The sequence below is a fragment of the Streptomyces sp. NPDC034111 genome (assembly GCF_055575375.1).
Window position 1 is genome coordinate 1 of the sequence record NZ_JBVIST010000006.1, and the last position, 56,806, is coordinate 56,806.

48 protein-coding genes and 1 riboswitch are annotated in these 56,806 nt (G+C 71.7%); of the genes, 25 read left to right on the forward strand and 23 right to left on the reverse strand.

Annotated elements, in window-relative coordinates; genetic code table 11:
• Positions 1–266: 266 nt before the first annotated feature.
• Positions 267–536, reverse strand: coding sequence for a DUF1876 domain-containing protein (locus ACZ55A_RS16455; RefSeq protein ID WP_468840149.1), 270 nt, complete (start codon positions 534–536; stop codon positions 267–269).
• Positions 537–754: 218 nt separating this feature from the next.
• On the opposite strand from ACZ55A_RS16455, the gene ACZ55A_RS16460 reads away from it, so the two are divergent.
• On the forward strand, positions 755–1,504 hold the full coding sequence (locus ACZ55A_RS16460) for a DUF4097 family beta strand repeat-containing protein (RefSeq protein ID WP_468840152.1): 750 nt from the start codon (positions 755–757) through the stop codon (positions 1,502–1,504).
• Between the two features lie 135 nt (positions 1,505–1,639).
• Positions 1,640–3,001, forward strand: coding sequence for an MFS transporter (locus tag ACZ55A_RS16465; RefSeq protein ID WP_468840155.1), 1,362 nt, complete (start codon positions 1,640–1,642; stop codon positions 2,999–3,001).
• Between the two features lie 155 nt (positions 3,002–3,156).
• On the opposite strand, the gene cobN is transcribed toward ACZ55A_RS16465, so the two are convergent.
• Positions 3,157–6,774: a cobaltochelatase subunit CobN gene (gene cobN / locus ACZ55A_RS16470; RefSeq protein WP_468840158.1), complete on the reverse strand. Its 3,618-nt coding sequence runs from the start codon at positions 6,772–6,774 to the stop codon at positions 3,157–3,159.
• 48 nt (positions 6,775–6,822) lie between these two features.
• A riboswitch (cobalamin riboswitch) is annotated at positions 6,823–6,931 on the reverse strand.
• Between the two features lie 176 nt (positions 6,932–7,107).
• Between cobN and cobG the strand changes: the two genes are divergently transcribed.
• Genes cobG through ACZ55A_RS16485 form a run of 3 tightly spaced genes read left to right on the forward strand, consistent with a single transcriptional unit; the run spans position 7,108 to position 10,612 of the window.
• Positions 7,108–8,475 carry a precorrin-3B synthase gene (cobG, locus tag ACZ55A_RS16475; RefSeq protein ID WP_468840161.1) on the forward strand — a complete coding sequence of 456 codons (1,368 nt, stop codon included), beginning with the start codon at positions 7,108–7,110 and terminating at the stop codon, positions 8,473–8,475.
• The gene (locus ACZ55A_RS16480; RefSeq protein ID WP_468840167.1) at positions 8,472–9,104 is read left to right on the forward strand and encodes a precorrin-8X methylmutase; all 633 of its coding nucleotides are present in this window, start codon (positions 8,472–8,474) and stop codon (positions 9,102–9,104) included. Before cobG ends, ACZ55A_RS16480 begins: the two co-directional genes overlap by 4 nt.
• Before the next feature lie 2 nt (positions 9,105–9,106).
• A complete protein-coding gene (locus ACZ55A_RS16485) occupies positions 9,107–10,612 on the forward strand; it encodes a precorrin-2 C(20)-methyltransferase (protein WP_468840171.1) in 1,506 nt (501 codons plus the stop codon).
• Between the two features lie 4 nt (positions 10,613–10,616).
• On the opposite strand, the gene ACZ55A_RS16490 is transcribed toward ACZ55A_RS16485, so the two are convergent.
• From ACZ55A_RS16490 to ACZ55A_RS16505, 4 genes are read right to left on the reverse strand one after another with little or no spacing between them, the layout of a single operon-like run.
• Entirely contained in the window at positions 10,617–10,793 is a 177-nt protein-coding gene (locus tag ACZ55A_RS16490; protein WP_468840174.1) for a hypothetical protein, read from the reverse strand.
• 3 nt (positions 10,794–10,796) lie between these two features.
• Positions 10,797–11,027, reverse strand: coding sequence for a DUF397 domain-containing protein (locus tag ACZ55A_RS16495; protein WP_468840177.1), 231 nt, complete (start codon positions 11,025–11,027; stop codon positions 10,797–10,799).
• Complete coding sequence (locus ACZ55A_RS16500) at positions 11,024–11,230, reverse strand: DUF397 domain-containing protein (protein ID WP_468840180.1); 207 nt, start codon at positions 11,228–11,230, stop codon at positions 11,024–11,026. Before ACZ55A_RS16500 ends, ACZ55A_RS16495 begins: the two co-directional genes overlap by 4 nt.
• Positions 11,227–12,048, reverse strand: a complete 822-nt coding sequence (locus ACZ55A_RS16505) for a helix-turn-helix domain-containing protein (protein ID WP_468840182.1) — start codon at positions 12,046–12,048, stop codon at positions 11,227–11,229. The genes ACZ55A_RS16500 and ACZ55A_RS16505 overlap by 4 nt, the downstream gene beginning before the upstream one ends.
• A 133-nt stretch (positions 12,049–12,181) precedes the next feature.
• Here ACZ55A_RS16505 and ACZ55A_RS16510 point away from each other — a divergent pair, with 133 nt between their 5' ends.
• Positions 12,182–12,409 (forward strand): hypothetical protein, encoded by a 228-nt coding sequence (locus tag ACZ55A_RS16510; RefSeq protein WP_468840185.1) that lies wholly within the window; start codon positions 12,182–12,184, stop codon positions 12,407–12,409.
• On the forward strand, positions 12,406–12,546 hold the full coding sequence (locus ACZ55A_RS16515) for a hypothetical protein (protein ID WP_468840188.1): 141 nt from the start codon (positions 12,406–12,408) through the stop codon (positions 12,544–12,546). The genes ACZ55A_RS16510 and ACZ55A_RS16515 overlap by 4 nt, the downstream gene beginning before the upstream one ends.
• Here the strand turns inward: ACZ55A_RS16515 and ACZ55A_RS16520 are convergent.
• The gene (locus ACZ55A_RS16520; protein ID WP_468840190.1) at positions 12,524–13,303 is read right to left on the reverse strand and encodes a cobalt-precorrin-6A reductase; all 780 of its coding nucleotides are present in this window, start codon (positions 13,301–13,303) and stop codon (positions 12,524–12,526) included. The two genes, ACZ55A_RS16515 and ACZ55A_RS16520, sit on opposite strands and share 23 nt — an antisense overlap.
• 17 nt (positions 13,304–13,320) lie before the next feature.
• Between ACZ55A_RS16520 and ACZ55A_RS16525 the strand changes: the two genes are divergently transcribed.
• Positions 13,321–14,562, forward strand: a complete 1,242-nt coding sequence (locus ACZ55A_RS16525) for a cobalt-precorrin-5B (C(1))-methyltransferase (RefSeq protein WP_468840193.1) — start codon at positions 13,321–13,323, stop codon at positions 14,560–14,562.
• Between the two features lie 16 nt (positions 14,563–14,578).
• On the opposite strand, the gene ACZ55A_RS16530 is transcribed toward ACZ55A_RS16525, so the two are convergent.
• From ACZ55A_RS16530 to cbiE, 3 genes are all read right to left on the reverse strand, one after another.
• Positions 14,579–15,022, reverse strand: coding sequence for a hypothetical protein (locus ACZ55A_RS16530; RefSeq protein WP_468840196.1), 444 nt, complete (start codon positions 15,020–15,022; stop codon positions 14,579–14,581).
• A 121-nt stretch (positions 15,023–15,143) separates the two neighbouring features.
• Positions 15,144–15,905 (reverse strand): precorrin-4 C(11)-methyltransferase, encoded by a 762-nt coding sequence (cobM, locus tag ACZ55A_RS16535; protein ID WP_468840198.1) that lies wholly within the window; start codon positions 15,903–15,905, stop codon positions 15,144–15,146.
• A 53-nt stretch (positions 15,906–15,958) separates the two neighbouring features.
• Positions 15,959–17,230 (reverse strand): precorrin-6y C5,15-methyltransferase (decarboxylating) subunit CbiE, encoded by a 1,272-nt coding sequence (gene cbiE / locus ACZ55A_RS16540; RefSeq protein ID WP_468840201.1) that lies wholly within the window; start codon positions 17,228–17,230, stop codon positions 15,959–15,961.
• Between the two features lie 282 nt (positions 17,231–17,512).
• On the opposite strand from cbiE, the gene ACZ55A_RS16545 reads away from it, so the two are divergent.
• From ACZ55A_RS16545 to ACZ55A_RS16555, 3 genes are all read left to right on the forward strand, one after another.
• Positions 17,513–18,547, forward strand: a complete 1,035-nt coding sequence (locus ACZ55A_RS16545) for a cation diffusion facilitator family transporter (RefSeq protein ID WP_468840203.1) — start codon at positions 17,513–17,515, stop codon at positions 18,545–18,547.
• Between the two features lie 142 nt (positions 18,548–18,689).
• Positions 18,690–19,301: a hypothetical protein gene (locus ACZ55A_RS16550; protein ID WP_468840206.1), complete on the forward strand. Its 612-nt coding sequence runs from the start codon at positions 18,690–18,692 to the stop codon at positions 19,299–19,301.
• A 103-nt stretch (positions 19,302–19,404) separates the two neighbouring features.
• Positions 19,405–20,388, forward strand: coding sequence for a hypothetical protein (locus ACZ55A_RS16555; protein WP_468840208.1), 984 nt, complete (start codon positions 19,405–19,407; stop codon positions 20,386–20,388).
• A gap of 28 nt (positions 20,389–20,416) precedes the next feature.
• Here ACZ55A_RS16555 and ACZ55A_RS16560 read toward each other — a convergent pair whose 3' ends face one another.
• Entirely contained in the window at positions 20,417–21,358 is a 942-nt protein-coding gene (locus tag ACZ55A_RS16560; RefSeq protein ID WP_468840211.1) for an NADP-dependent oxidoreductase, read from the reverse strand.
• A 212-nt stretch (positions 21,359–21,570) separates the two neighbouring features.
• Here ACZ55A_RS16560 and ACZ55A_RS16565 point away from each other — a divergent pair, with 212 nt between their 5' ends.
• Both ACZ55A_RS16565 and ACZ55A_RS16570 read left to right on the forward strand, forming a co-directional pair.
• The gene (locus ACZ55A_RS16565) at positions 21,571–22,296 is read left to right on the forward strand and encodes a response regulator transcription factor (protein ID WP_468840214.1); all 726 of its coding nucleotides are present in this window, start codon (positions 21,571–21,573) and stop codon (positions 22,294–22,296) included.
• Between the two features lie 36 nt (positions 22,297–22,332).
• Positions 22,333–23,490, forward strand: coding sequence for an ABC transporter ATP-binding protein (locus tag ACZ55A_RS16570; RefSeq protein WP_468840216.1), 1,158 nt, complete (start codon positions 22,333–22,335; stop codon positions 23,488–23,490).
• Between the two features lie 113 nt (positions 23,491–23,603).
• Here the strand turns inward: ACZ55A_RS16570 and ACZ55A_RS16575 are convergent, their stop codons facing one another.
• From ACZ55A_RS16575 to ACZ55A_RS16585, 3 genes are read right to left on the reverse strand one after another with little or no spacing between them, the layout of a single operon-like run.
• Positions 23,604–24,569 (reverse strand): ABC transporter substrate-binding protein, encoded by a 966-nt coding sequence (locus ACZ55A_RS16575; protein ID WP_468840219.1) that lies wholly within the window; start codon positions 24,567–24,569, stop codon positions 23,604–23,606.
• Entirely contained in the window at positions 24,566–25,240 is a 675-nt protein-coding gene (locus tag ACZ55A_RS16580; RefSeq protein WP_468840222.1) for an ABC transporter permease, read from the reverse strand. Before ACZ55A_RS16580 ends, ACZ55A_RS16575 begins: the two co-directional genes overlap by 4 nt.
• Positions 25,237–25,986 (reverse strand): ABC transporter permease, encoded by a 750-nt coding sequence (locus ACZ55A_RS16585; protein WP_468840241.1) that lies wholly within the window; start codon positions 25,984–25,986, stop codon positions 25,237–25,239. The genes ACZ55A_RS16580 and ACZ55A_RS16585 overlap by 4 nt, the downstream gene beginning before the upstream one ends.
• A 327-nt stretch (positions 25,987–26,313) precedes the next feature.
• Between ACZ55A_RS16585 and ACZ55A_RS16590 the strand changes: the two genes are divergently transcribed.
• Positions 26,314–27,141 (forward strand): polysaccharide deacetylase family protein, encoded by an 828-nt coding sequence (locus ACZ55A_RS16590; protein WP_468840244.1) that lies wholly within the window; start codon positions 26,314–26,316, stop codon positions 27,139–27,141.
• A 91-nt stretch (positions 27,142–27,232) separates the two neighbouring features.
• On the opposite strand, the gene ACZ55A_RS16595 is transcribed toward ACZ55A_RS16590, so the two are convergent.
• On the reverse strand, positions 27,233–28,531 hold the full coding sequence (locus ACZ55A_RS16595; protein WP_468840246.1) for an alpha/beta hydrolase: 1,299 nt from the start codon (positions 28,529–28,531) through the stop codon (positions 27,233–27,235).
• A 455-nt stretch (positions 28,532–28,986) separates the two neighbouring features.
• Between ACZ55A_RS16595 and ACZ55A_RS16600 the strand changes: the two genes are divergently transcribed.
• The 3 genes from ACZ55A_RS16600 to metG all read left to right on the forward strand — a co-directional run bounded on the left by ACZ55A_RS16600 (position 28,987) and on the right by metG (position 34,332).
• A complete protein-coding gene (locus tag ACZ55A_RS16600) occupies positions 28,987–30,540 on the forward strand; it encodes a vWA domain-containing protein (protein ID WP_468840249.1) in 1,554 nt (517 codons plus the stop codon).
• A 224-nt stretch (positions 30,541–30,764) separates the two neighbouring features.
• Positions 30,765–32,363, forward strand: coding sequence for an MFS transporter (locus tag ACZ55A_RS16605; protein ID WP_468840251.1), 1,599 nt, complete (start codon positions 30,765–30,767; stop codon positions 32,361–32,363).
• Between the two features lie 253 nt (positions 32,364–32,616).
• Positions 32,617–34,332: a methionine--tRNA ligase gene (gene metG / locus ACZ55A_RS16610; RefSeq protein ID WP_468840253.1), complete on the forward strand. Its 1,716-nt coding sequence runs from the start codon at positions 32,617–32,619 to the stop codon at positions 34,330–34,332.
• A gap of 112 nt (positions 34,333–34,444) precedes the next feature.
• On the opposite strand, the gene ACZ55A_RS16615 is transcribed toward metG, so the two are convergent.
• Complete coding sequence (locus ACZ55A_RS16615; protein ID WP_468840256.1) at positions 34,445–36,196, reverse strand: hypothetical protein; 1,752 nt, start codon at positions 36,194–36,196, stop codon at positions 34,445–34,447.
• A gap of 132 nt (positions 36,197–36,328) precedes the next feature.
• A complete protein-coding gene (gene aspS, locus ACZ55A_RS16620; RefSeq protein WP_468840258.1) occupies positions 36,329–38,092 on the reverse strand; it encodes an aspartate--tRNA ligase in 1,764 nt (587 codons plus the stop codon).
• 280 nt (positions 38,093–38,372) lie between these two features.
• Between aspS and ACZ55A_RS16625 the strand changes: the two genes are divergently transcribed.
• Complete coding sequence (locus tag ACZ55A_RS16625; RefSeq protein WP_468840261.1) at positions 38,373–40,550, forward strand: ATP-binding SpoIIE family protein phosphatase; 2,178 nt, start codon at positions 38,373–38,375, stop codon at positions 40,548–40,550.
• On the opposite strand, the gene ACZ55A_RS16630 is transcribed toward ACZ55A_RS16625, so the two are convergent.
• The 3 genes from ACZ55A_RS16630 to ACZ55A_RS16640 form a co-directional block, all read right to left on the reverse strand.
• A complete protein-coding gene (locus ACZ55A_RS16630) occupies positions 40,466–41,626 on the reverse strand; it encodes an AI-2E family transporter (RefSeq protein WP_468840263.1) in 1,161 nt (386 codons plus the stop codon). The genes ACZ55A_RS16625 and ACZ55A_RS16630 overlap by 85 nt on opposite strands.
• A gap of 133 nt (positions 41,627–41,759) precedes the next feature.
• Positions 41,760–42,713 (reverse strand): pirin family protein, encoded by a 954-nt coding sequence (locus ACZ55A_RS16635; protein WP_468840265.1) that lies wholly within the window; start codon positions 42,711–42,713, stop codon positions 41,760–41,762.
• A 145-nt stretch (positions 42,714–42,858) separates the two neighbouring features.
• Positions 42,859–43,335, reverse strand: a complete 477-nt coding sequence (locus ACZ55A_RS16640) for an SseB family protein (protein ID WP_451442421.1) — start codon at positions 43,333–43,335, stop codon at positions 42,859–42,861.
• A gap of 168 nt (positions 43,336–43,503) precedes the next feature.
• Between ACZ55A_RS16640 and ACZ55A_RS16645 the strand changes: the two genes are divergently transcribed.
• The 5 genes from ACZ55A_RS16645 to ACZ55A_RS16665 all read left to right on the forward strand — a co-directional run bounded on the left by ACZ55A_RS16645 (position 43,504) and on the right by ACZ55A_RS16665 (position 51,133).
• Entirely contained in the window at positions 43,504–45,330 is a 1,827-nt protein-coding gene (locus ACZ55A_RS16645) for an acyl-CoA dehydrogenase (protein WP_468840269.1), read from the forward strand.
• 279 nt (positions 45,331–45,609) lie between these two features.
• Positions 45,610–46,905: a M18 family aminopeptidase gene (locus tag ACZ55A_RS16650; RefSeq protein WP_468840272.1), complete on the forward strand. Its 1,296-nt coding sequence runs from the start codon at positions 45,610–45,612 to the stop codon at positions 46,903–46,905.
• Position 46,906: 1 nt separating this feature from the next.
• Complete coding sequence (locus tag ACZ55A_RS16655; protein ID WP_468840275.1) at positions 46,907–48,955, forward strand: AfsR/SARP family transcriptional regulator; 2,049 nt, start codon at positions 46,907–46,909, stop codon at positions 48,953–48,955.
• 143 nt (positions 48,956–49,098) lie between these two features.
• Positions 49,099–49,887, forward strand: a complete 789-nt coding sequence (locus ACZ55A_RS16660) for a DUF4232 domain-containing protein (RefSeq protein WP_468840277.1) — start codon at positions 49,099–49,101, stop codon at positions 49,885–49,887.
• A 592-nt stretch (positions 49,888–50,479) separates the two neighbouring features.
• Positions 50,480–51,133, forward strand: coding sequence for a DUF4232 domain-containing protein (locus tag ACZ55A_RS16665; RefSeq protein WP_468840280.1), 654 nt, complete (start codon positions 50,480–50,482; stop codon positions 51,131–51,133).
• A 60-nt stretch (positions 51,134–51,193) separates the two neighbouring features.
• Here ACZ55A_RS16665 and ACZ55A_RS16670 read toward each other — a convergent pair whose 3' ends face one another.
• Positions 51,194–53,002: an NHL domain-containing thioredoxin family protein gene (locus tag ACZ55A_RS16670; RefSeq protein WP_468840282.1), complete on the reverse strand. Its 1,809-nt coding sequence runs from the start codon at positions 53,000–53,002 to the stop codon at positions 51,194–51,196.
• A 64-nt stretch (positions 53,003–53,066) separates the two neighbouring features.
• Between ACZ55A_RS16670 and ACZ55A_RS16675 the strand changes: the two genes are divergently transcribed.
• Positions 53,067–53,597 (forward strand): LURP-one-related/scramblase family protein, encoded by a 531-nt coding sequence (locus tag ACZ55A_RS16675; RefSeq protein WP_468840285.1) that lies wholly within the window; start codon positions 53,067–53,069, stop codon positions 53,595–53,597.
• A gap of 149 nt (positions 53,598–53,746) precedes the next feature.
• The gene (locus ACZ55A_RS16680; protein ID WP_468840288.1) at positions 53,747–54,571 is read left to right on the forward strand and encodes a maleylpyruvate isomerase family mycothiol-dependent enzyme; all 825 of its coding nucleotides are present in this window, start codon (positions 53,747–53,749) and stop codon (positions 54,569–54,571) included.
• Between the two features lie 72 nt (positions 54,572–54,643).
• On the opposite strand, the gene ACZ55A_RS16685 is transcribed toward ACZ55A_RS16680, so the two are convergent.
• Together ACZ55A_RS16685 and ACZ55A_RS16690 are read right to left on the reverse strand one after the other, a co-directional pair.
• Entirely contained in the window at positions 54,644–55,897 is a 1,254-nt protein-coding gene (locus ACZ55A_RS16685; RefSeq protein WP_468840864.1) for an MFS transporter, read from the reverse strand.
• A 98-nt stretch (positions 55,898–55,995) separates the two neighbouring features.
• On the reverse strand, positions 55,996–56,679 hold the full coding sequence (locus tag ACZ55A_RS16690; protein ID WP_468840291.1) for a GntR family transcriptional regulator: 684 nt from the start codon (positions 56,677–56,679) through the stop codon (positions 55,996–55,998).
• Positions 56,680–56,806 lie beyond the last annotated feature (127 nt).

Below are 56,806 nucleotides of genomic sequence, written 5' to 3' on the forward strand. Positions count from 1 at the left end.
TCGTAGTGGGTCTACGTGGACGATCCCGACAACGCAGCGAGGCGCCGTGCCAGGCGTCGCGGGCCAGACGGGACTTTGCGGACACCCCCTAGGGGCTGGGGTCGGACCGGCGGAGGCCGGGGACTGGGCCCGACGGCGGAGGCCGGGGGCAGGGCGGACACGCCTGGCGTGCTGACCGGCGGGGCGCATGCCGAACCGCCCCTTGCCCGCCGCCACCGGCACCTCAGGCCGGACGGGCGCGGGCGCAGGGCCCCCTGTCGTGGCCGTCAGGCCTGCAACCGCTCCACCGGCCGCGACGTATGCACCTCGATGTCGTGCGCGGCCCGCTGGAGCAGTTGATGGCTGAGGTCCGACATCGACCGGGCCACCGCCAACTCGTCCCCGATGGCCGGGACATTCTCATCAGCAGGGTTGCAGCGGGCCGTGCCCTGGCCGACCATCTGGCCGCCTTCCTTGCCGCGGAGCCTGGCCTCGGCCCTGACCTCGCTGCCGGTCTCGGTAATCGTGATCTCGGCGTTCCATGTCTTCGTGGTCACCGGAAGCCTCCTCGTACGTCCCTACGCAGCACAGGACCTGCCCCCACAAAAATCGTCGCACCGCGGCCCACCGGCCGCACCTGGGGATCGCCCCACCCCCACTAGGGGGTTTCCCCGATGTCACGGCCATGGCCGGCACCGTAGCCTTGCGGTACGTGATCACCGGGCGGGGGAAGTCCCGGTCACCTCAGCAACGTCCAAGCACATCGGGGGAATTCATGCGTCTGCGCGTCCGCATCATCGGGGCCGCCGCGATGGCCTGCGCCGGGGCGCTGGCGATCAGCGCCTGCGGTCTGCTGCCCGGCACGACCTTCAAGGACGATGCCACGGTGTCGAAGAAGATCACGGCCATACGGCTGGACGGCGACTCGGGCAGCGTCACGGTGCGCGGCGGCAAGGGTGACAGCAAGGGCGACGGCAAGGTGTCGGTCCACCGCGCGGTCACCTACCACGGCGACCGTCCGGAAGGGGCGACCCACCGCGTCGAGGGCGGTGTGCTGGTGCTCGGTGACTGCGGCGATGACTGCTCGGTGAACTACACGGTCGAGGTGCCGGCGGGCCTCCCGGTGAGCGGGGAGACGTCGAACGGGGCGGTCCATCTGAGCAACGTGGGCGCGGTGGATGTGAGCACCAGCTCAGGGGAGGTCGAGCTGGACAGCGTCACCGGCCCGGTCGCCGTACGGACTTCCAACGGCCAGATCACCGGCCGCGGCCTCTCGGGCAAGCGCATCGACGCCGAGACCTCCAACGGGGAGATCGACCTCACGCCGGACACCCCGCAGAGCGTCCGGGCGAAGACGTCCAACGGCTCGATCACGGTGCGGGTGCCCAAGGACCACTACCGGATATCCGCCAAGACCAGCAGCGGCAAGAAGAACATCGGTGTGGCCGACGAGCCGTCGGGACGCTTCCGGCTGGAGCTGACCACCAGCAACGGCGACATCACGGCCACCCCCAAGGCCGCCTGACACGCGGCGCCTTCGCGGGGGCGGGCAGCGGGGGCGGCCAGGCAGGGCAACCACGGCGTCGGATAGCCGCCAGACCTCGGCATCCGGCTGCGCTGGACTGGTGGGCACCATCCACTGCCCACCAGGACGGAACCCATGTCGCCCGTCAGCAAACCACCCGTCGCCACAGCTCCGCTCGGCGGTTCCGGCGCCGGCGCCCCCGGCCCTATGTCCGCCACCAGCCCTTCGTCCGCCCCAGGCTCTACGTCCGCCCCCGGCCTTCTCTCCGCCCTCGGCGGATCCGGCGGTACCGAGCCGGCGGCGGCCCGACCGGTCGCGGTGGCGCGAGGGCCGCTCGGGGGCTGGCTCGGCGTGCTGGCCGTGATGTTGGGGATCTTCACCATCGTGACGACCGAGATCCTGCCGATCGGTCTGTTAACCGTCATGGGGGGCGACTTCGGTGTGTCGGACGGTACGGCGGGGCTGATGATGACCACCCCCGGCATACTGGCCGCCCTCGCCGCTCCGGCCGTCACGGTGGCCACGGCCCGCATCGACCGGCGGCTGATGCTGTGCGCCTTCGTCCTGCTGCTGGCGCTGGCGAACGTCCTCGCCGCGGCCGCACCCGCCTATGGGCTCGTACTGCTCTCCCGGATCCTGGTCGGCATCACCATCGGCGGCTTCTGGTCGATCGCGGCCGGGCTGGCCGGACGGCTGGTGCGGCCGGAGTCGGCCGGCCGGGCCACCGCGGTGATCTTCTCCGCGGTGCCGATGGGCTCGGTGCTCGGTGTCCCCCTCGGCACCTTGATCGGCGACCTCGCCGGCTGGCGGACCGCCTTCCTCGCGATGGGAGCGATGGCACTGGCGGTGTCCGCACTGACCGCCCTGGTCACCCCGCCGCTTCCGGCCGTCGGGCGGCCCACCCGCCCCGCCGTCCTGGGTGGCCTGGTGCGCGGCACCCACACCCGCTTCGCACTGCTGATGACGTTCCTCGTCGTGCTCGGCCACTTCGGCGCGTACACCTATGTGACACCGTTCCTGGAGCGGGTGGCCCAGGTGACGTCGCCCGGTGTCATCACCGTGTTCCTGCTGACGTACGGGGCCGCCGGGATCGCCGGGAATTTCCTGGGCGGAGCGATGGTGGGGCGCCGCCCGCGCGCCACCCTCGGGGCCGCGGCGGCCCTGCTTGCCGCCGCGACGCTGCTCCTGCCGGTGCTCGGCCGCAGCGCAACGGGGGCGCTGGCGCTGCTGATCGTCTGGGGCACCGCCTACGGAGCCGTGCCGGTCTCCTTGCAGACCTGGTTCGCCAGGTCCGCACCCGGCGCTCCGGAGGCGGCCTCGGTGCTCTTCACCGCATCGTTCCAGGCGACGATTTCCCTCGCCGCGCTCGTCGGCGGTGTCGTACTGGACCGCACGTCCCCGCCGACGGTCATGACGCTCGGCGGGGCGGCCGCGGTGCTGGTGGCCCTGACCGTATGGCTGCACCACGCCAGGGCACGGGAGTGGCCGGGGAGTTGAGCGGAGCGCAGGCAGCAAGGACCCCCTCACTGCCTGCGCGGGACGCTTCCCTGCCTGCGCGGGACGCCTCCCAACCCGCGAGAGACAGCTCCCTGTCTGCGAGGGACCCCTCCCTGCCTGCGCGGGACGTGTCTCTCCCGGCCTGCGCGGGACGGTTACCCGTCCTCGCCCTCCAGCTCGCCCTCCGTCTCCAGGAAGGCCTCGCGCAGCGCCGCCAGCGTCTCGGCGTCCGGCTTCTCCCACATGCCGCGGGATTCGGCCTCCAGGAGGCGTTCGGCGATGCCGTGCAGGGCCCAGGGGTTGGCCTCCTCCAGGAAGGCGCGGTTCTCGGGGTCGAGGACATAGGTCTGGGCGAGCTTGTCGTACATCCAGTCGGCGACCACGCCCGTGGTGGCGTCGTAGCCGAACAAGTAGTCCACGGTCGCGGCGAGTTCGAAGGCGCCCTTGTAGCCGTGGCGGCGCATGGCCTCGATCCAGCGGGGGTTGACGACCCGGGCGCGGAAGACCCGGGAGGTCTCCTCCACCAGCGACCTGGTGCGGACGGTCTCGGGGCGGGTGGAGTCGCCGATGTAGGCCTCGGGCGCCTTGCCGCCGCGCAGCGCCTTCACCGTCGCGACCATGCCTCCGTGGTACTGGAAGTAGTCGTCGGAGTCGGCGATGTCGTGCTCGCGGGTGTCGGTGTTCTTGGCCGCGACCGCGATCCGCTTGTACGCCGTCTCCATCTCCTCGCGGGCCGGGCAGCCTTCGAGCCCGCGGCCGTATGCGTAGCCGCCCCACACCGTGTAGACCTCGGCGAGGTCGGCGTCGGTGCGCCAGTCGCGGGAGTCGATCAGCTGGAGCAGGCCCGCGCCGTACGTGCCGGGGCGGGAGCCGAAGATCCGGGTGGTGGCGCGTCGTTCGTCACCGTGGGCGGCCAGGTCGGCCTGGGTGTGGGCCCGGACGAAGTTCTGCTCCGCGGGCTCGTCGAGCGAGGCGGCCAGCCGTACCGCGTCGTCCAGGAGGCCGATGACGTGCGGGAAGGCGTCCCGGAAGAAGCCCGAGATGCGCAGGGTGACGTCGATGCGGGGGCGGCCCAGTTCGGAGAGTTCGATCGGCTCCAGGCCCTTGACGCGCCGCGAGGCGTCGTCCCATACGGGGCGGATGCCCAGCAGGGCGAGGGCCTCGGCCACGTCGTCGCCGCTGGTGCGCATCGCGCTGGTGCCCCACAGGGAGAGGCCGACGGACTGCGGCCAGTCGCCGTTGTCGGTGCGGTAGCGCTCCAGCAGCGAGTCGGCCAGGGCCTGGCCGGTCTCCCAGGCGAGGCGGGAGGGCACGGCCTTGGGGTCGACGGAGTAGAAGTTGCGGCCCGTCGGGAGGACGTTGACCAGGCCACGGAGCGGCGAGCCGGAGGGTCCTGCCGGGACGAAGCCGCCGTTCAGCGCGTGCACGGCGTGGTCGATCTCGTCGGTGGTGGCGGCCAGCCGCGGGACGACCTGGCGGGCGGCGAAGTCGAGGATGTCGGCGACCGCGGCCGGGTGGCCGTCGGCGACACGGGTCACCGTCGCCGGGTCCCAGTCCGCGTCCTCCATCGCCTGGACCAGGGCCCGGGCCTTGTCCTCCGCTTCGTCGGCGGTGGTACGGGTGGCCGCGGCCTCGTCCAGCCCCAGCGCCTCGCGCAGTCCGGGCAGCGAGGAGGTGCCGCCCCAGATCTGGCGGGCGCGGAGGATGGCGAGGACGAGGTTGACCCGCGCCTCGCCGGCCGGCGCGCCGCCCAGCACATGCAGTCCGTCGCGGATCTGGGCGTCCTTGACCTCGCACAGCCAGCCGTCGACGTGCAGCAGGAAGTCGTCGAAGCCGTCGTCGTCGGGGCGTTCGTCCAGGCCCAGGTCGTGGTCGAGCCTGGCGGCCTGGATCAGCGTCCAGATCTGGGCGCGGATCGCGGGCAGCTTGGCCGGGTCCATGGCGGAGATGGACGCGTACTCGTCCAGCAGCTGTTCCAGGCGCGCGATGTCGCCGTAGGACTCGGCGCGGGCCATCGGGGGGACGAGGTGGTCGACGAGGGTGGCGTGCACCCGGCGCTTGGCCTGGGTGCCCTCGCCCGGGTCGTTGACCAGGAAGGGGTAGATGAGCGGGAGGTCACCGAGCGCGGCGTCCGGGCCGCAGGCGGCGGACAGTCCGGCGTTCTTGCCCGGCAGCCACTCCAGGTTGCCGTGCTTGCCGAGGTGGACCATGGCGTCCGCGCCGAAGCCGCCGTCGTCGGCGGAGGCGCCGATCCAGCGGTAGGCCGCCAAGTAGTGGTGCGAGGGCGGCAGATCGGGGTCGTGGTAGATCGCGATCGGGTTCTCGCCGAAGCCGCGCGGCGGCTGGATGAGGATGAGGAGGTTGCCGCGGCGCAGGGCGGCCAGCACGATGTCGCCGTCGGGGTTGCTGCTGCGGTCGACGAACATCTCGCCGGGCGGCGGCCCCCAGTGCTGCTCGACGGCGTCGCGGAGTTCCTGGGGGAGGGTCGCGTACCAGCGCTTGTAGTCGGCGGCGGGGATGCGGACCGGGTTGCGGGCCAGCTGCTCCTCGGTGAGCCATTCCTGGTCGTGCCCGCCGGCCTCGATCAGGGCGTAGATGAGCTCGTCGCCGTCGCCGGACTCCAGGCCGGGGACGGGCTCAGCGGTCTCGTCGCCGAAGTCGTAGCCGTCCGCCCGCAGGCGGCGGAGCAGGGCGACGGCGCTGGCGGGGGTGTCCAGGCCGACCGCGTTGCCGATCCGGGAGTGCTTGGTCGGGTAGGCGGACAGCACGAGCGCCAGCCGCTTGTCGGCGTTGGGGATGTGGCGGAGCCGGGCGTGCCGGACGGCGATTCCGGCGACCCGGGCGGCCCGTTCGGGGTCGGCGACGTAGACCGGGAGGCCGTCCTCGTCGACCTCCTTGAAGGAGAACGGGACGGTGATCAGGCGGCCGTCGAACTCGGGGACCGCGATCTGCGAGGCGGCGTCCAGCGGCGAAAGACCCTCGTCGTTCTCCTCCCAGGCGCTGCGCGGCCCGGTCAGGCACAGCGCCTGGAGGATCGGTACGTCGAGGGCCGCCAGCGCGCCGGCGTCCCAGGACTCGTCATCGCCGCCGGCCGAGGCCTCGGCGGGCTTGGTGCCGCCCGCGGCGAGGACGGTGGTGACGATGGCGTCGGCGGCCCGCAGCGCGTCGATCAGCTCAGGCTCGGGTGCGCGGAGCGAGGCGACGAAGAGCGGCAGGGCGCGGCCGCCCGCGGTCTCGATCTGCTCGCACAGGGCCCGTACGAAGGCGGTGTTGCCGCTCATGTGGTGGGCGCGGTAGTAGAGCACGGCGACGGCCGGGCCGCTCTCGTTGCGGCTCTCCCGGTCCAGGGGTCCCCAGGTGGGGGCGGGCGCCGGCGGCTCGAAGCCGTGGCCGGTGAGCAGCACGGTGTCGGAGAGGAAGCGGGCGAGCTGGTCCAGGTTGGCGGGCCCGCCGTGCGCGAGGTAGGCGTGCGCCTCGGCCGCGATCCCGACCGGGACCGTGGACTGCTCCATGAGCTGGGCGTCGGGGGCCTGTTCACCGGTGAGGACGACGACCGGCCGGTGCTGGTCCTCGGCGAGCAGCAGGTCCAGCCCTTCCTGCCAGGCGCGGATGCCGCCGAGGAGGCGTACGACGACGAGGTCGGTGCCTTCCAGCAGCGCGGGGAGCTCGGCGACGTCGAGGCGGGCGGGGTTGGCGAGCCGGTACGGCACCGGGCCCGTGGCCGCGCGGGCGCTGAGCAGATCGGTGTCGGAGGTCGACAGCAGCAGAAGCATGCGAGCGCAGGCCTTCCTCGGGGTGTCCGCGCCCCGGGTGGTCGTATGGACGGCGGGAGTTCCTGACTCACCCGGTTTTGGCCGGGTTCACAGTGGCGGGACCGCGCCGGATTCTCACCGGGCTTCCTCCCTCGGGCCGCAGGGGCCCGGCGCCGTCGCTGGCGTCCGGCGGGTCAGCCGACCCACCGACCTGCATAGTAAGGGCTGCGGCCGGGGAGGGTAAGCGGGCCTCGGGACCGGGCGGCGGTGCGGTGTGCTCCCGGCCGCTCACCCGGATCGATGGCCGGATCCGGCCCGGATCGGCGGCCCCCCGTCGTGGGTATGCTCGCCGCCATGCCGCCCTCCCCCTCGATACGGCCCCCGGGGTCCGAACCGCCCATACGGGACCGCGGTGACGCCTGCCCCGGTGCGCTGCGGCTGCATGCGGCGGCCGACGGCCCCCTCGCGCGGGTGCGGGTGCCCGCCGGGGATTTGACGGTGCGTCAGGCAACTGCGCTGGCCGACGCCGCGGAGCGGATCGGCGACGGGCAGCTGTCCCTGACCTCCCGAGGGAACGTGGAACTGCGCGGGCTGCCCGACGGCTGCGGCGGCCGGCTCGGCGCCCTGCTGGCCGACGCCGGTCTGCTGCCCTCCGAACGGCATGAACGCATCCGCAACATCCTGGCCTCCCCACTGGCCGGACTGGACCGGCACACCCCCGCTGACGTGCGGTTGTGGGCCCGGCGGCTGGACGCCCTGCTCTGTGCGAGCACCTCGGCGACCGCGCTGTCCGGCCGTTTTCTCTTCGTCCTGGACGACGGACGGGGCGATGTGGCGGCGCTCGGCGGCGATGTGACCTTGGTCGCAGAACCCGAAGCGCCCGCAAGCGCCGAGAGCACGGCACTGCTGCGGGTCGGTGACGAGGCGGCAGCGCTGCGGATCGCCGGCCCGGACGCACCGCGCGCCGCGCTCACCGCCGCCGAGGCGTTCCTGGCCGCCGCCGCGGCGAGCGGCAGCGGCGCGTGGCGGATACGCGAACTGCCGGACGGACAGCGGCTGACGGCCCGCGATGTGGCGGAGGCCCTGCGCACGGCCGGCATCGGGGCCGCATACGTGGCGGACGGGACATCTCACCCCCGCGGCTCACTGCCGTACGCGGACTCCTCCGCACCGGGAGTGGTCGAAGGCACCGACGGCCGCTCGGCCCTCTCCGTCCTGGCCCCGCTCGGCCGGCTGAGCGTCGCCCAGTGGCGCCTGCTGGCCGAGACCGCCGCCCACCACGGAGCCGGCGAACTGCGCCTCACACCCTGGCGCGGCATCGTCCTCCCCGGTCTGCCCGCCACCGCGGCCCCCGCCAGGCTGGCCGAATTGTCCGCCGCGGGCCTGGTCACCGACCCGTCCTCCCCCTGGTCCCGCCTCGGCGCCTGCACCGGCCGCCCCGGCTGCGCCAAGTCCCGTACGGACGTCCGCGCCGACGTCCGCACCGCGCTCGCCGACGGCGGGCCCGTGCCGGGCGGCGGACCCGTGCCGGGCGGCGGACTCGTGCCGGGCACGCGGGCCGCCTCCGCCGACGGGGCACCCGTCCACTGGTCCGGCTGCGAACGGCGCTGCGGCCACCCCCACGGCACCTGGATCGACGTGCTGGCAACGGCGGACGGCTACCAGGTATCGGTCGTACGGCCGGATGCACCACCAGCAACACAAGAAACGAGGCCACAGTGACCGCGTTCGACTACGAGAAGGACGGTGCGGAGATCTACCGCCAGTCCTTCGCCACGATCCGCGCCGAGGCGGACCTCACCGGGCTGCCGGCCGACGTCAGCCGGGTCGCGGTCCGGATGATCCACGCCTGCGGCATGGTCGACCTCGTACGCGATCTGGCCTTCACGCCCCAGGTGGTGACCAATGCCCGCAAGGCGCTGCACGCCGGTGCGCCGATCCTCTGCGACGCCAACATGGTCGCCAGCGGCGTCACCCGTAAGCGGCTGCCGGCCGACAACGAGGTGGTGTGCACGCTCGCCGACCCGTCGGTGCCGGAGCTGGCCGCCCGGATGGGGACCACCCGCAGCGCCGCCGCGCTGGAGCTGTGGCGGGACCGGATGGAGGGCGCGGTGGTCGCGTTCGGCAACGCCCCCACCGCCCTCTTCCGGTTCCTCGAAATGATCGAGGAGGGCGCCCCCCGCCCGGCCGCCGTCCTCGGCATACCCGTCGGCTTCATCGGCGCGGCCGAGTCCAAGGACGCGCTGATCGCCCATCCGTCGAACCTGGACCACATTGTGGTGCGCGGGCGCCGGGGCGGCAGCGCCATGGCCGCGGCCGCGATCAACGCCCTGGCAAGCGAGGAAGAGTAAGCGTGAGCGAGCAGCAGCTGACCGGCCGTCTCTACGGTGTGGGCCTCGGCCCCGGTGACCCGTCCCTGATGACGGTACGGGCCGTGCAGGTCATCGCCGAGGCCGACGTCATCGCGTACCACAGCGCCCGGCACGGACGCTCCATCGCGCGTTCCATCGCCGCCGAGCACCTGCGCCCCGACCACATCGAGGAGGCGCTGGTCTACCCGGTCACCACCGAGTCGACCGACCACCCCGGCGGCTACCGCGGCGCGCTCGACGAGTTCTACGAGGAGGCCGCGGCCCGCCTCGCCGCGCACCTGGACGCCGGCCGCACGGTGGCCGTCATCTCCGAGGGCGACCCGCTCTTCTACGGCTCCTACCAGCACATGCACAAGCGGCTGGCCCACCGCTACCCGACCGAGGTGATCCCCGGCGTCACCTCCGTCAGCGCCGCCGCGGCCCGCCTGGGCAAGCCCCTCGCCGAGGCCGACGAGGTCCTGACGATCCTCCCCGGCACGCTGCCCGAGGAAGAACTGACCGCCCGTCTGGCCGCCACCGACGCCGCCGTCGTCATGAAGCTCGGCCGTACCTTCCCCACCGTCCGCCGCGCCATGGAACGCTCCGGCCGCCTCCCCGAGGCCCACTACGTCGAGCGCGCCACGATGTCCGGCGAACGCACCGACGCCCTCACCTCCATCGACGCCGACACCGTCCCCTACTTCTCCGTCGCGGTCGTCCCCAGCCGCATCGCGACCCCCCCGCCGCCAACTGCGGGTCATGGCGAGGTCGTCGTCGTCGGCACCGGCCCGGCCGGCCCCCTCTGGCTCACCCCCGAGTCCCGCGGCGCGCTCGCCGCCGCCGAGGACCTGGTCGGCTACACCACCTACCTCGACCGCGTCCCGGTACGCCCCGGCCAGCGCCGCCACGCCTCCGACAACAAGGTCGAGTCCGAACGCGCCGAACTCGCCCTCGACCTGGCCCGGCGCGGCCGGCGGGTGGCCGTGGTCTCCGGCGGCGACCCGGGCGTCTTCGCCATGGCCACCGCCGTCCTGGAAGTCGCCTCCCAGGCCCCCTACCGCTCCGTCCCCGTACGCGTCCTGCCCGGCGTCACCGCCGCCAACGCCGCCGCCGCCCGCGCCGGCGCCCCCCTCGGCCACGACTACGCGGTGATCTCCCTCTCCGACCGCCTCAAGCCCTGGGAAGTCATCGCCGAACGCCTGCACGCCGCCGCGCGCGCAGACCTGGCCCTGGCCCTCTACAACCCCGGTTCCCGCAGCCGCACTTGGCAGGTCGGCAAGGCCCGCGAACTCCTCCTGGAACACCGCGCCCCCGACACCCCCGTCATCCTCGCCCGCGACATCGGCGGCCCCGAGGAATCCGTCCGCACCGTCCGCCTCGCCGACCTCGACCCCACCCAGGTCGACATGCGCACCCTCCTGATCGTCGGCTCCTCACAGACCCAGGCGGTACGGCGCGACGACGGCACGGAGGTCGTGTGGACGCCGCGGAGGTATCCGGAGCAGTGACCGGCTAGACGCAGACCGGGCACCGTTCCTTGGCGTCCCAGCCCTCCCACCCGAAGGTCGCGGGCGCAAAGGACCGGCCGCCCTCCAGCTCTTCACGTACCGCCACGCGGTAGGCCCAGACCGCTTTGCCGATGACGTAACTGGTCGGCGAGGACGGTGCCGGAGATCGTGATAAGACCACCGCTCACCGTCGCGACGAGGGTTCCCCAGTCCACGCCGCCCCCTTCACGGTGGCTATGAACGCCGACCAGGCGCCGACCGGGAAGAGCAACGCCGGGCCGTCCGGATTCTTGCTGTCGCGGACAGGGACGGTGGCGGGGAGGCCGTCGGCGACCTCGACGCAGTTGTCATCTCCACCCTGGCTGTAACTGCTCTTGCGCCATGTGACGCCGTCCAGGCCGGATAACGGCTTCACAGCTGGTCCCCCTTCACGGCGGCTATGAAGGCTGACCAGGCGGCGGCGGGGATGAGCAACGCGGGGCCGTTTGGGTTCTTGCTGTCGCGGACGGGGACGGTGGCGGGGAGGCCGTCGGCGACCTCGACGCAGTTGTCGTCTCCGCCGTCGCTGTAGCTGCTCTTGTGCCATGCCACGCCTGCCAGGCTTGGGGTCGTCTTCATGGCTTGCTGTCCTCCACCAACTGTCGGATGAATGCCAGTGAGTCACGGGGCGACAGCGCCGCGTCTCGCAGGCGATCGTAGGACAGCCGGTAGCGCTGGACTTCGTCTGGCTCTTCGATCAGTTCGCCCGACCTGTTGCCTTCCAAGTAGGCAACGGCACTGTCGTCCGCCATCCACAAGAGCGCGAGCGGACCGCCCGACAGACCTTGTACCCCAGCGGCGAACGGAAGTACCTGAATGGTGATGTTCGGGGCTTGGGCCACCTGCTCGATCCGGATCAACTGCTCGTGCCAGACCTTGGGTTCAAGCACCGGACGCCGCAGAGCTGCCTCGTCGAGGATGAACCGCACGCTGGGCGCGGGGGTGCGGTGCAACAGTTCCTGCCTGCCCAGACGAGCGGCGACGCTTTCTTCGAGCTCGTCGGGGCTTATGGGGATCGGATCTGACGACAACACAAGCCGGGCGAAGTCCTCGGTCTGCAACAGGCCGGGGACGAGAATCGAGTACTTGTGAATGATCGTGGCCTTCGCCTCGTACTGCATGAACTCCCGGTACTTGTCCTTGAACGCATCCAGCCGCGCCAGCTTCCACAGCCCCACCAACAACTCACCCGTGGCGTACACCCGGTCCAGCGCCTGCATGACCGGCAGCTTCGAGAGTCGCGCACCGGTCTCCAGGCGGTGCAGATAGGTGCGGTCGTAGTTGGTCTCGTCGGACAGCTGGGCCAGCGAGCGCCCGGACGACTCACGTAACCGGCGGAGTTCACAGGCGAGGAGCCAACGGGCTGAACCGTCGCCGTCGGAATTCTTTTCGAGCATCTTCGATACCTCTGTTGCCCTTTCCTGCGACAACGCCAACTCCCTTTCACGGGCGCCGTTTTCAGGGCAACTCTAGGGCTGCACAAGGAAATTGGCAGCCCAGTCAGGACTCGAACTCGAACGGAGAAGAGAAATGGAAAAGGCGGAGCGCAGCCCCGCGGCCGGGCGGGTCAGGGACGCCCAGCAGGCACGGGACGAGCTGCGGACAGCTTTGAAGGCGGCGGGGATCACCCTGCCGTCGCTGTCGCTCGACGGGGTCTCGCTGGTCGGGGACTTTCCGCGGCCGCTGGTGGACCTGGGGCGTTGTACGCCGCACCTCGCGCGGCGCCTCGCGGAGACGGTACAGCGGGCGGTCTCGTGAGTGAGAAGGACGAGAAGAACGACGAGAGCGACGAGAGCGACGAGGCCAATAAGCCGGCGGCGCCCGCGCGGCGGCTCGAAGAGTTGGTGAAACGCGTGCGCGAAGCGAATCGGCTCAGCGCGAATCGGCCCCGTTGAAAAGGCGCTGTAGCCATGCCGTCGCCTCCGCCGGGTCCGCGGCGACCGGTACGCCGTCCGGTACGGGCGGGCGACGGACGACGACCACCGGCAGGCCCGCCTCCCGCGCCGCCGTCAGCTTGGCGGCGGTGGCGGCGGCGCCGCTGTCCTTGGTGACGACGACGTCGATGTGATGTTCCCGCAGCAGGGCCCTCTCGCCCTCCAGCGTGAACGGGCCGCGGTCCAGGACGGTCGTCATCCGGGGCGGGTGCGGGGGCTCGGGGGCGTCCACGGAGCGGACCAGGAACCAGAGGTCGGTGAGGTGGGCGAAGTGGGAGAGGCCCATGCGGCCGGTGGTGAGGAAGATACGGGTGCCGAGGGCGGGGAGGGCGGCGGCGGCCTCGGCCAGGGAGGTGACCTGGTGCCAGGTGTCGTCGGGTCCCGGTACCCAGCCGGGACGGCGGAGGGCCAGCAGGGGAACATGGGCGGTGGCGGCCGCCAGGGCCGCGCTGAAACTGATCGTGCCGGCGAAAGGATGGGTGGCGTCGATGAGCGCGTCCACCGCGTGCTCGCGCAGCCAGCGGGCGAGGCCGTCGGGGCCGCCGAAGCCGCCGATGCGGACCTCCCCGGCGGGCAGCCGTGGGGCGGCGACCCGGCCGGCGAGCGAGGACGTCACCCGCAGCGCCGGGTCCGGTGCCAGGGTGGCGGCCAGGCGGCGGGCCTCGGTCGTACCGCCGAGGATCAGTACGTGGCGTGGCGGGCGGGCTGCGTCGGGCATGGGATGTGGGTTCCTCCGTGGGTGAAGCGCAACCGCAGGGTACGGGGCCGGGCAACGGGGCGGCCGCGGGAGGGCGCAGCGCACAGCTTGCGCACACCGGGCTGCGGCACGGGTGGACGACCGGTGCGTGTGCGACGGCGGCCAGCACCGCGGCGTACACGGCGCTGCTGACCGGCGCGTTCCCGGACCCGGTGACGATCACCTTGCCCAAGGGGCAGACACCGTCCTTCGCGCTGGCGGTGGAGGAGCTGGACGCGGCGGCCGGCCGTGCGATGGCCGGGGTGGTCAAGGACGCCGGGGACGATCCGGATGTGACGCACGGGGCGCTGATCCGGGCGCGGGTGCGCAGGCTGGCGCCGGGATCCGGGGTGGTCTTCAAGGCCGGGCCGGGGGTGGGGACGGTCACCCGGCCGGGGCTGCCGCTGGATGTCGGGGAACCGGCGATCAACCCCGTACCGCGGCAGATGATGCGGGAGCATCTGGCGGAGGTGGCCCGGCGGTACGGCGGTGGTGGCGCGGCCAGGACGACCGTCGAGTCGGCGGCCGGGCCGGCCGGTGAGCCCGATGTCGAGGTGGAGATCTCGGTCGATCACGGTGAGGAGATCGCGCGCAGTACCTGGAACCCGCGGCTCGGCATTCTGGGCGGGCTGTCGATCCTGGGCACCACCGGGATCGTGGTCCCCTACTCCTGCTCGGCGTGGATCGATTCCATCCGGCGCGGGGTGGATGTGGCGCGTGCGGCGGGGCGTACGCATGTGGCCGGATGTACGGGTTCGACGTCGGAGAAGACCGTCGTCGCGCTGCACCATCTCCCCGAGGACGCGCTGCTGGACATGGGCGACTTCGCGGGGGCGGTGCTGAAGTACCTCCGGCGGCACCCCGTGGACCGGCTCACCATCTGCGGCGGGTTCGCCAAGCTGTCCAAACTGGCGGCCGGGCATCTGGATCTGCACTCGGCGCGGTCCCAGGTGGACAAGGGGTTCCTCGCGGAACTGGCCCGGCGGGGCGGGGCGGACGAGGCGCTGGCGGGTGCGGTGGCGGAGGCCAACACCGGTCTTGCCGCGCTCCAGTTGTGTGCCGCGGCCGGGGTTCCGCTCGGCGATCTGGTGGCGGCGACGGCGCGGGACGAGGCGCTGGCCGTGCTGCGGGGCGCCCCCGTCGCGGTCGATGTCATCTGTATCGACCGGGCGGGGATGGTGGTGGGGCAGGCGGAGCCGCGGGGGCCCGGCGGCGCGCGCCGGGAGGCCCCCCGCGGCTGACCGCCCGCGCCCTGTCCTACTTCTTTGCGTGGGCGGCCCTGAGGTGGCGGTAGCCCATGCGCTCCAGACAGGAGTTGTCGTTTCCGGTGAGCCTCCCCAGCGCCGTCCCGAGGGCGCAGGTGGTCAGCCGTACCGGGCTCTCGTGCGTCCAGTCGCGGCGCTCCGAGCGGTCGTGGGTCCGGCGGTTGTGTTCGCGCGTCCGGCCGTTGTAGCCGTATTCGTGCGTACGGCCCGTGTCGCCGTATTCGTGCGTACGGCCCGCGGTGTCGCCGGGCGTACGGCCCGCGGCGTCGCCGTCGTGCATCCAGCGCGAGTGGTCGTAAGTGGTCGGTACGGGGTCGGACTTCACCGCTGGGTTGTTGTCCGTGTCGTCGGCGACGGCGGCGGTGCTGCCGAAGAGGGTCAGCAGGGCTGCGGCGGCGACCGGTGCGGCGGCCAGTCTGGTGCGCATCGTGGGCATCGGCGTGCTCCCTTCCATCCGGGGGTTCGCACCTTCCATACCGACCCAGGATGGTCAGGTAACGGACATTCACCCCGATGCGGTCATATGATCAGTCAGACGCCGCACGGATGACGATCGGTCAGACGCCGCAGGGACCGTGCGGCCGTTCCCGGTCCGTCGAGTACAGATGGCTGTCGCGGAACTGCTCGGCGCCCAGGGTGCGGCCGACGATGATGACCGCCGTACGGACCACGCCCGCCGCCTTCACCTGGCCGGCGATATCGGCGAGGGTGCCGCGCAGTACGAGCTCGTCGGGGCGGGAGGCCATGGCGACGACGGCCGCCGGGCAGTCGGCGCCGTAGTGCGGCAGGAGTTCGGCGACGACCCGGTCGACATACATCGCGGCCAGGTGCAGAACGAGCAGCGCACCGCTGCGGCCGAGGGTGGCCAGGTCCTCGCCCTCGGGCATCGGCGTGGCGCGCTGGGCGACGCGGGTGAGGATGACGGTCTGGCCGACGGTCGGCACGGTCAGCTCGCGCTTGAGGGCGGCCGCCGCCGCGGCGAACGCGGGGACGCCCGGCACCACGTCGTACGGCACCCCGGCCGCGTCCAGGCGGCGCATCTGCTCGGCGACCGCGCTGAAGACGGACGGGTCGCCGGAGTGAAGCCGGGCGACGTCATGGCCCTCCTCGTGGGCCCGGACCATCTCGGCGGTGATGGTGTCCAGGTCCAGCTGCGCGGTGTCGATCAGCCGGGCGCCCGGCGGGCACTCGGCCAGCAGCTCGCGCGGCACCAGGCTGCCGGCGTACAGACACACCCCGCAGGCGGCGAGCGTACGGGCGCCCCGCACGGTGATCAGGTCGGCGGCGCCCGGGCCTGCGCCGATGAAGTGGACGGTCATGGCTGTTCGGTCTCCTGAGGGAAGGGAGGCGGGCGGGAGGGTTCGGGCCGGGGTCAGTTCACCGGGGTCTGTACCGCGGGAGCCGCCGGGGGCTTGACCGCCGACCACTGGGTGACCGGCATCGCCTGCCGCCAGCCCGTGAAGCCGCCGACCGGTACCGCATGGGCGACCGCGAGGCGGACCAGTTCGCCGCCGTGCCGCCGGTAGCGCTCGGCGAGCAGCGCCTCGGACTCCAGCGTCACGGTGTTGGCGACGAGGCGGCCGCCCGGGGGCAGCGCCTCCCAGCAGGCGTCCAGCAGCCCGGGGGCGGTCAGGCCGCCCCCGATGAACACCGCGTCCGGCGGCGGCAGTTCGGCCAGCGCCGCGGGCGCCGCACCGTGGACGACCCGGAGCGCCGGTACGCCCAGCGCACGCGCGTTCCGGCCGATCCGCTCGGCCCGTACGGCGTCGCGCTCGACGCTGACGGCGCGACAGCTGCGGTGCGCGCGCAGCCACTCGACGGCGATGGAGCCGGAGCCGCCGCCGACGTCCCACAGGAGTTCGCCGGGGGCCGGTGCCAGCGCGGCGAGCGTGGCGGCCCGGACATGGCGCTTGGTGAGCTGGCCGTCGTGCTCGTAGGCGGTGTCGGGCAGGCCGGGGACGGTGGACAGCGGCGGGGTGCCGGACTCGCGGGCACAGTCGAGGGCGATGACGTTGAGGGGGTCGGCGGGCGGCGCGTCCCAGTCGGCGGCCACCCCCTCGGCCGTCCGCTCGCGCGCACCGCCGAGCTGTTCCAGTACGCGCATACGGGTCGGCCCGAAGCCATGCGCCCGCAGCAGGGCGGCGACCTCTGCGGGGGTGCCGGCACCCGCGGACAGCACGAGGACCCGGTGGCCGTCGTAGAGCGCACGGACCAGATTCTCGGTGGGCCGTCCGACGAGCGTGACGACCTCGGTCTCCTCGACCGGCCAGCCGAGGCGGGCGCAGGCGTAGGAGACCGAGGAGGGGTGCGGGAGGATGCGCAGCTCCGGGGCGTCCGGCAGCTCGGTCAGCGTCCGCCCGATCCCGTAGAACATCGGGTCACCGCTGGCCAGCACACACACCCTCCGCCCCGCGTACGTGGCGAGCAGCCGGGGGACGGCGGGGCGCAGCGGTGAGGGCCACGGGACGCGCTCGCCCGCGCAGCTCTCGGGCAGCAGCGCGAGCTGGCGGGCGCCGCCGATCAGTACCTCGGCCTCGCACAGGGCCTGTTGGGAGGCGGCGGGCAGTCCGGCCCAGCCGTCGGCTCCGATGCCGACGACGGCAAGGGGCGCGCGACCGGCGGGGGCGGGTGCTGCGGGACTCACTGCCGGATACCTCGGAACTGGCTCGGTGACGGGAGCCGAACTCTACTGACCGGTCAGTGGCCGCCCGCCGCCGGGACCGCGCCGACCGGACGGTCGGGCTCCGTCTCCGGCCCTCGGCACTTCCCCCTTCACACCGCTCTGACCAGGCACGATAGCCCGTTCGACGGTAATGACAACGGTCACCGGTGCAGCCTTTGGATCTTTGGCCGAAGTGCGGTTTGCTTCGCAGCAAGGGCCAAAGGATTTCGCTTCGCAGCAGGGGCCTCAGGAAGGAGCGCGCCCATGACCGAGCACGCGCACAGCCACGGGCACCACCACGGCCACTCCCACGGAGTGTCGCCGGACGCCGACCGGCGCTGGCTGCGCGCCGCGCTCCTCCTGCTCACCGCGTACATGGCGGTCGAGGTCGTCATCGGTGTGCTGGCGCAGTCGCTGGCCCTGATCTCGGACGCCGCCCATATGCTCACCGACGCGGTCTCGATCGTGCTGGCGCTGATCGCGATGCGGCTGGCCGCCCGCCCCGCCCGCGGCGGCTACACCTACGGGCTCAAACGGGCCGAGATCCTCTCCGCGCAGGCCAACGGCATCACCTTGCTGCTGCTGTCGGTCTGGCTGGCGTACGAGGCGGTGCAGCGGCTGATCTCGCCGCCCGAGGTGACCGGCGGGCTGGTGCTGGTCACCGCGCTGTCCGGGATCGTCGTCAACCTCATCTGCACCTGGCTGCTGTCCAGGGCCAACCGCTCCAGCCTGAACATCGAGGGCGCCTATCAGCACATCCTCACCGATCTGTTCGGGTTCGTCGCCACCGCCCTCGCCGGTCTGGTGGTGCTGACCACGGGGTACCAGCGGGCCGATGCGATCGCCTCGCTGGTGGTCGTCGCGCTGATGCTGCGGGCAGGTACGGGGCTGGTGCGCGAGTCCGGGCGGATCTTCATGGAGGCCGCGCCGGCCGGTCTGGACCCGGACGCACTGGGCGATCATCTGGTCGCCGAGGAGGAGGTCGTCGAGGTGCACGATCTGCACATCTGGCAGATCACCTCCGGGCAGCCGGCGCTCTCCGCGCACATCCTGGTGGCCCCGGGCGGCGACTGCCACAAGGTCCGCAGGAACCTCCAACAGCTGCTGAGCGGGCAGTACGGGATCACCCACGCCACCCTCCAGGTCGATCACCTCGGAGAACAGGGCGCCGCGGACGAGGTACTGACACTGAGCCCGGGGCCGGGCCGTGGTACGGCTCCCGACCCGGAGCGGCCCCCCGCCGAGCACTGCGAGGACGCGCACGGGCCGGTGCACCGGCAGGGGCCCCACCGGCACTGACGTCCCGGCCTCGGCCGCGATGCCCTCCCGGTACGGTCCGCCGCCCGGTGCGGGCCCGCCGTCGCCCCTCACTCGGGTGAACCCGGCGCGGGAGCGGGCCGCCTGCCGCCGGTGGCGGGGGCCGCGATGCTCCGATGGCGGCATGAGAACCGCCGTTGTCTGCGCCCTGCTGTGCGCCGCCACGCTCCCCGCGCCGTCCACCGCCTCCGCCGTCGCCCCGCAGGCACCGCCCGCCGTATCGGTGACGGTGGAGGTGACCGACGGCAGCGACGACGCCGCATCGGGCAAACGGCTCGACTACCGCATCACCGTGCACAACCTGGGCGCCCAGGAGGTCCACGGCGCCCGTGTCGAACAGCGGATGCCGGCCACCACGACCTCGGCGACCGCACCCGGCGGCCTCGTCGAGGGCAGGGGCATGGGGCAGCAGAAGGTCACCTGGCGCACCGATCTGCCGGCCCACGACATCCAGGTCTTCACCGCCAGCGCCGTCCTCGGCGACCGCCCCGGCCAGACCGCCACCGCCGCGCCCGGCACACTGCGCGCCGCCGCCACCGCCTGTGTCTACGTGGACGAGTCCTACGCCCCCGCCTCCTGCTCGGGCGATGTCGACGACCTCCCGGAGACCCGAGGTGAGCCGGCGGGCAGCGACGGGTGGGCGTGGTGGGCCGCGGCGGCCGCGGCGGCGGTGGCGCTGCTGGGGCCCGGGGTGGTGCGGGCGGTACGCAGGGCGCGGGCGGCGCGCACCGGCTGACGGACGGGCCCCGGTCACCCGTTGGCACCGGCCCCGCTCGCGGGCGGCGCACGCCGGCACTTGCCTGGAAGGAGGCCGTGGAGCGTGCAGGAAGGACGACGCGATGGCAGCGAGCGCACCCGTACGCCCCGGCGGGCGGGTGCCGGAGGGGGAGCCGCCGTCGAGAGCGCGACGGCGCGTACGGGCCCTGGCCGGCGGGGTGTTGCTGATGGTGGGGGCCTTGCTGCTGCCGCTCGGCCTGGCGGCCACCTGGGCCCGCACCCAGCTGACCGAGACCGACAGCTATGTGGCGGCGGTGGCGCCGCTGGCCGGGAACGCCGCGGTCCAGACGGCCGTCGTCGACGATGTGACCGACGGGGTGATGGCGCATGTCCGGCTCGACCGGCTGGTGAAGGCGGTACCGCCGGCCGAGCGGCCGGCCGTGCGCAAGCGCTTCGTCCGTGGCATCCGCGAGTTCGTGGCCAAGCAGGTGCGCCAGGTCGTCACCGGCCGCAGCTTTCCCGCCATGTGGAACGGTGTGCACCGCACCGCCCACCGCACCCTGGACGGCACCCTGGCCGCCTCCGGCAACTCCCCGGTCACCCTCGATCTCACACCGGTCGTCGAGCGGGTCAAGAACCAGCTGTCGCACAACGGGATGGGGCTGGATCTCGTCCGCCGGGTACCGCGCTCGGGGGTGCGGATCGTGCTGCTGACGGCCCCTGACGTGCCGCGGATCCGGGCCGTCTACGACGTCGTACGCCGTGGAGCCCTGCTGTTGCCACCGGCCGCGGCCCTGTGTCTGGGAGCCGGACTGCTGCTGGTGCCGCGCCGCCGGCGGGCGCTGATCTGGACCGGCGCGGGCACCGCGGTGGCCGGCACGCTGCTGGTCGTGGCGCTCGCACTGCTCCGCGTCCGCACCCTGGACGCCCTCCCGCCCATGGTCTCCCGCCCCGCCGCGGACGCCTATGCCGACGCCCTCACCGGCCCGCTGCGCACCGCGGCCCGGCTGGTGATCGCCGTGGGCGCCGTCACCTCGCTGCTGGCCGCGGCGGGCCCGCCGGCGGTGCGGGAGTGGCGGGAAAGGGCGGCCGGGCCGCCTTCTTGACCGGGGGCCAGGTACCCCGGCCGGTGGATCAGATGTCCAGAACGGTCTTTCCCTGCGCCCGTCCGGTGCGGCTGGCCGCCAGTGCTTCCGCGGCCTCCTCCAGCGAGACCTCGCGGCCCACCAGGACGGTCAGCCGGCCCGCGTCGACCTGGCCGGCCAGGATCTCCAGGAGCTGCGGGGAGGGGCGATTGACGAAGTTGAAGCCGCGCAGGTTCTGCTCGGTCAGCTCGTCGGCGTCCGCCGAGCCGATGAGCGAGACGGCGGTGCCGCCGTCGCGTACGGTCCGGGTCAGCTCGGCGAACTCCGCGGGGCCGCTGGTCATGTCGATCAGCACATCGACCCCGTCCGGATGGGCCGCCAGGACCTGGTCGGCGAGCGGGCCCGCGGTGTGGTCGACGGTCTCGGCCGCGCCCAGATTCCGCATCAGCTCCGCCATGGCCGGGCGGGAGGTGGCGATCACCTCGGCGCCGCGGCCGGCCGCCAGCTGGGCGGTGAAGGTGCCGACGCCGCCGGTCGCACCGACGATCAGCACCCGCTTGCCCTCGCTGATCCGGGTCTCCTCGACCAGGTTGTACGCCGTCATCCCGGCCGTCGGCAGCGCGGCGGAGGTCGCGTAGGTGACGCTGCGGGCCGCGTGCGCGATGCGGTCCTCGTCGGCGAGGGCGAGTTCGCAGTACGACCCGCCGCCGTGCTCCGGACGCTGGAACTGGCCGAACACCGCGTCGCCGACGGTGAACCGCCGGACGCCGGGACCGATCGCCAGCACCTCGCCCGCACCGTCCGTCCCCAGGACGAGGGGGAAGGAGACCTTGACGGCGTCCCCGAACATGCCGTCGGCGAGCTTCCAGTCGACGGGGTTGAGGCCGGCGGCGGAGAGCCGCACCAGCACCTCCCCCGGCCCGGGATCGGGCTGTGGCAGATCCATGAGCTGCGGCTGTTCACCGAATGCGCTGACTGCTACGGCTCTCATCGTGGCGTTCCCTTCCACCCTTCCGACCGGTGGCCGAAGTGGATCGTAAGCACGGCGGTGCGGCCGGATGCGGCAGGAGGAGAGGCGGTGCGGCGGAAGCAACTCTTACGGCCCCGCGCGGCGCGCCCGGCCGGCCCTGCCGGCCCGCGAAGGCAGGAGTCACCGCCCGGGCCTACCGAGCGGAATCGCGCCCCTCGGGTACATATGACCCCATGCGCGTTCTGGTGGTGGAGGGCGAGAAGTTCCTCGCGGACATGATCGGCGCGGGTCTGCGCCGCGAGGCGATCGCGGCGGATATCGCCCATGACGGCCGCGAGGCGCTGGCCAAGCTGCGGCGCGGCGGGTACGACGTGCTCGTCCTGGACCGCGACCTGCCCGGCCTCCCCGGCGACGAGGTCTGCCGGCAGGTGGCCGAACAGCGGCTGCTGACCCGGGTGCTGATGCTCACCGCCGCCCGCACGGTCCCCGGCCCGGACGAGGTCCCGGGGCTCGGCGCCGACGACTGGCTGGCCAAGCCGTTCACGCACGAGGAGCTGCTGGCCCGCGTCCGGGCGCTGGGCCGGCGGGCCCGGCCCGCCCTGCCGCCGGTCATCGAAAGCGCCGGTGTCACGGTGGACACCGTGCACCGGCTGGCGGTCCGCGACGGCCGGCCGCTGGCCCTGTCGCACAAGGAATTCGGGGTACTTGAGGTGCTGCTGCGCGCCCAGGGCGCGGTGGTCAGCGGTGACGACCTGATCGAGGAGGTGTGGGAGGACCACACCAGCTACCGCGCCAACGCCGTCCTCGTCACGGTCGGGGCGCTGCGTGCCAAGCTCGGCGATCCGCCGGTGATCGAGACCGTGCCCGGCGCCGGCTACCGGATGGCCGCCCGGCCGGGCGACGGGCCGGACCCGGACGACGGCCCGGGTGTGGGCGAGCCCACCCGATTGCCCGCATGACGGGACCGGCCGCGGGCAGCGGGATTCAATGGCGCAATGATCCGGTTCGAGTCCGTCACCAAGCGCTACCCCGACGGAACGACCGCTGTCGACGACCTCTCCTTCGACGTGAACGAGGGTGAGCTGGTGACCCTCGTCGGGCCGTCCGGCTGCGGCAAGACCACCACCATGATGATGGTCAACCGGCTCATCGACCCGACACACGGTCAGATCTATGTCGACGGTGCGGACATCGCCGGTGTCGACCCCGTCCAGCTGCGTCGCCGGATGGGCTATGTCATCCAGCAGACCGGCCTCTTCCCGCACCGCACCGTCCTCGACAACACCGCCACCGTGCCCTTTCTGACCGGCTGGAAGAAGTCCAGGGCGCGTGAGCGGGCCGCCGAACTCCTCGATCTGGTCGGTCTGGACCCGGCGGTCCACGGCTCGCGCTACCCCGACCAGCTCTCCGGCGGCCAGCGTCAGCGGGTCGGGGTGGCCCGAGCGCTCGCCGCCGATCCGCCCGTCCTGCTGATGGACGAGCCGTTCGGCGCGGTCGACCCGGTCGTCCGCGAGCGGCTCCAGAAGGAGTTTCTGCGGCTCCAGGCCACCCTGCACAAAACGGTGCTGCTGGTCACCCACGACATCGAGGAGGCCATCCGGCTCGGCGACCGGATCGCGGTCTACGGCGCGGGCCGGATCGAGCAGTACGACACCCCGGCAACCGTCCTCGGCGCCCCCGCCACTCCCTACGTCGCCGAATTCGTCGGCAGCGACCGGGCGTTGAAGCAGCTCTCGGTCACCGGTATCGACCGCGACGACCTCGAACGCCCGCCGTTCGCCCGCCTCGGTGAGCCGGCCGCCGCGGCGGCGTCGCGCCTCCGGGCCGAGGGCGCCCGCTGGGCGGTGGTGCTCGACGAGGACGGCGAACTGCACGGCTGGGTGGGCGCGGAAGAGCTGGCCGGCGCCGACGGCACCGTCGCCGGCCATGCCCGCCGTATGGAGGCCTGGGTACCGGTCACCGGCACCCTCAAGGCCGCCTTCAGCGAGATGCTCAAGCATGACGCCGGCTGGATCGCGGTGCTGGAGGGCCACCGCTTCCTGGGCGTCCTCACGCCCACCACGCTCCATGAGGCACTGCGCCGCACGATCGGCGCGGACGAGCGGGGGGTGCCGCGCGAGCGGGCGGCGGTGGATTCGGTGCCTACGGAGTGAGGGGCGGAGGGGGGTGGGGTGGGGTGGGGGCCGGTGGTTTCACGTGAAACGGCCGGCCTGCCGCCCTGCACCGTGTTTCACTCGGTTTCACGTGAAACAGCCCTCCGTGCACCTCAGCCCTTCGGCAAGAGCCCCTTCTCCTTGAGGTAGTTGCGCGCCACCTGCGCCGGCAGCCGCCGCCAGCTGTCCACCTGCTCGTTGAGGTGCGCCAGATCGGCCGTGGTCAGGACCTTGTTGAGGCGGTTGAGCGCTGCGGCCGTGCGGGGGCCGCCCGCGCGGGCACGGTTGACGACGGGGAGGACGTAATCGGCGTTCTGGAGCTTCTTGTCGTCGGCGAGCAGCACCAGACCGAACTGGTCGAGGGTGGCATCCGTGCTGGTCGTCAGCACCATCTGGTCCCGCCCGTTCTGTACGGCCTGCTTGGCGGGCGTGGTGCCGACCCCCTTCGGGTCGATGGCGATGATGTCGATCCCGTACTTCTTCTTCAATCCCGGTGCGCAGAACGGTCGTTGGACACACTCATCGCCCGCCGCGAGACGCACCGGCAGCTTGGCACGGCCCAGGTCGCTGAGGGTCTTGAGGTGGTGCTTGCGGGCGTATGCGGCGCTCACCGCGAAGGCGTTCTGGTCGACGGCCCGGCCGGCCGGTAGTGCGGTCAGGCCCCGGGGAGCGGCGAGCCGGCGCAGCGCGGCCATGGTGGCGTCGAGGTCGGGGGAGGCGACCGGGGCCGCTCCGGATCCCTTGTTCTTGGCGTTGAGCCAGTCCGCGAAGGTGGCGGCGTACTCCGGCACCACATCGATCTGCCCGGCCTCCAGCGCGGGTTCGTACAGTTCACGGTTGCCGACGGTCAGCACATGGGTCCGGTAGCCGGCGTGGTTGAGCAGCGCCGCGTACATCTGGGCCAGCAACTCGCTCTCGGTGAAGCCGGCCGAGCCGATGGCCAGCTCGCGGTGGTCCCCCGGCGGGACGGTGATCGCGGAGCGGGTTTCCAGGGAGGGACCGGTGGTGCAGCCGGTGAGCCCGGCGGCCGTGCCGCCCAGGGCCACGAGGGCCGTGACGGCCAGGGCAGCGGCCCTCATCGGGCCCGCCCCCTGACCCACCCCGGCGCCCGCCGCTCCACGAGTTCGAAGACTCCCTCCATCACCAGCGCGAACACCGCCACCAGCACCGCACCGGCGACCACCTGCGGGGTGCTGGCCAGATTGAACCCCGCGGTGATGATCCGGCCGAGCCCGCCGCCGCCCACCAGCGCGGCGAGCGTGGCGGTGGCCACGAGCTGCACGGCGGCAATCCGGATGCCGGTCAGCACCAGTGGAAACGCGAGCGGCACCTCGACCCGCCACACCAGCTGCGCCCCGGTCATCCCCATGCCCCGCGCGGCCCGCACCACGCTCTGGTCCACCTCGCGCATCCCCACATAGGCATTGGTCAGCAGCGGTGGGACGGCGAACAGCACCAGCGCGATGATCGTCGGCCACTGCCCGTACCGCCCGAGCGGGGTGAGCAGCAGCAGAACGAGGACGGCGAACGTCGGGACCGCGCGCCCGACATTGGCGAGGTTGACCGCCAGCGCGCCGCCGCGCCCGAGGTGGCCGAGGGTCAGCGCCACCGGCAGGGCGATCAGGGCGCTGATGACCAGACACGCGAAGGTGAGCACGAGGTGCTGCTCCAGGCGGTGCCAGACGCCGTTCTCGCCGGACCAGTGGGCGCCCGTGGTCAGCCATGCCCAGACCGCGGAGAGGGTGTTCATGTCCGCCGCCCCCGAGCCGCGACCAGCCGCTTGAACCCCGCGCCGCCCCGGGTCCGCACCCGCGCCGTACGGCTCGCCCGCCGCCAGGGGGTCAGCAGCCGTTCCGCGCCGAGCAGCAGCAGATCGAGGACGACCGCGATGAGCACACACAGGACGGACGCGGTGAGCACCTGCGCCTTGAAGAAGGAGTTCATCCCGGCGTAGATGAGGTTGCCCAGCCCGCCGTATCCGACGATCGCGCCGACGGTGGTGAGCGCGACCGCCGAGACCGTGGCGATCCGCAGCCCCGCCATCGCGGCCGGTACGGCCAGCGGCAGCTCGACGGCGAGCAGTTGGCGCATCGGCCCGTAGCCCATACCGCGGGCGGCCTCCGTGGTCTCGGCGGGCACACCGTTGAGCCCGGCCAGGATGTTCCGTACCAGCAGGGTGAGGGAGTAGAGGGCGAGGCCGACCACGACGAGGGTGGCGGAGAGCCCGTAGACCGGCAGCAGCAGCGAGAACATCGCCAGCGACGGGATCGTGTAGAGGACCGTGGTGATGCCGAGCACCGGCCCGACCGTCCATCGCCGGCGACGGGCCAGCAGCGCCAGCGGGACCGCGATCACCAGCCCGAGCGCCACCGAGACCACCGTCAGCTGGAGGTGCTGGGCGACCGCATCGAGCAAGATCTGCCGACGGGTGCTCAGATAGTCGCCGCAGATCCACTCGTTACGGGCCAGGCAGTCGTCCGGCGGCGGTGCGGTCACGGTACGAGTCCACCCCGGCGGGCGCCGGGTGGCACGACGGGCTCGTCCGAACGTGCGGCTCCGCACAGCGGACCCACCCGAGCCCTCCGGCTCCACGTCCCGCCCTCCCCTTCGCAACCCCCACGTACACACCTCGCGTACACACCTCACGTATACATGCAGTGTGTACTGCCTATGTATAGTCCCCCTGAGTCCATCGGACCGGTGCCACCGGTGTGCGGCGTGGCAGGGCCTGCCCCTGTACGCGCCTGCTGTGCCATGCCCGAAAGCGCAGGTCAGGGGCTCGCCATCGACATCCCACGTCCGAGAGAGCCCCCGGAGACCCGCATGCCGAAACAGCTCACCGCCCTCCGCCGCACGTCCATAGCCAAGCTGCTGGCTGCCGCCTTCCTGGCCCTGGCCCTCAGCGGCTGCGCCACCTACGACGTCACCGCACCGGCCGACGCCCGCGCCGATGCCTCGGCGGCCGAGGTGAAGGCGAAGGACGCCCGGCTCACCGAGGCCAAGAACGGCGCTTCAAAAGGCGGCGCGGACGGCGCCGAGGTCGACTGCCGCGAGGCCAAATGCGTCGCGCTCACCTTCGACGCCGGCCCCAGCGAGAACACCGGCCGCCTGCTGGACATCCTGAAGAAGGAGAAGGTGCATGCGACCTTCTTCATGCTCGGCAAGAACCATGTCGCCGAGCGCCCCGCCGACGTGCAGCGGATCGACGCCGAGGGCCATGAACTGGCAAACCACACCTGGTCGCACCAGATCCTGACCGAGATCGAGCCCCAGGAGGCCGAACGGGAGATGTCCCGCCTCCAGGACGCGGTCCGCAAAATCACCGGCAAGACGCCCCGGCTGATGCGCCCGCCGCAGGGCAAGACCGACGAAGAGGTCTCCAAGATCAGCAAGAAGCTCGGCCTGGCGCAGGTCCTGTGGAGCGTGACCGCCAAGGACTACCAGACCAATGACTCGGCCCTGATCACCAAGCGGGTGCTGGACCAGACCGAGCGCGACGGCGTCATCCTGCTGCACGACATCTACCGGGGCACCGTGCCCGCCGTCCCCGGCATCCTCAAGGAACTGAAGAAGCGCGGCTATACGGTCGTCACGGTCTCCCAGCTGCTGTCCCCGGCGACGCCGCAGCCGGGGATGGTCTACCGGCCGTGAGCGCCGGGCTGCGGCGCAACCGGCCCTGACAAGGCGTCAGCCCGGCCCACGAAGCGTGGGCCGGGCTGAGGTGTCATCAGGGAGCAACGGCTCACCCCTGCGGGCGCTCCGCCTCCACCCGCCGACGGCCATCGCCCGCCGCCGGCGACTTGCTCGGTCCGGACTCCTTGGCCGGAGCGCCGCCCTGGCCCACCTTGCTCCCCGGCTTGGGCCGCGGCAGCGCCTCGGTGTCCTGGGGGAACGTCAGCTGCCGGCTCTGCCACTCCAGGGCGGGCCCGACCTCGCGCCGCCAGGTGGTGAACTGGTGGCTGCCCTGGGGCAGGATGATCGAGTCGACCGTCATCGGCGCCTTGACCGCACGGATGAACTTCATGGTCGGGCCGTAATTCGCCTCGCCCTTGCGGCTGCTGGCCACCAGCGCGGAGACCTGCGGCGCGGGCAGGTTCTTCAGCCGCCACAGCAGGTCGTGCTCGCGCTCCCGCTGGGCGCCCGCCGGGCCGGCACCGAAGAGGCTGCCGGTGGTCAGGTCGTCCTTGATCGCGTAGTCACCGGAGAGCGAGACCGCCGAGGTGTACGCCTTCGGGTTGCGCATCGCCAGCTGGAGCGAGCAGGTACCACCGGACGAGTACCCGAACGCGCCCCAGGCGCTGGGGTCATGGCCCACCCGGTAGGCCGACTTCATCGCGTCCGGCAGGTCCTTGGTGAAGAACGTCTCCGCCTGCGGCCCGCCCGGAACGTCCACGCACTCGGTGTCCCGCGGCGGCGCGATCGTCGGCCGGACCATCACGATGACGGTCGGCTGCATCTTGCCCTGCGCGATCAACCGGCCGGCGTTCTGCGGCACCTGGAGGTGCTGCGCGAGGTTCATGATCCCGCCGGGGTAGCCGCTGATGACGACCATGACGGGGAACCGCTGGCGGCGGAACTGCTGCTGGAAGTACTGCGGCGGCAGATAGACGAAGCCCGGGTTGATGGCCCGGCTACGGCGCCCGATGATCCGTACGGACTCGACCTTGCCCACCTTGTCGGCCGGCCCCTTGGGCAGACCGCTCACCCGGTCGAGGCCCTGCGGCCCGGCCGGCTGGACCAGCCCGCCCTTCATGTTCCCGACCGCGGCGTACTGCCCGCCGCCCTGGCTCACGGACGCCGGGGCCTCTTCGTTGTTGCCCAGCAGCTCGTCCCAGTTGCCGTAGAACTCGAAGTTCGCATTCACCGCGAGGGCGAGCGCGCACACGATCGACAGCTGGGTGACCACAATGGCGCCCAGTCTGCCCAGCACGGGCCGGACCCCGCGCTTCGACAGCCGGGGCCAGAGCCACACCGTGGCGGCCACACAGGCCACCGCCAGGGCGATCACCGTGTATTCGAGCGACTGGCTGGTCAGCCCCATGCGCCCACATCTCCCGTCACCCTCGGAAGGGTTCTTGCCTTCTTATCGGCCGCCTAAGGCACAACGGGCGGCTCTGGACAATGGTCACCGGAGAAGACGGGCACACCTGCGCATCGGATACCTGAACGACCCAGTTCTTACCCACCTCTTGCCACTTCGTTTCCGCGGCGTGATGTGGGCACGGCGTGAAGGAGCGCGGCAGAGCCGCCGGGAGGAGACGGGAGACGCGGTGAAGAACAACGCGGATGGCGCCCGGGGCTCCCGCGGTCGTACGCCGCCGGCCTGGCCGAAACCACCTCCCCCGACAGACCGCCCGGATAGCCCACCACGCAAGGCGCGGGGTCCCACGATGAGGCCCGTGCCGGCCGCTACGCTTACGTATCCCTCCTGGTCAGGGACATGTCCGCGCTTCACGGACATACGCCGCACCCACCACACGCAAGAGAGGTTCGCCGATGGGCATTCGGAGTCTGCTGCGCAACGCTTTCGGTCGCTCGAAGGCGACCCGTGAAGAAACCGGCGCGGCCCCGAGCGGCGCCGGCAAGCCGGAGTCCGCGACCATCCCCGAGGCCCGCGAGGAGTCCACGCCGGCTCCCGCCCCGGAAGCCGAGGTCCCGGCCGCCCGCACGGCCCCCTCGGAGCCCCAGGACCCGGCCCCGAGCCCGGCCCCGACGGCCGCCACCCTGCCCTCCCAGAGCAGCCCGGTGGACCGTACGGAGACGCCCGTTCAGGAGGCGCCTGTTCACGAGACGCCCGTTCACGACGCGCCCGTGGGCGATACGGCCGTCACGCCGGAGCACCCCGAGGCCGATGCCACGGAGCCGGCCGACGTCACGGAGCAGGTCGAGGACAAGGAGTTGGCCGAGGACAAGGACGAGGCCGCGGCGGACTCGTCCCCGGCCGCCACCGACCTCGTCAGCCAGGCCTTCGACAACCCGGCGCCCGCACCGGCGTCGGCACCGGCTCCGGCTCCGACGACCGCCCCGGAGCCTGCCCCGGAACCTACGGGCCCGGCAGCGGCTGAGGCTGAGTCCAAGACGGAGCCTGAGGCCAAGACCGAGGCTGAGGCTGAAGCTGAGGCCACGACGGAGCCTGAGGCCGAGGCCGAGGCCGAGCCGAAGGCCCCAGATGCCCCCGAGGTCACGGCGACCACAGAGGCCGTCGAGACCCCCGAGGCCGTCGCGGCCGTCGACAGCCCTGAGGCCGTCGAGACCCCCGAGGTCGTCGAGGCCGTCGAGGCCACAGAGGCCGCAGAAGCCGCAGAGGACAAGGCCCCCCAGGAGCCCCAGGTCTCCAAGGGCGGCACCCTCGCCACCACCGCCCCCGGGCTCCTCTCCCTCCACAACTCCGCCGGTGCCGCCCTGGACAAGCACGGCCTCGGCGCCCAGCGCGCCGTCGTCTACCTGGTCCTCGACCGCTCCGGCTCGATGCGTAACTACTACAAGGACGGCACGGTCCAGAACCTCGCCGAACAGGCCCTCGGCCTCTCCGCCCACCTCGACGACGAGGCCACCGTCCCCGTCATCTTCTTCTCCACCGACGTCGACGGCACCGCCGACCTCAACCTGACCAACTACGAGGGCCGCATCGAGGAACTGCACGCCGGCCTCGGCCACATGGGACGTACCAACTACCACTGGGCCGTCAACGCCGTCGTCGACCACTACAAGAAGTCCGGCACCACCGCCCCCGCCTTCGTCATCTTCCAGACCGACGGCGCCCCGACCTCCAAGCCGGCCGCCGAGCGGGCCCTGTGCGAAGCGGCCGAACTGCCCATCTTCTGGCAGTTCGTCGGCTTCGGCGACCCGGAGGCCAAGGGCTTCGACTTCCTCCGCAAGCTCGACGACCTGACCGTCCCGGAGAAGCGCGCCCTCGACAACGCCGGCTTCTTCCACGCCGGCCGCGACCCGCGCAGCCTCTCCCACGACGCGTTCTACCAGCAGCTGATGGTCGAGTTCCCCGAGTGGCTGGCCGAGGCCCGGACCGCCGGCGTCCTCAAGGACAACTGACCCACCACCCCCGACCCACCCCACCTCACTCCTCGGCCGCGGCCGGGCCCCCGGGCCTCGCCGCGGCCGAGCCGCTTTGTGCCCGCACCGCGCCCACCACAGCAGGCGAACCCCCGCTCCCCTCCCTACGCTGAATGGGTGGAGCACCCCGTTTGATCCGTTTGCTCCTGGTATGGGCGGCGGGGACGCCGGGGTGGCCGTGCCGAGTGCGCGAGGCGGTCGTCATGGGCGAGGCGGAACGGGAAGGGGAGGGCGGGGCCGAGCCCCCTGCCGTCGGGCCTGCCAGGGCCCCTGCCCCCAGTTGGGCCGCGACCGCCGCGCCCGATCCGCGGCGCTGGTGGGCGCTGGGGGTGATCGCTCTTGCGCAGCTGATGGTCGTGCTGGACGCGACCATCGTGAATATCGCGCTGCCGTCGGCCCAGCGGGATCTGGGGATGTCGGATGCGAACCGGCAGTGGGTGATCACCGCGTACACGCTCGCGTTCGGCGGGCTGCTCCTGCTGGGAGGGCGGATCGCCGACCTGGTGGGGCAGAAGAAGACGTTCATGGTGGGGCTGGTGGGGTTCGCCGTGGCGTCGGGGCTGGGTGGGGCGGCCGGGGGTTCCGGGTTGCTGTTCGGGGCGCGGGCCTTGCAGGGGGCCTTCGCGGCGTTGCTGGCGCCGAGCGCGTTGTCGTTGCTGACGACGACCTTCACGCGGGGGAGGGAGCGGAGCAAGGCCTTCGGGATTTACGGGGCGATTGCGGGCGGGGGTGCGGTCATCGGGCTGATCGCGGGTGGGCTGCTGACCGAGTACCTGAACTGGCGGTGGTGTCTGTATGTGAATGTGCCGGTCGCGGCGGTCGCCTTCGTGGGGGCGGCGCTGGTCCTTCGGGTCAAGGCCGGGCGGGAGCGGGTCTTCCTGGACGCACCAGGTGCGGTCCTGGGGTGTGGCGGACTGGTGGCGATCGTTTACGGGTGCAGCGAGGCGGAGCCACGGGGCTGGGGCGACGGACTCGTCGTAGGGCTGCTGGTGGGGGGCTTCGTGCTGCTGGGGGTCTTTGCGTGGTGGCAGACCCGGGCACCCCATCCGCTTTTGCCCTTGCACATCGTGCGGGACCGCAATCGTGGCGGGGCGATTCTGACCATGGCGCTGGCGGTGATCGCCATGTTCGGGATGTTTCTGTTCATGACGTACTACCTCCAGACGGTGCTGGGGTATTCGCCGGTCCGGACCGGGCTGGCCTTCCTGCCGATGGTGGCGGCGATCGTGGTCGGCTCCACGCAGATCTCGGCCCGGCTGCTGCATCTGGTCCCACCGCGGTTCCTGATGGTGCCCGGGGCGCTGCTCGCGGCGGTGGGACTGTTCACGCTGACGTTTCTGACGGCCCGGCCCGCCTATGTGTCGCATGTGCTGCCTGCGGAGCTGCTCGTCGGGCTGGGGATGGGGCTGACCTTCATGCCGGTGATGGCCACCGCGACGACGGGCGTGGCGGCCCATGACTCCGGGGTCACCTCCGCGACGGTCAACACCGCACAGCAGGTGGGGGGTTCGATCGGTACGGCGCTGCTGAACACGATCGCGACGTCGACGAGTGCGGCGTACCTCGCGGATCGTCTGGCGGAGGTGGCGCGGAGGACCGGCGGCCAAGGGCTCACACCGGCGGCCCGGGACGCGGTGGTGAAGGCCGGGGTGGTGCACGGGTTCACCGTGGCCATCGGGGTGGCTTCGGCGATCATGCTGGTCGCCGCCCTGGTCGCCGGGGTGCTGGTGAACGGGCGGCCCCCTGAGCACGGGCAGGTGCCGACGACGGAGAGCGGTGCGGAGTCCGCGCCGATGCGGTGACGGGGCGGCTCGGCGGGGCGGCTCGGCAAGGCGGCCCCGGCGAGGTGGGCCGGTGAGTGGCCAGGTGAGGAAGCCGGAGCGGGTGCCCGGCGGACCCAGGGCCTGGCATGTGCGCGCCTGGCTGCCGGCGCTTCCGTGCACCCTCCGCGGGCCCCGGAAAAGGCCGCGCCGCCGCCCCCACCCCGTCCAGTACGATATTGACGTTCCGTAAAGCAAATCCTCACTGACCGTAGCGACTTGGGAGCAGCCGGCAATGGCTCGACACCTCATCACCAGCGCCCTTCCGTATATCAACGGGATCAAGCACCTGGGCAACATGGTGGGGTCCATGCTCCCGGCCGATGTCTACGCCCGGTACATGCGGCAGCGCGGGCACGACGTGCTCTACATCTGCGCGACCGACGAGCACGGCACACCGGCCGAGCTGGCGGCGAAGGAGGCGGGCCAGTCCGTCGACGCGTTCTGCGCCGAGCAGCACGACAAGCAGAAGGCGATCTACGAGGGCTTCGGGCTCGACTTCGACCACTTCGGGCGGAGCTCGTCGCCGGAGAACGTCGAGCTGACCCAGCACTTCGCGCGCAAGCTGCACGAGAACGGGTTCATCGAGGAGCGGGCGATCCGCCAGGTCTTCTCGGTCGCCGACGACCGCTTCCTGCCCGACCGCTACATCGTCGGTACCTGCCCGCACTGCGGCTACGACAAGGCGCGCGGCGACCAGTGCGAGAACTGCACCCGGGTGCTGGACCCGACCGATCTGATCGACGCGCGGTCGGCGATCAGCGGCAGCGGTGATCTTGAGGTGCGGGAGACCAAGCACCTCTTCCTGCTCCAGTCGAAGCTCCAGCACGAGGTCGAGGGCTGGCTGGACGGGAACGGCAGCAAGGACTGGCCGACCCTGGCCTCGTCGATCGCGCACAAGTGGCTGACCGAGGGCCTTCAGGACCGGGCAATCACCCGTGACCTGGACTGGGGCGTGCCGGTACCGGCCGATGTGTGGCCGGAGCTGGCGGCCGAGGGCAAGGTCTTCTACGTCTGGTTCGACGCCCCGATCGAGTACATCGGCTCGACCAAGGAGTGGGCCGACGTCGACCCGCAGAACCGCGACTGGAAGTCGTGGTGGTACGAGGCTGAGGACGTCCGCTACACGGAGTTCATGGCCAAGGACAATGTGCCGTTCCACTCCGTGATGTTCCCGGCCACCCAGCTGGGCACCCGCGAGCCCTGGAAGAAGGTCGACTTCCTCAAGGCCTTCAACTGGCTGAACTACTACGGCGGGAAGTTCTCCACCTCCCAGCAGCGCGGCATCTTCACGGACGCGGCGCTGGAGCTGCTGCCGGCCGACTACTGGCGCTACTTCCTGATCGCCAACGCCCCGGAGTCGGACGACACCTCCTTCACCTGGGAGCTGTTCTCCTCCTCGGTCAACAAGGACCTGGCGGACACCCTCGGCAACTTCGTCAACCGGGTGCTGTCGTTCTCGCGGAAGCGCTTCGGCGACGAGGTGCCCGCGGGCGCCGAGGCCGGGGCAGCTGAGCAGAAGCTGGGCGAGGAGATCGCCGGGCTGCTGGCGGAGTACGAGGGCCACATGGAGACCCTCCAGTTCCGTAAGGCGGCGGCCTCGCTGCGCGCCCTGTGGAGCGCGGGCAACTCCTACCTGGAGGAGAAGGCCCCCTGGCTGGAGATCAAGACCGACAAGGACGCGGCGGCGCTGACGCTGCGGACCGCGATGAATCTGATCCACCTCTACGCGGTGGTCTCCGAGCCGTTCATCCCGGCGTCGGCGAAGGCGATGCGGCGCGCGTTCACGCTGGAGAACGACACCGCGGTGTGGGTCTCCCAGGACGAGGCGAAGGCGCTGGCGTCGGTGCCGGCCGGTGCGCCCTTCACCGTGCCGCCGGTGCTCTTCGCGAAGATCACCGAGGAGGACCTGGAGTCCTACCGCGAGCGCTTCGGCGGCGCTGAGGGCTGAGCCCGTACGTACACGGGGCGCGCCCGTCCGGCCGTGGTGGCCGGGCGGGCGCGCCTCTTTCTGCCCGTCCGTGGGCGTATCCGTGCACGTGGGGCCAGCGGCCGGGTGCGCGTCATGGCCGGGCCGCCGGCGACACATAGGCGCTCAGTCGCCTCAGGCCGGGGGTCGGCGGGAGCGGGACGGCGCGCCAGCCGCGGGCGTACGGCGGTGGTTTACTCCCGGCGGCCAGGAGGACGGCGGTGGGGTGGCGGGTGCCCAGCCGGGTCAGGCCCGCGGGGGTGATGCTGGTGTCGTGGCCGTCGGGCTGCCGGGAGGCACAGGGGATCTCGAAGGCCACCCGTACCGCCTCCTCGCCACTCACCGTGCAGGACGGCCGTACCCCGGCGGTACGCAGCGTCTCCGCGATGCGGCTGATGTCGTGCTGCGCGCGCACGGTCGCCTGATGCATCTTGTGCAGGATCGCCAGCTGCATCGCCTCATGGCCCAGCAGCGCGACGACCAGGGCGGCGACCGCCCAGGCGTGCCGGTGGCGGGGCAGCAGGGTCAGCCAGTACAGGAACCAGGCGGCGGGCATCAGCAGCAGCGCGTAGGCGGGCAGCAGGAAGCGCGGGGCGGCGTAGTCCACCATCAGCAGATAGGGGGCGGCGAGGCACAGGCCGACCAGGGCGGGCAGGGCGATCGGGCCCGGTCCGTAGCGATGGCGCGCGCCGCCGGGGTCGCGCAGGCTCGACGGCGGCCAGGCCGGGCCGTACCGGTGCATCGCGCCGTCGAGGCCGAGGCCGACCGCGCGTACGGGGTTCAGCCCGAGGGTGCCCAGTCGTACGGGCTCCAGGCCGAGCTCGCCACGGCCGGAGCCGGGCGCACGGCCGCGCGGTGCCGGCCACACCGGCCCGTACCGGTGCAGCATGCCTCCCGGCTCGCGGGCACGGGCCGCCGCCCACACCGCCCCGGCAGCCGCCAGGGGCAGCACGAACCACCAGACCACCGCCTCCGGATGGATCCAGGCCAGCTCGCAGGGGCGGCACAGCGTCTTCCCCTGGAGTGCCCGGGCGTGGTCGCCGAACGACGGGTGCCAGCCCAGCCCGCCCTGGATCTCCGCGGCCTGCCGCAGCCGGGGCAGCAGCCCGCCGTACGACAGATAGGCCTCCACGATCCACTCGGCGCACCCGAGGGCCAGTCCGGCCGGGAGCGCCAGCAGCACGGTGGAGCGCCGCCAGGCCGGTACGCACAGCGCCGCGGCGAACAGCGGCACGACCAGCCAGACGGCATCGATGGGGCGCATCAGCCCGGCCACGGCCACCGCGGCGACAAGGCCGGCCGCCGCGCCCCGGCCGGCGCCCGGGGCCAGTTGGGCGGGCGGCTGCCGTACGGCCAGCAGGAAGCAGCCGGTGGCGGTGAGTGTGGCGTAGGCGGTCCACAGGTTGGGCATCGCCTGCGGACCGTAGAAGAGGGTGATCCACAGACCGGCGAAGAGCGCACCTCCCAGGACCGGTACGGGGGCGGGCAGCAGCCGCCGCCAGATGCACAGGGTGAGCAGGAATCCGGCGCCGGAGAGCACCGCCAGGAAGCAGTGCAGCACGGTCGGCGAGGTCGTCAGAGCGGCGACCGGGGCGAGGAGGAGGGTGATGCCGCGGGCGCGCGGGGCGCTGAAGAACGCGGCCGGGGCTTGGGGGTCGACCTGGCTGACGTAGACCGTCTCATCCCATCCCAGGCCGGGCATGGCCACGGCGAGATAGAGCTGGGAGGCGGTGAAGGCCGTGGCCAGGGCGACGAGCCATCGCAGATCGCGGACCGGGGCGAGGTGCGCCATGCGGGTCCGCGAGCCCAGGGGGGCGGTACCGGGGAGGAGGCTGGCTTGCTGCATGGGCACCACAGTGCGTGTGGTGCGCAAGCCCGGCCACACGTGTGGTGCGGTTGGAGCACTCGGCCGCACACGCCGAGGGGCGGTGTTTCACGTGAAACACCGCCCCTCGGCGTACCCAGGGTCCGCTGACGCCTACTTCACCTGCGGCTTGCGGATGTTGAGGGAGAGCTCCTTGAGCCGGGCCTCTTCCAGCTCCGTCGGCGCGCCCATCATCAGGTCCTGCGCGTTGCCGTTCAGCGGGAACGCGATGGTCTCCCGGATGTTCGGCTCGTCCGCGAGGAGCATGACGATGCGGTCGACGCCCGGGGCGATACCGCCGTGCGGCGGGGCGCCGAAGCGGAAGGCGCGCAGCATGCCCGCAAACTTCTCCTCGACGGTGTCGCGGTCGTAGCCCGCGATCTCGAAGGCCTTGATCATGATGTCGGGCTCGTGGTTCCGGATCGCGCCGGAGGACAGCTCGACGCCGTTGCAGACGATGTCGTACTGCCAGCCCAGGATGTCCAGCGGGTCCTTCTCCTCCAGGTCCTTCATCCCGCCCTGCGGCATGGAGAACGGGTTGTGGGAGAAGTCGATCTTGCCGGTCTCCTCGTCCCGCTCGTACATCGGGAAGTCGACGACCCAGCAGAAGCGGAAGACGTCCTCCTCGAAGTGGCCGGAGCGCTTCGCGGCCTCGACGCGCACCGCGCCCATGATCTTCGAGACCTCGTCGAAGTCGCCCGCGCCGAAGAAGACCGCGTGGCCGGGCTCCAGGCCGAGTCGCTCGCTGAGGACCTTGACGTTCTCCTCGGTCAGGAACTTGGCGATCGGGCCGGTCAGCGAACCGTCCTCGCCGACGCGCACCCAGGCCAGGCCCTTGGCGCCGTGCTGCACCGCGTAGTCGCCGAGCTGGTCGAAGAACTTGCGGGGCTGGTCCTGCACCGCCGGCACCGGCAGCGCACGGACGTGCTTGCCCGCGAAGGCCTTGAACTCCGAGCCCTCGAAGACATCGGTGATGTCGACCAGTTCGAGCTGGGCGCGCAGGTCCGGCTTGTCGGAGCCGTACTTCAGCATCGCCTCGCGGAACGGGATGCGCGGGAACGGCGAGGTGACGTGGCGGCCGCCGCCGAACTCCTCGAAGAGCTCGGTCATCAGCTTCTCGACCGGCTGGAAGATGTCCTCCTGCTCGACGAAGGACATCTCGATGTCGAGCTGGTAGAACTCGCCCGGCGAGCGGTCCGCGCGGGCGTCCTCGTCACGGAAGCACGGGGCGATCTGGAAGTAGCGGTCGAAGCCCGAGATCATCAGCAGCTGCTTGAACTGCTGCGGGGCCTGCGGCAGCGCGTAGAACTTGCCCGGGTGGAGGCGGGAGGGCACGACGAAGTCGCGGGCGCCCTCCGGGGACGTGGCGCTGAGGATCGGCGTCGCCATCTCGTTGAAGCCGAGGGCCGTCATCTTGTGGCGGATGGACGAGATGACCGCCGAGCGCAGCATGATGTTGCGGTGCATGCGCTCGCGGCGCAGGTCGAGGAAGCGGTACTCCAGGCGCTTCTCCTCGTTGACACCGTCGTCGGCGTTGATCGTGAAGGGGATCTGCTGGGCCGCGCCCAGGACCTCGACCTCGGCGGCCTCGATCTCGATCTCGCCGGTGGGCAGCTCCGGGTTCACGTTGTCGGCGCCGCGCGAGACGACCTTGCCGTCGACGCGGACGACCGTCTCCTTCGTCAGCTTGTCCAGCACCTCGGCGGCCGGGGTGCCGGGGCGGGCGACGAGCTGCGTGATGCCGTAGTGGTCGCGCAGATCGATGAAGAGGATGCCGCCCAGGTCACGTCGATTGTGCAGCCAGCCGCTGAGGCGGACGTCCGTGTCGACGTCCGCGGCTCGGAGCTCGCCGCAGTTATGGGACCGGTACCGGTGCATCGCTCATCCAAGTCGTCGCGAGTGTCGAGGTGAGGAGTTGTCGGGAGCGGAGGAGGGGGATCGGAAACGGGCTCTCACGCCCGGTCGCTCTCCTCAGTGGGCACCCGAAAGGCCACCCCAGGATTGACATAACCGCTCCAGGTTACCGTCCCGGCCCCCGCCTCTTCGTTGACATATACGCATCAGCGGCTTCCGGGGCCGGCGAGGGGGTCCTGGACTGGGACGTTGGTCACGTTCCAGTAGCTGGTCCAGGTTCGTCAAACGCCCCTAAAGTGATGCAATGCGCACCAAGGACCTCTTGGCCGCCATTGCGACCGGCCTGTGGCGTTGGGACAACGCCTCGGGACGGGTGGCCCTCGATGCCGAAGCGGCCCGGCTGCTCGGGCTCCCCGCAGAGCCGGTGGAGCTCAGCGAGGCCGCCGTACGCTCCCGTTTTCATCCCGTCGACTTCGCCGAGATCAACGGGATAGTGCAGCTCGCGGTGTCCGAGGAGACGCTGGCCGAGGCCCGGCTGCGCATCGTGGACGAGCACGGACGGGTGCTGCGCATCGTCCGCACCCGCTCCCGGCCCCGGATCGTCGACGGCGACTTCGAGCTGGTCGGCACCCTCCAGGAGGTGCCCGAGCCGCAGCCCGGGACCTCCGCGGCGCACACCCCGATCACCGGCGACTGGCGCCGCTCGCGTGAGGCGTTCCTGCTGGACGCGGGGCGGGCGCTGGCCGAGGCACGGTCCACGGCCGAGGTGCTGCGGGTGGCGGCCGGGCTGTCCATGCCCGGCTTCATCCCGGACGGCCTGGCGGTCTTCGGGATCGAGGGCGACCGGATCTCCGTCATCGGCCACCACGGCCACCGCCCCGGCGACGAGAACCCCTTCCGCGCCATGGCGCTGGACACCGACTACCCGGCCGCCGAGGTCATCCGCACCGGCCGGGCCATCTATCTGCCCAGCCCGGAGGAGTACCGCCGCCGCTACCCGGCCACCTGGCCACTGGCCGCCCGCTTCGGCCGTACGTCCTGGGCGTTCCTGCCGCTGGTCAACGCGGGCCGGACGATCGGGGCCTGGATGGCGGCGTTCGCCCACCCGGTCGCCTTCACCCCCGACGAGCGCTCGGTGCTGACCACCGTCGCCCGGATGCTGGCCCAGGCGCTGGCCCGGGCCGGGATGCAGGAGGAACAGCAGGAGCTGGCGCTGGCTCTCCAGCGCAGCATGATGCCGACGGTGCAGCCGGACATCCCGGGGATGACGGTCGCGGCACGCTATGTGCCGACCGGCGGCGGGCTGGAGGTCGGCGGCGACTGGTACGACATGATCCCGCTGCCGTCCGGGCGGATCGCGCTGGTCATCGGGGATGTCCAAGGCCATGACGTACGGGCCGCGGGCCTGATGGGGCAGCTGCGGATCGCGCTGCGCGCCTACGCCTCCGAAGGCCACCACCCCGATGCGGTGCTCTCGCGGGCCTCCCGCTTCCTGGCCGGGATCAACGAGACCGAACTCCGCGGCCACGGCGAGGACCAGCGCTTCGCGACCTGCCTGTACATCGAGGTGGATCCGGCGACCGGGCTGCTGGACATCGCGCGGGCCGGCCACCCCGATCCGGCGATCCGGCTGACCGACGGCACGATGCTGGTCCGGCCCACCGCGGGCGGGCTGCCGCTGGGCATCGTCCCGGACACCGACTACCCCACCACCCGGCTCGTCCTGGAGCCCGGCGAGACCATGGTGGTCTGCACCGACGGGCTGATCGAGACCGGCGGCCACGATCTGGAGACCGGGTGGGCGCGGCTGCGCGACATCATCGAGGCGCATGAGGTCGGCGGAGACGACGAGAGCCTGGAGCGGCTGGCCGATGCCCTGGTGCAGGCCGTGCACGGGCCGCCCTCGCACCACACCACCGGACCGCTGGTGGACCGCCGCGAGGACGACATCGCGCTCCTGCTGCTCGGCCGCGAGGGCGCCGGCTGCGGGGTGGGCACCGGTGATCTGCTCGGCCCGCAGCCCGTACGGCGCACCGTGCTCACCATTGCGCAGGCCGAGCCGCAGCGGATCGCCGAGGCCCGCCGGCAGGTCCGCGATGTGCTGCACGACTGGGCCGATGCGGACCAGGTGGACTCGGCGGTGCTGATGGTCTCCGAAATGGTCACCAACGTCCTCACGCACACCGACGGGGATGCGCTGCTGGTCGCCGAGATCTCCGGTCCGCGGGGCGCCCGGCGGATCCGCGTCGATGTCTCCGACGGCAGCGATGAACTGCCGCACCGCCGCAGCCCCGGCGAACTGGCCTCCTCCGGCCGCGGTCTGATGCTGCTGGAGCTGCTGGCCGGAGCGTGGGGCGTGGATCCGCGCGGGGACGGCAAGTCGACGTGGTTCGAGCTTTACGAGGAGGCAGGGGAGGCGGCAGGACCACTGTCACCGGAGCCCCCACCGGAACCGGAGCCGGAGTCCGAGTCCGCGGCGTAGTGCTTGCGCAGCTCGTGGAGCACCCCGGAGACCGCGGCGGTCAGCGGGACGGACAGCAGCATGCCGAGGATCCCGGCGAGGCTGGCGCCCGCCGTGATCGCCAGCATGACGGTCGCCGGATGCATCTGGACCGTACGGCTCTGGATCATCGGCTGAAGCACATGGCCCTCCAGCACCTGTACGGCGAGGACCACGCCGAGCGCCCACAGCGCGATCACAAAGCCGCGGTCTGCGAAGGCCACCAGGATCGCCACCGCGCCCGAGATGAGGGCGCCGAGGTAGGGGATGTAGGCGCCGACGAAGACCAGTGCCCCGAGGCCGGCGGCGCCCGGGACCTGGAGGATCAGCAGTCCGACGGTGATGCAGAGGGCGTCGATCAGCGCGATGAAGGTGGTGCCGCGCATAAAGCCCTCGACGGCCTGGAAGCCGCGGCGGGCCATCCGTTCGAGCTGGGGCGCCGAGTCGCCGGGCGCCCAGTCGTGCAGCGCACGTACCGCCCTGCCCGAGTCGCGCAGGAAGAAGAACGTCAGCAGCAGGGCCAGCACCGACGCGGCGAGGAACTGCCCGACGACGCTGACGCCGGCCAGCAGACCGGAGGCCGCGACACCGCCGAACTTGGAGGCCAGGCGCTTGGCGTGCGAGGCGAGGTCGTCGAGAGAGGTACCGGCCGTGCCGAAGGTCTTGGACAGGCCCTTGGCGGCGTCCTTGAGCGAGGCGATGATCTGGTCCCCGGTGTCGACCAGCGCACTGACGACGATGTATCCGGCGCCGCCGACCACCAGCACGAGGACGGCACAGGTCAGCCCGGCCGCCAGCGAACGGTTGAGCCTCATCGCCACCAGCCGCCGGTAGAGCGGCCCGAGCAGCGCACTGCCGAGCAGCGCCAGCAGTACGGGCGTGACCGCCGCGCTCAGGAAGATGCACAGCCACACCCCGAGGGCCAGCACGGCAGCGAGCAGCAGCACCACCCCGCACCAGGCCGCTGCGCGGCGGGCCTCGATCGGCAGCAACGGCTTTCCGGGCAGCGGCCGTTCGCCCTCGGCGCCGCTCCGGTCGTGATCCGAGTCGTTTCGCACCCGGACAGTCCACCACGGCACCTGCTCCGGTGCGGGGCCGGGAGCTGACCGGGGGCGGTGTTTCACGTGAAACACCGCCCCGTCGCCCTACGCCCGGTCCCGCCGCCCTACGTCCGGTCCGTCGCGCCCGGCGTCAGAGCTCGTCGGCCGGAATCGTGCCGAGCCGGCCGGCCTGGAAGTCCTCGAAGGCCTGGGCCAGTTCGGCGTGGGTGTTCATCACGAACGGGCCGTAATGCATCATCGGCTCGCGGATCGGCAACCCGCCCAGCAGCACGACCTCGAAGTTCGGGCTGCGCGACTCCTGGGTCTCGTCCGCCCGGATCGTGAGCGCGTCACCGGGACCGAACACGACCGCCTGCCCCATATGGAACGGGCGGCCCTCGGCGCCGGCCGCACCGCGTCCGGCCAGGGCGTAGGCGAGGCCGTTGAAATCCTTGCGCCAGGGCAGGGTCAGCTCGGCGCCCGGGTTCACGGTCACATGCATCATCGTGATCGGGGTGTGGGTGATGCCCGGACCGCGGTGGCCGTCGAGGTCACCGGCGATCAGCCGCAGCAGCGCACCGCCGTCGGCCGAGGTCAGCAGCTTGACCTGGCCGCCGCCGATGTCCTGGTAGCGGGGGGCCATCATCTTGTCGCTCTTCGGCAGGTTCACCCACAGCTGGAGGCCGTGGAAGAGGCCGCCGGACATCACCAGCGACTCCGGCGGCGCCTCGATGTGCAGCAGGCCGGAGCCGGCCGTCATCCACTGGGTGTCGCCGTCGTTGATGGTGCCGCCGCCACCGTGCGAGTCACGGTGCACGAACGTGCCGTCGATCAGGTACGTGACGGTCTCGAAGCCCCGGTGCGGGTGCCAGGGCGTGCCCTTGGGCTCTCCGGGCGCGTACTCCACCTCGCCCATCTGATCCATCATGATGAACGGGTCGAGGTGCCGGTAGTTGATGCCGGCGAACGCCCGGCGTACCGGGAAGCCCTCGCCCTCGAAGCCGCTCGGAGCGGTGGCGACGGCCAGTACGGGACGGGTGTGCGCCGCGGCCGGCGCCGCCACACGCGGCAGGGCCAGCGGGTTCTCTACGGTCACAGCGGGCATGACGGCCTCCTCGGTCGTTCGCACAACTTAGTTGAATACTGAACAACCCGCAAGGCATGCTGCATTCCCGCCCACGTTTCCGCAGGTCACGGGGCGTTTAGCGGCAATGCAAGGGAGGCGTCAGCCGGCCATGAAGCGAGGGCGCCTAGCCGTACATCCGGCGCATCGCGAAGTCCACCATCTGCTCCACGGCCTTTGCGTCGAAGACCATCCGGTGGTCGCCCTCCATGTCGAGGACGAAGCCATAGCCGGTCGGCAGCAGGTCGAGCACCTCCGCGCCGGTGATCACGAAGTACTTGGACTCCTTGCCCGCGTACCGCCGCAGCTCCTTAAGGGAGGTGAACATCGGGATCACCGGCTGCTGGGTGTTGTGCAGCGCCAGGAAGCCTGGGTTGTCGCCGCGCGGGCAGTAGACCTTGGAGGTGGAGAAGATGCCCTGGAAGTCCTCGGCGGACATCGAGCCCGTGGTGAAGGCGCGCACCGCGTCGGCGAGCGAGGGCGGGGACGGCTCGGGATACAGCGGCTGCTCGCCATAGCCCCCGGGGGACGGTTGCTGCGGCGGGGGCGGTGGCGCACCGTACTGCTGCTGCCCGGCACCCGCATTCTGGTCGTAGCCGTACATGCGCCACAGCGTACTGAGTCCGGCCTGCGCCGGGGGACGCTCGTCACAGATGGGCGGAAGGGGTTGATTCTTATTACCCACCGGTAGCATCATTTGGCTACTAGCCGGTATTGCGTCTGAGGTCCCTCCCTTGGGGCCCTCTCCCGAACCCCTTACGGAGCCGTACCCATGGGCCACTACAAGTCGAACCTCCGCGACATCGAGTTCAACCTCTTCGAGGTACTGGGCCGTGACAGCGTGTACGGCACCGGACCGTTCGCGGAGATGGATGTCGACACCGCCAAGAGCGTGCTGTCCGAGATCGCCCGGCTGTCCGAGAACGAGCTGGCGGAGTCCTTCGCCGACACCGACCGCAACCCCCCGGTGTTCGACCCGGACACCAACACCGCGCCGGTTCCGGACACCTTCAAGAAGAGCTACCAGGCCTACATGGACGCCGAGTGGTGGCGGCTGGGCATCCCGGAGGAGATCGGCGGCACCACCGCGCCGCGCTCCCTCCTGTGGGGCTTTGCCGAGACCATCCTGGGCGCCAACCCGGCGGTCTGGATGTACGCCTCCGGCCCGGCGTTCGCCGGTGTGCTCTTCGACGAGGGCACCGACGAGCAGAAGAAGTGGGCCAAGATCGCCGTGGACAAGGGCTGGGGCTCCACGATGGTGCTGACCGAGCCCGACGCGGGTTCGGACGTCGGCGCGGGCCGCACCAAGGCGGTCAAGCAGGAGGACGGCTCCTGGCACATCGAGGGCGTGAAGCGCTTCATCACCTCCGGTGAGCACGACATGTCGGAGAACATCCTTCACTACGTCCTCGCCCGCCCCGAGGGCCACGGTCCTGGCACCAAGGGCCTGTCGCTCTTCCTCGTCCCGAAGTACGAGTTCGACTTCGAGACCGGTGAGCTGGGCGCCCGTAACGGCGTCTACGCGACCAACGTCGAGCACAAGATGGGCCTGAAGGCCTCCAACACCTGCGAGATGACCTTCGGCGCCAACCACCCCGCCAAGGGCTGGCTGATCGGCGAGAAGCACGACGGCATCCGCCAGATGTTCATGATCATCGAGTTCGCCCGGATGATGGTCGGCACGAAGGCCATCGCCACCCTCTCCACCGGCTACCTCAACGCGCTGGAGTACGCCAAGGAGCGCGTGCAGGGTCCGGACCTGGCGGCCTTCACCGACAAGACCGCCCCGCGCGTCACCATCACCCACCACCCCGACGTGCGCCGCTCGCTGATGACGCAGAAGGCGTACGCCGAGGGCATGCGCGCCCTGGTGCTCTACACCGCCGCGGTCCAGGACGAGATCCTCATCAAGGAGGCCGCGGGCGAGGACGCGAGCGCCGCGAACCGCCTGAACGACCTGCTGCTGCCGATCGTCAAGGGCTACGGCTCGGAGAAGTCCTACGAGCAGCTGGCGCAGTCGCTCCAGACCTTCGGAGGCTCCGGCTACCTCCAGGAGTACCCGATCGAGCAGTACATCCGGGACGCCAAGATCGACACCCTCTACGAGGGCACCACCGCGATCCAGGGCCAGGACTTCTTCTTCCGGAAGATCGTCCGCGACCAGGGTCAGGCGCTCACCGTGCTGTCCGACGAGATCAAGAAGTTCCTCGCCGACAACACCGGCGGCGAGGAGCTGGCGCAGGCCCGCGGCGAGCTGGCCAAGGCCGCCGCCGACCTGGAGGCGATCGTCGGCGCCATGCTGACCGACCTCGCGGCGACCGAGAAGGACGTCAAGTCCATCTACAAGGTCGGGCTGAACACCACCCGCCTGCTGCTGGCCTCCGGCGATGTCGTCATCGGCTACCTGCTGCTCAAGGGCGCGGCGGTGGCCGCCGAGAAGCTGGCCGGCGCCTCGGCGAAGGACAAGCCGTTCTACACCGGCAAGATCGCCGCGGCGAAGTTCTTCGCGCACAACGTCCTGCCGGGCGTCGGCGTCGAGCGCGGGCTGGCCGAGTCCGTCGACCAGTCGCTGATGGAGCTCGACGAGGCCGCGTTCTAAGAGCGTCTTCCGCGGGTCCGCCCGCGGCGTTCTTAGAGGTCTCTCAGATTGGCCGTCCAGACTGATGTTGCCCGCCTCCCTTCCCCCGGGGAGGCGGGCTTCGTCATGTCGTCGGACGCGCTGCGTACGGCCGGTGGGACAGCTCATGTTCCCGCGCGACCGGAATCGTTCATTCCAGTGGGGTTTCCGGCCTGGAATGCAGAAATCGTGGCCGGAAGGGAACGGAGTCGCACCGCACACACAAGGGGAATGCGGGGCCCGGCTCCTTATGCTGAATCCATGACCAACTCCGCCCGCTTCGATCGCGGCCACACCGACGACCTGATGTCCTTCCTCGCCGCCAGTCCGTCGCCCTACCACGCGGTCGCCAACGCGGCGGAGCGGCTGGAGAAGGCCGGTTTCCGGCAGGTCGCGGAGGTCGACGCATGGGACGGCGAGAGCGGCGGGAAGTACGTACTGCGCGGTGGCGCGATCATCGCCTGGTACGTGCCGGAGGGCGCGAGCCCGGCGACTCCTTACCGAATTGTCGGGGCTCACACCGACTCTCCCAATCTGCGGGTCAAACCGATTCCGGACACCGGTGCCCGCGGCTGGCGTCAGATCGCCGTCGAGATCTACGGCGGCACCCTGCTCAATACCTGGCTCGACCGCGATCTGGGGCTGAGCGGACGGGTCACACTGGCCGACGGAAGCCACCGGCTGGTCAATGTCGACCGGGCCCTGCTGCGGGTGCCGCAGCTGGCCGTACATCTGGACCGCTCGGTGAACTCCGAGGGCCTCAAGCTCGACAAACAGCGCCATATGACGCCGATCTGGGGCCTGGGTGAGGTGGCCGAGGGCGATCTGATCTCCTTCGTCGCTGAGGAGATCGGTGTCCCGGCCGAGGACGTCAAGGGCTGGGACCTCATGGTCCACAGCATCGAGCCCCCCTCCTACCTGGGCCGTGACCGCGAACTGGTCGCCGGCCCGCGGATGGACAATCTGCTGTCCGTGCACGCCGGTACGGCCGCGCTCACCGCCGCGGCCGCCGCCGGCAGCCGGCTGACCGCCATCCCGGTGCTGGCCGCCTTCGACCACGAGGAGAACGGCAGCCAGTCCGACACCGGCGCGGACGGCCCGCTGCTCGGCACGGTCCTGGAGCGCTCGGTCTTCGCCCGCGGCGGCTCGTACGAGGACCGGTCACGGGCCTTCGCCGGCACCGTCTGCCTGTCGTCGGACACCGGTCACGCGGTGCACCCCAACTACAGCGAGCGGCACGACCCCGGGCACCACCCGATGCCCAACGGCGGCCCGATCCTCAAGGTCAACGTCAACCAGCGCTATGCGACGGACGGCAGCGGCCGGGCGATCTTCGCGGCGGCCTGCGAGCGCGCCGAGGTGCCGTGGCAGAGCTTCGTCTCCAACAACGCGATGCCGTGCGGCACCACGATCGGGCCGATCACCGCGGCCCGGCACGGCATTGCGACGGTCGACATCGGCGTGGCCATCCTGTCCATGCACTCGGCGCGTGAGCTGTGCGGCGCCGAGGACCCGTACCTGCTGGCGAACGCCCTGACGGCCTTCCTGGAGGGCTGAGTTGGAATTCTCACTGCTCGGCCCGATCGCTGTGATGACGGGCTCCGGGGAGCTGTCCCTGGGGCCCGCCAAACGGCGCAGTGTGCTGGCGCTGCTGTTGTTGCAGCCCAACACCACTGTTCCCTTGGAGCAGTTGATCGACTCCCTGTGGGAGGACGAGCCCCCCGAGCACGCCCGCACGGTCGTCCAGGGGCATGTCTCACGGCTGCGCGCCACGCTCGCCGAGGGCGGCGCACAGGCCTATGGCATCGAGCTGACCACCCATGGCTCGGCCTATCTGCTGCGGCTGCCGGAGGAGCTGATCGACGCCCACCGGTTCGGTGAGCTGGTGGCGCTGGCGCGCCCAGAGGCGGCACCGGCCGATGCCGTGCCGCTGCTGCGTGAGGCGCTGGGACTGTGGCGCGGGCCGGCGCTGACCGGCACGGTCACCAGCCCGCCGTTCGCGGCCGCGGCACACGCCCTGGAAGAGCGCCGGCTGACGGCCGTGGAGGCGCTGGGCCGGGCGCACGGCGTGCTCGGCGAGCATGAGCAGGCCGCGGCGATCCTGTACTCCGCCGCCGTCAACCACCCGTTGCGGGAAGGGCTGATCGCCGGGCTGATGCGGGCGCTGTTCCGTACGGGGCGGCAGTCCGATGCACTGGAGTGGTTCCACCGCACCCGCCGGCTGCTCAACGAGGAGCTGGGCGTCGACCCGGGCGAGCGGCTGCGCGGGGCGTACGAGGAGATCCTCCGGGCCGAGGCAGCGAGCCGCCCCGCGGCCGGGCCTTCGGGGGGAGCGCACGGGGCGGGTGACGGCCATGCGCGGGTGCATACGTTTCACGTGAAACCCGACCGCGGTGGACAGGTGCCCGTTCAGGCCGGCGCCGAGGCAAGTGGTGCGCTGGGCGCTCCCGGTGGGCAGAGCGTGCCCACGGGGCCGGCAGGCGCCCCCCAGGGCGGTTCGGTGCCCGGCTCCGGGCCCGCCACCGGCGCGGGGCGGGCCGGTGCCGCGCCCCGGCTGCTGCCCCGGCCGCCCGCCCGCTTCCTCGGCCGCGAGGTACAACTCCACGCGCTGACCGAGGTGTTGACGGACCGTACGACCGGCGAGAGCCCCTTGGCGGTGGTCGCCGGGCCGGCCGGCGTCGGCAAGACCGCTTGCGCCGTGCAGTGGGCGCATCTGTACGCCGGGGCCTTCCCCGACGGCCAGCTCTTCGCCGATCTGCGCGGCTTCGGCGAGGGCGACGAGGCAGCGCCGGCCGAGATCCTGCGCGACTTCCTGCTCGCGCTCGGCACGCCCCAGGAGCGGGTACCCAGCTCGGCACAGGCCGCATCGGCGCTGTTCCGGTCGCTGGTCGCGGAGCGCCGGCTGCTGGTCGTCCTCGACAATGCACGCAGCTCGGCTCAGGTACGGCCGTTGCTGCCCGGCGGTCCGCACTGCGCCACGGTCGTCACCAGCCGCAGCCGGCTCGACGGGCTGGTCGCCACCGACTGCGCCCGGCCGGTCGGCCTCCAGGCGCTCGGCCACGAGGAGGGCGCCGCGCTGCTCGGTGCCATGCTCGGTCCGGAGCGGGTGGCCGAGGACCCCGCCGCCGCCCGGGAGTTGGTGGACCTGTGCGACGGACTGCCGTTGGCACTGCGGGCCGCGGCCGCCCAGCTGACCGCCCGGCCGCGCTGGCGGCTGGCCCGGCTCGCCGCGGCACTGCGCGACGAACGGCGGCGGCTGGCCCTGCTGTCGGCGGAGGACACCGGGATGGCGGCGGCGCTGCGGATGTCCGTCGCCCGGCTGTCGGCGGATGACGCACGACTCCTCAGCGCACTGGCGACCAGCGCGGACGGCCATCTCAACGCCTCGGTCGCGGCGGCGCTCGCCGGGTACGACCCGGAGCGCACCCAGGACGGTCTGGACCGGCTCGCCGAGATGCATCTGGTGGACGAGGAAGCCACCGATGTCTACACGATCAGCACGCTGACCCAGCTCTTCGCGCGGGATGAGCGCGGGGAGGGCGGCGGCAGCGGGCCGCTCCGCAAACCCGGTGCGGACGAGCAGGGCGGTGCCGCTGACGGTAGGTGACGGGCGCGGCTGAGCGGCAGGACACCACGCCTTGACACGGGGCAACGCGAGGACGTTAGGCGCACGTTAGTGAGACGGCAACGGCGGTCGGCAAAGTGGTCGACAGACCGCAGGACCGACCGTCGACCCGGGGGAGACCGGAGATGCCGCGCAGCCAGCCCCATGCCAGCAGCCCTCGTACGTCCCGCACCGTCCGCCGCCGTACGCTGCGGATCGCCGCGGCCGGACTGACCACCGTCGCCGCGTTCACCCTCACCGCATGCGGCGGCCAGGACAACCCGCTGCACACCAGCGCCGCCAAGCCGTACCACCCGGCCCCGCAGGTCGCCCAGGGCACCTCGGCCGATGAGCCGGCCGCGGGTACCCGCGTCGAGCAGGGCGGTGCGCGGCCCGACGGGGGCGGCGCGGAGCAGGCGTCCGCCAGGGACACCGGCAGCGGAGCCGGCACCGGGGCGGGCACCGGGGCGAACGGCGCGGCCCGGAGCGGCAACGCTCCCGTCATCCGGCACACCGCCTGCAACGCGGCCAGGGTCCGTATCGACGCCAAGCCGGTGAAGGAGCCGGTCAACCATCTGCTGCTGGTGGCCACCAACACCTCCAGCACCACCTGCGACCTCTACTTCGCCCCGAATCTGCGGTTCGGCAACGCCCAGTCCTCGCTCGCCGAACTGCCGGCCAGCAAGCCGCAGGCGCTGGTCACCCTCGCCCCCGGCGAGTCCGGCTACGCGGGCGTGCTGACCTCGTCCGCCGATGGCTCCGGCCGCCACGGGCGCACCATGCACTCCCTCTCCGTCAGCCTCCCGGGCCGCGACGGCAAGGGCAGCATCGGCGGCTCGGCCGCCGTGCCGCTCCCGGGCGGCTCGGTCTATGTCGACGACAGCGCCTGGGTGACGTACTGGCAGGCGAATGCGAACGAGGCGATCGCTTGGTGAGCCGGTCCGCCGAGCCACCTTCCCCCTGAACCAGGGCGCCCGTACCCCCCGCGGGCGCCCTTTCGCACAGCCGCGTCCCGTCATGTCTCGTGCCATGGCCCTGCCTGTCCCCTGCAGTTGATGTCTTCGCAGGTCACAGCCGTGCGTACGACCGGGACATCCCACGGGACGCGCAGCCCCCGGCCGGCCCCCGCACCCCCTTCCACGATGGTCTCCGTCGCCGCTCGCTCCGCCGGCGCCGGCTCCGTACGCCAGGCCGCGGCCGCCGCGGACTTCCCGACCTGGGGCACCCGTTGGGTGGCGGACACAGCAGCATGTGGTTCCGGGTCGACCGCGAAGGGAAGCAGATGTGGGTGCCGGGCATCCGCATCCGCCCGGAACAGCTGGAAAACACCGCATTGCCCAGTTGTCCGGAATGAGCCGGTGACCCCACCGGCCTGACTCCCTGGCCGACCTATCTGACCTGCGACGACGTCACCACGGCACGGCGCGCGGCGAACCCGCCGTGGCGCAACCGGCCACTATCGATATCGTGGCCGTGCCATGACAGACGCACTTCGCTGACCGCAGCGACCCACTGGGGGAACCACCCATGACCGCACGCCGCTCCCGCCGCCGTTCCGCCGCGTACGCCACGCTGGCCCTCGGGCTGGCCGGCTCGCTCGCGCTCACCGGCTGCAACAGCCACTCGAAGAAGTCGAAGAAGTCGTCCTCGTCGTCCTCGTCGTCCAAGAGCAAGAAGCGCAAGATCATCGGTGGTGGGACAGCGGCCGGCGCGGGAGCGGGGGCGGCCTCGCGGCGGGTGCCCGACTGCTTCCCGAGCACGTACAAGGTCACGTTCTCCCAGCAGACCGGCCCCAACAGCCATGTGACCGTGAAGTACAAGAACAACTCGAGCCGCGACTGCAAGCTGTACAACGCCCCGCTGCTGCGCTTCAACAACGCCAAGGACCCGCTGCCGCTGTTGCAGGGCACCCCCGGTCACCTCGACGGCACCCGCATCACCGTGCCCTCCCACGGCTACGCCTACGCGGTCATCCCCACCAACACCGCGGCCACCAAGGGCACCGAGCAGAAGTCGGTGACCATCGACTTCATGGGCATCTCGTCGACCTCTGTCACCCACGGTCCGGTCACCGTCAACTTCGCGGAGAAGCGGCTGCACATCGCCGTCGGCAAGAGCAAGGTCACCAACTGGTCGTCGAGCATCCACGGCGCCCAGCTGGCGGCCGGCGTCGGGAAGTAGCCCGGCACCACAGCGAACGACCGAGCGCCCGGGCCCTCCTCAGGACCCGGGCGCTCTCGGCTACTGCGCGTCCAGACCCGCCAGGACGAGCCCCAGCCGGGCCACCCCGCCGTCGACGACCTGGACCGGGACGCCCCAGTCCTGCTGGTGCACATGGCAGGCGGGGTACTCGATGTCCGGGTCGTCGTCGCAGGACGCGGCCATCGCCGAGACATGCAGCACCCCCTCGGTCACACCGTCCGCGAGCACCAGCTCGCGCTGGAGATCGGTGCCCGCACCCGCGCCCTCGGCAAGCAGCTCCGGCGGGGTCGCGCTGACCAGCAGCCGCGTCGAGGGGCCGTAGCGGGTGTCCAGCTTCTGGCCGTCCGGGGCCTGGAAGACCACATCGAGCCGCAGTGCGCCCGGGGCGACCTCGGTGGCCGCGCGCTGGGTGCGGTGCGCCACCGCCTCGACGCGGACCGCCTCCTCGGGGAGCCGCAGCCGGGTCAGCCGGTGCCGCGCCGACTCCACGACCACGATGTCACCGTCGACGAGCACCGCGGCGGACGGTTCGCGCAGATCCGTGGCCAGGGTGGTGACCTCGCCGCCTGCGGGGTCGTAGCGGCGCAGTGCGTGGTTGTACGTGTCGGCGATGGCGACCGAGCCGTCGGGGAGCGCGGTCACGCCCAGCGGGTGCTGAAGCAGCGCCTGGTCGGCGGCGCCGTCGCGGTGCCCGAAATCGAAGAGCCCGGTGCCGACGGCCGTACGGACGGCGAAGCCGTCGCCCCCTTCGGACCGCTCCACCCAACGGACCGCGCTGGTCTCGGAGTCCGCGACCCACAGCCGGTCGCCGGCCGCCGCCAGCCCGGACGGCTGGGCGAACCAGGCCTCGGCGGCCGGGCCGTCCACCAGGCCCTCATGGGTCGTGCCGGCCGCGGCCTCGACCGAGCCGGTGGCCGGGTCGTACGTCCACAGCTGGTGCACCCCGGCCATCGCGATCCACAGCCGGTCCTGCCACCAGGCGACGTCCCACGGCGAGGAGAGCGCCACCTCGCGGGCCGGACCCGAGGTCGGTGAGCCCTGCCACCACTGCTTGCCGGTGCCGGCCACCGTCTCCAGCGCGCCGGTTGCGGGATCGAGTACCCGGATGGCGTGGTTGACGGTGTCCGCGACGGCGACCTTGCCGTCGGGCAGCAGCGCCAGGCCCTGCGGCTCGTTGAAGGAGTCCGGCGTCAGACCGCGCTCGCCGCTGCCGATCCGGCGCAGCACCTGCTCGCCGTCCGCCGCCAGCTCCACCAGCTGATGGCGGGTGGTGTCCGAGACCAGGAAGGTGCCGCCCGGCAGCCGCACGGCCTTGCCGGGGAAGCGCAGGTCGGTGGCGACCGGCTCCGGCGGTACGTACGGGCCGTCGCCGCGCCGCAGCGTGCCCTTCGCGCCGTGCTCGGCCTCCAGCTCCTCGACGAGCTTGGCGAGGGCGTGCGCATGCCCCTCGCCGGCGTGCTGGGCGACGACATAGCCCTCGGGGTCGATCACCACCAGCGTCGGCCAGGCCCGGACCGCGTACTGCTTCCACGTGGCGAGCTCGGGATCGTCGAGGACCGGGTGCTCGACGCCGTACCGCTCGACGGCGTCCACCACCGCCTGGTGCTCGGCCTCGTGCACGAACTTCGGGGAGTGCACGCCGATGATCACGACGGTGTCCCGGTGCCGCTCCTCCAGCTCCCGCAGCTCGTCCAGGACATGCAGACAATTCACACAGCAGAACGTCCAGAAATCCAGGACGACAATGCGTCCGCGCAGGTCGGAGAGGGTCAGATCCTTGTCGCCGGTGTTCAGCCAGCCGCCCTTGCCGGTCAGCTCGGGGGCCCGGACGCGTGCACGTGAAGCCATGTGGACATTCAACGTCACTCCGGTGCCCGCGCATTCCGCCGGGGCACCCGGGAACACGTCACCCATGCAGCCATCCCCCGCGGTCCACCCCGCACGCTCCCGCAAGTACCTCGTCCGCGACCGGATCTTCGGCATCGGCGACGACTACTGGATCGACGACGAACACGGCCACCATGCCTTCCTCGTCGACGGGAAGGCGCTGCGGCTGCGGGAGACCCTCGAGCTGAAGGACCCCGAGCGCCGGGTGCTGATCACCATTCGCAAGAAGATGCTGGCCCTGCGCGACACGATGACGATCGAGCGGGACGACCAGCCGCTGGCCACGATCAAGCGCAAGCGGCTCTCCCTGCTGCGCAACCACTACCGCGTCGCGCTGGTGGACGGCACCGAGCTGGACGTCAGCGGCAAGATCCTGGACCGGGAGTTCGCGATCGAGTACGACGGCGAGCTGCTCGCGGAGATCTCGCGGCGCTGGCTGACCGTACGCGACACCTACGCGGTCAATGTCGTACGGGACGATGCGGATCCGCCGTTGCTCATCGCCATCGCGGTCTGTGTGATCCGGCTGGCGGAGCGGGAGCGCGGCGAGGACTGAGGAACGGCGCCGAGCGCGGCGCCGAAGCCCTCTGCGGGCGGGGCACATCGGCCTACGATGGTCACCCGAAAGCACTGCCGGGGTGCCCGTGCGCAGCGTAACTTAACTGCACAGACAGCAGCCCGCGTACGAACCGTCCGAGGGGTCCCGTGACCGTCCATCCCAGCCTTCAGTCCTCCATCGATGCCTGGACTCACTCCATAGAAGCGATAACCGAGCTGGTTACCCCGCTCGTCGAGGGCGAGTGGAACAGGGCGACGTGCCTGCCAGGATGGTCCGTTCGTGATGTGGTCTCCCATGTCATCGGCCTGGAATGCGAAATGCTGGGCGACCCACGGCCGATCCACACGCTGCCGCGCGATCTCTACCACGTCCGCACCGAATCGGCGCGCCGCATGGAGGTGCAGGTCGACGTCCGCCGGCACCACACCGCGCCGGAGATGGTCAGCGAGCTCGAATACACCGTCATCCGCCGCTCCCGGCAGCTGCGCAACGAGTCCCGCCAGCCGGACGCCACGGTGCGTAGCCCGCTCGACGAAGACCGCACGCTGGAATTCGTGCTGCAACAGCGGGCGTTCGACGTCTGGGTGCATGAACAGGACCTGCGCCGGGCGCTCGGCAAGCCCGGCAATCTGGACTCCCCCGGCGCGCATGTGACCCGGGATCTGCTGGTGAAGGTGCTGCCCGGCGTCGTCGCCAAGAGGGCCCAGGCACCGGCCGATTCGGCCGTGGTCTTCGATGTCAGCGGACCGCTGGAGTTCCTGCGCACTGTCCGGATCGACTCCGCGGGCAACGCCACGATCGACGGCAGCGTCTCGCTCGGTCCCACCGTGACGTTCGCGCTGGACTGGGACACCTTCCACCAGCTGGCCTGCGGGCGGGTCCGCCCGGCGGCCGTCGCCGAGCAGATCAAGATCGACGGCGACGCCGACCTCGCCGAGGCGATTCTGAACAACTTCGCGGTCACGCCGTAGCGGAGAGACCGGGAGAGGGGGCGGGGGCGCCCCGGCGGTGATGTTTCACGTGAAACGGCCCCCGCCGCCGTCTCACACCGGGACGTGGACCGCCTCGACCCGGCTGACCACCAGCCGTTCGCGCTCACGCTGGGCCGCGCTGCGCCGCAGACGAAGGATCTGTGAGACGCCGACCGCCTCCAGCACGAAGACCGAGGCGAGGGCGATCCGGTAGTTGTCGCCGGTGGCGTCCAGCAGGACGCCGACCGCCAGCAGGGTCGTCATCGACGCGGTGAAGCCGCCCATGTTGACGATGCCGGAGGCGGTGCCCTGGCGCTCGGGCGGGTTGGCGGGCCGGGCGAAATCGAAGCCGATCATCGAGGCCGGACCGCAGGCACCCAGCACCGTGCACAGCACGATCAGCAGCGCCATGGGCGCATGATCGGCCGGCCAGCACAGCACCAGCGCCCACATCAGGGCGGTGGCACCTACCGTGCCGAGGGCCAGTGGCATACGGGCGGTGTGGTGGCGGGCGATGAGCTGACCGTAGATCAGGCCCACCGCCATGTTGGAGAGCACCACAAGCGTCAGCAGTTCGCCCGCGGTGCCCCGGGACAGCCCCTGCGCCTCGACGAGGAACGGCAGTCCCCACAGCAGCAGGAAGACCATCGCGGGGAACTGGGTGGTGAAGTGCACCCACATGCCCAGCCGGGTGCCGGGCTCCCGCCAGGCGTCCGCGATCTGCCGCCGTACGAAGCCGGCACCGGAGTGCCCGGCGGGGGCGGGCGGCGGTTCGAGGCCCTCGGGGTGATCCTTGAGGAAGAGCAGCAGCACGATCAGTACGACGATGCCGCCGGCCGCGCTGGCGGCGAAGGTCGGGGTCCAGCCGAAGGTGTGCAGAAAGCGGGCCAGGACGAGCGTGGAGATCAGGTTGCCCGCCATACCGACCAGCGCGGCGATCTGCGCGATCATCGGGCCGCGGCGGGCCGGGAACCAGCGGGCGCCCAGCCGCAGCACGCTGATGAAGGTCATCGCATCGCCGCAGCCGAGCAGCGCACGCGAGCCGAGCGCCATGGGGTACGACGCGGAGAGCGCAAAGCCGAACTGGCCGACGGTGTAGAGCACCACGCCAAGGGTCAGCACCTTCTTGGGGCCGAGCCGGTCCACCAGCAGTCCGACGGGTATCTGCATCCCCGCGTACACCAGCAGTTGGAGGATGGAGAACGTCGACAGCGCCGAGGCGTTGATGTGGAAGCGCTCGGCGGCGTCCAGACCGGCCACGCCGAGGCTCGTACGGTAGGTGATCGCGACGAAGTAGACCGCGACGCCGATGCCCCAGACCGCCATGGCCTTATAGCCGCCGGGCGGGTCCGCGGGCAGCAGCCGGGCGGGGGAGTCGCCGGTGCCGGAGCCGCTGGGGCTCTCCGATCCGCCGTTGCCGGCGCTCATCGCACCTCCCCCTGCGCCAGGTTGCGCACCCAGCTGACGTGCCGGTGCACGACCTCGGTCGCGGCGTCCGCGTCACCGGTCCGCAGCGCCTCCAGGATCTCCGCATGTTCGGTGATGTTCTTGGCGATCCGGTCCGGGTGGGCGTGCATCACCGCGACGCCCATCCGCAGCTGGCGGTCGCGCAGCTGCTCGTAGAGCCGGTCCAGGATTTGATTGCCTGCACTGCGCACGATGGCGGCGTGGAAGGCGCGGTCGGTGACCGAGACCGCGGCCAGATCGCCGGCCGCGGCCTGCGCCCGCATCGTCTCCAGCAGCTCGGTCAGCTCGCCGATCAGCGCCTGGTTCGCGGGCACCGCCTTGGCCGCCGCATGCTTCTCCACCAGCAGCCGGGTCTCCACGACATCGGCGATCTCCTGTGCGGAGACCGGCAGCACCAGCGCGCCCTTCTTCGGGTAGAGCTTGATCAGCCCCTCGACCTCCAGCCGCAGCAGCGCCTCGCGCACCGGTGTGCGGGACACCCCGACGGCCTCGGCCAGCTCCCCCTCGGTGAGCAGCATCCCGCCCTCGTAGCGACGGTCGAGGACGGCGTCCTTGATGTGCGCATAGACCCGCTCGGCGGCGGGCGGCTGCTTGGCGGAGGACTCTCGGACGGGGGCGCTGGGCGGGGACACGGAGGGCATGCGCACAGGATAGATACAACAGGTATGCGTCCGAAACGTCATTTCGCGATGTGGACCACCTGCGGTGCGTTTGCCCTGGTAGGCAGTGATATGGGCGCCTGGACGGGCCTGCCCGCCCGGGGCCCCT

Coding starts and splice junctions, on each gene's coding strand:
- ACZ55A_RS16670 (WP_468840282.1), bottom strand. CDS start 53,002: ATGGCTTCACGTGCACGCGTCCGGGCCCCCGAGCTGACCGGCAAGGGC.
- ACZ55A_RS16460 (WP_468840152.1), top strand. CDS start 755: ATGCGTCTGCGCGTCCGCATCATCGGGGCCGCCGCGATGGCCTGCGCC.
- ACZ55A_RS16625 (WP_468840261.1), top strand. CDS start 38,373: ATGCGCACCAAGGACCTCTTGGCCGCCATTGCGACCGGCCTGTGGCGT.
- ACZ55A_RS16590 (WP_468840244.1), top strand. CDS start 26,314: ATGCCGAAACAGCTCACCGCCCTCCGCCGCACGTCCATAGCCAAGCTG.
- ACZ55A_RS16690 (WP_468840291.1), bottom strand. CDS start 56,679: ATGCCCTCCGTGTCCCCGCCCAGCGCCCCCGTCCGAGAGTCCTCCGCC.
- ACZ55A_RS16640 (WP_451442421.1), bottom strand. CDS start 43,335: ATGTACGGCTACGACCAGAATGCGGGTGCCGGGCAGCAGCAGTACGGT.
- ACZ55A_RS16685 (WP_468840864.1), bottom strand. CDS start 55,897: ATGGCGGTCTGGGGCATCGGCGTCGCGGTCTACTTCGTCGCGATCACC.
- ACZ55A_RS16520 (WP_468840190.1), bottom strand. CDS start 13,303: ATGCCCGACGCAGCCCGCCCGCCACGCCACGTACTGATCCTCGGCGGT.
- ACZ55A_RS16665 (WP_468840280.1), top strand. CDS start 50,480: ATGACCGCACGCCGCTCCCGCCGCCGTTCCGCCGCGTACGCCACGCTG.
- ACZ55A_RS16635 (WP_468840265.1), bottom strand. CDS start 42,713: ATGCCCGCTGTGACCGTAGAGAACCCGCTGGCCCTGCCGCGTGTGGCG.
- ACZ55A_RS16675 (WP_468840285.1), top strand. CDS start 53,067: ATGCAGCCATCCCCCGCGGTCCACCCCGCACGCTCCCGCAAGTACCTC.
- ACZ55A_RS16545 (WP_468840203.1), top strand. CDS start 17,513: ATGACCGAGCACGCGCACAGCCACGGGCACCACCACGGCCACTCCCAC.
- ACZ55A_RS16500 (WP_468840180.1), bottom strand. CDS start 11,230: ATGAAGACGACCCCAAGCCTGGCAGGCGTGGCATGGCACAAGAGCAGC.
- ACZ55A_RS16595 (WP_468840246.1), bottom strand. CDS start 28,531: ATGGGGCTGACCAGCCAGTCGCTCGAATACACGGTGATCGCCCTGGCG.
- ACZ55A_RS16555 (WP_468840208.1), top strand. CDS start 19,405: ATGGCAGCGAGCGCACCCGTACGCCCCGGCGGGCGGGTGCCGGAGGGG.
- ACZ55A_RS16575 (WP_468840219.1), bottom strand. CDS start 24,569: ATGAGGGCCGCTGCCCTGGCCGTCACGGCCCTCGTGGCCCTGGGCGGC.
- ACZ55A_RS16465 (WP_468840155.1), top strand. CDS start 1,640: ATGTCGCCCGTCAGCAAACCACCCGTCGCCACAGCTCCGCTCGGCGGT.
- aspS (WP_468840258.1), bottom strand. CDS start 38,092: ATGCACCGGTACCGGTCCCATAACTGCGGCGAGCTCCGAGCCGCGGAC.
- ACZ55A_RS16505 (WP_468840182.1), bottom strand. CDS start 12,048: ATGCTCGAAAAGAATTCCGACGGCGACGGTTCAGCCCGTTGGCTCCTC.
- ACZ55A_RS16560 (WP_468840211.1), bottom strand. CDS start 21,358: ATGAGAGCCGTAGCAGTCAGCGCATTCGGTGAACAGCCGCAGCTCATG.
- ACZ55A_RS16570 (WP_468840216.1), top strand. CDS start 22,333: ATGATCCGGTTCGAGTCCGTCACCAAGCGCTACCCCGACGGAACGACC.
- cobN (WP_468840158.1), bottom strand. CDS start 6,774: ATGCTTCTGCTGCTGTCGACCTCCGACACCGATCTGCTCAGCGCCCGC.
- ACZ55A_RS16650 (WP_468840272.1), top strand. CDS start 45,610: ATGACCAACTCCGCCCGCTTCGATCGCGGCCACACCGACGACCTGATG.
- ACZ55A_RS16645 (WP_468840269.1), top strand. CDS start 43,504: ATGGGCCACTACAAGTCGAACCTCCGCGACATCGAGTTCAACCTCTTC.
- ACZ55A_RS16660 (WP_468840277.1), top strand. CDS start 49,099: ATGCCGCGCAGCCAGCCCCATGCCAGCAGCCCTCGTACGTCCCGCACC.
- ACZ55A_RS16510 (WP_468840185.1), top strand. CDS start 12,182: ATGGAAAAGGCGGAGCGCAGCCCCGCGGCCGGGCGGGTCAGGGACGCC.
- ACZ55A_RS16600 (WP_468840249.1), top strand. CDS start 28,987: ATGGGCATTCGGAGTCTGCTGCGCAACGCTTTCGGTCGCTCGAAGGCG.
- ACZ55A_RS16530 (WP_468840196.1), bottom strand. CDS start 15,022: ATGCCCACGATGCGCACCAGACTGGCCGCCGCACCGGTCGCCGCCGCA.
- metG (WP_468840253.1), top strand. CDS start 32,617: ATGGCTCGACACCTCATCACCAGCGCCCTTCCGTATATCAACGGGATC.
- ACZ55A_RS16615 (WP_468840256.1), bottom strand. CDS start 36,196: ATGCAGCAAGCCAGCCTCCTCCCCGGTACCGCCCCCCTGGGCTCGCGG.
- ACZ55A_RS16565 (WP_468840214.1), top strand. CDS start 21,571: ATGCGCGTTCTGGTGGTGGAGGGCGAGAAGTTCCTCGCGGACATGATC.
- ACZ55A_RS16605 (WP_468840251.1), top strand. CDS start 30,765: ATGGGCGAGGCGGAACGGGAAGGGGAGGGCGGGGCCGAGCCCCCTGCC.
- cobG (WP_468840161.1), top strand. CDS start 7,108: ATGCCGCCCTCCCCCTCGATACGGCCCCCGGGGTCCGAACCGCCCATA.
- ACZ55A_RS16580 (WP_468840222.1), bottom strand. CDS start 25,240: ATGAACACCCTCTCCGCGGTCTGGGCATGGCTGACCACGGGCGCCCAC.
- cobM (WP_468840198.1), bottom strand. CDS start 15,905: ATGACCGTCCACTTCATCGGCGCAGGCCCGGGCGCCGCCGACCTGATC.
- ACZ55A_RS16550 (WP_468840206.1), top strand. CDS start 18,690: ATGAGAACCGCCGTTGTCTGCGCCCTGCTGTGCGCCGCCACGCTCCCC.